This window comes from Bradyrhizobium sp. HKCCYLS20291, from assembly GCF_051167715.1.
GTDB lineage: Bacteria > Pseudomonadota > Alphaproteobacteria > Rhizobiales > Xanthobacteraceae > Bradyrhizobium.
In genome coordinates, this window is sequence record NZ_JBNPTO010000020.1 from 1 (window position 1) to 57,049 (window position 57,049).

49 protein-coding genes (1 of these 49 cut by a window edge) are annotated in these 57,049 nt (G+C 65.9%); 25 read left to right on the plus strand and 24 right to left on the minus strand.

Annotated elements, in window-relative coordinates; genetic code table 11:
* Positions 1-77 precede the first annotated feature (77 nt).
* The 3 genes from ACQR07_RS31060 to ACQR07_RS31070 form a co-directional block, all read right to left on the minus strand.
* Positions 78-593 (minus strand): hypothetical protein, encoded by a 516-nt coding sequence (locus ACQR07_RS31060; RefSeq protein ID WP_434905880.1) that lies wholly within the window; start codon positions 591-593, stop codon positions 78-80.
* 535 nt (positions 594-1,128) lie between these two features.
* Positions 1,129-1,512, minus strand: a complete 384-nt coding sequence (locus tag ACQR07_RS31065; protein WP_434905881.1) for a cell division protein ZapA — start codon at positions 1,510-1,512, stop codon at positions 1,129-1,131.
* Positions 1,509-1,883 (minus strand): DUF4164 domain-containing protein, encoded by a 375-nt coding sequence (locus tag ACQR07_RS31070; RefSeq protein WP_434905882.1) that lies wholly within the window; start codon positions 1,881-1,883, stop codon positions 1,509-1,511. The genes ACQR07_RS31065 and ACQR07_RS31070 overlap by 4 nt, the downstream gene beginning before the upstream one ends.
* Before the next feature lie 275 nt (positions 1,884-2,158).
* Between ACQR07_RS31070 and tkt the strand changes: the two genes are divergently transcribed.
* The 11 genes from tkt (at position 2,159) to ACQR07_RS31125 (ending at position 13,719) form a co-directional block, all read left to right on the plus strand.
* The gene (gene tkt / locus ACQR07_RS31075) at positions 2,159-4,144 is read left to right on the plus strand and encodes a transketolase (protein WP_434905883.1); all 1,986 of its coding nucleotides are present in this window, start codon (positions 2,159-2,161) and stop codon (positions 4,142-4,144) included.
* Positions 4,145-4,387: 243 nt separating this feature from the next.
* Positions 4,388-6,238: a DNA helicase RecQ gene (gene recQ, locus ACQR07_RS31080; protein WP_434905884.1), complete on the plus strand. Its 1,851-nt coding sequence runs from the start codon at positions 4,388-4,390 to the stop codon at positions 6,236-6,238.
* Positions 6,239-6,412: 174 nt separating this feature from the next.
* The gene (gene gap / locus ACQR07_RS31085; RefSeq protein WP_434905885.1) at positions 6,413-7,420 is read left to right on the plus strand and encodes a type I glyceraldehyde-3-phosphate dehydrogenase; all 1,008 of its coding nucleotides are present in this window, start codon (positions 6,413-6,415) and stop codon (positions 7,418-7,420) included.
* 67 nt (positions 7,421-7,487) lie between these two features.
* Positions 7,488-7,628, plus strand: coding sequence for a hypothetical protein (locus ACQR07_RS31090; protein WP_434905886.1), 141 nt, complete (start codon positions 7,488-7,490; stop codon positions 7,626-7,628).
* Positions 7,629-7,652: 24 nt separating this feature from the next.
* Entirely contained in the window at positions 7,653-8,843 is a 1,191-nt protein-coding gene (locus tag ACQR07_RS31095; RefSeq protein WP_434905887.1) for a phosphoglycerate kinase, read from the plus strand.
* Positions 8,844-8,889: 46 nt separating this feature from the next.
* A complete protein-coding gene (locus ACQR07_RS31100) occupies positions 8,890-9,159 on the plus strand; it encodes a hypothetical protein (RefSeq protein WP_434905888.1) in 270 nt (89 codons plus the stop codon).
* Between the two features lie 196 nt (positions 9,160-9,355).
* Entirely contained in the window at positions 9,356-10,423 is a 1,068-nt protein-coding gene (gene fba, locus ACQR07_RS31105) for a class II fructose-bisphosphate aldolase (protein WP_434905889.1), read from the plus strand.
* 370 nt (positions 10,424-10,793) lie between these two features.
* Positions 10,794-11,015 (plus strand): hypothetical protein, encoded by a 222-nt coding sequence (locus tag ACQR07_RS31110; protein WP_434905890.1) that lies wholly within the window; start codon positions 10,794-10,796, stop codon positions 11,013-11,015.
* The gene (locus tag ACQR07_RS31115) at positions 11,016-11,693 is read left to right on the plus strand and encodes a thiamine phosphate synthase (protein ID WP_434905891.1); all 678 of its coding nucleotides are present in this window, start codon (positions 11,016-11,018) and stop codon (positions 11,691-11,693) included.
* Positions 11,694-11,700: 7 nt separating this feature from the next.
* Positions 11,701-12,786, plus strand: a complete 1,086-nt coding sequence (locus ACQR07_RS31120; RefSeq protein ID WP_434905892.1) for a tetratricopeptide repeat protein — start codon at positions 11,701-11,703, stop codon at positions 12,784-12,786.
* Positions 12,787-12,927: 141 nt separating this feature from the next.
* Positions 12,928-13,719, plus strand: coding sequence for an inositol monophosphatase family protein (locus tag ACQR07_RS31125; RefSeq protein ID WP_434865699.1), 792 nt, complete (start codon positions 12,928-12,930; stop codon positions 13,717-13,719).
* A gap of 249 nt (positions 13,720-13,968) precedes the next feature.
* Here the strand turns inward: ACQR07_RS31125 and ACQR07_RS31130 are convergent, their stop codons facing one another.
* From ACQR07_RS31130 to ACQR07_RS31145, 4 genes are all read right to left on the minus strand, one after another.
* The gene (locus ACQR07_RS31130; protein WP_434905893.1) at positions 13,969-14,577 is read right to left on the minus strand and encodes an outer membrane protein; all 609 of its coding nucleotides are present in this window, start codon (positions 14,575-14,577) and stop codon (positions 13,969-13,971) included.
* 383 nt (positions 14,578-14,960) lie between these two features.
* The gene (locus ACQR07_RS31135) at positions 14,961-18,110 is read right to left on the minus strand and encodes a multidrug efflux RND transporter permease subunit (protein ID WP_434905894.1); all 3,150 of its coding nucleotides are present in this window, start codon (positions 18,108-18,110) and stop codon (positions 14,961-14,963) included.
* 6 nt (positions 18,111-18,116) lie between these two features.
* Positions 18,117-19,313 (minus strand): efflux RND transporter periplasmic adaptor subunit, encoded by a 1,197-nt coding sequence (locus tag ACQR07_RS31140; protein ID WP_434905895.1) that lies wholly within the window; start codon positions 19,311-19,313, stop codon positions 18,117-18,119.
* A 571-nt stretch (positions 19,314-19,884) separates the two neighbouring features.
* Positions 19,885-20,712, minus strand: a complete 828-nt coding sequence (locus ACQR07_RS31145; protein WP_434905896.1) for a DUF1295 domain-containing protein — start codon at positions 20,710-20,712, stop codon at positions 19,885-19,887.
* A gap of 181 nt (positions 20,713-20,893) precedes the next feature.
* On the opposite strand from ACQR07_RS31145, the gene ACQR07_RS31150 reads away from it, so the two are divergent.
* From ACQR07_RS31150 to ACQR07_RS31160, 3 genes are read left to right on the plus strand one after another with little or no spacing between them, the layout of a single operon-like run.
* Complete coding sequence (locus ACQR07_RS31150) at positions 20,894-21,886, plus strand: flagellar motor protein MotA (RefSeq protein WP_434905897.1); 993 nt, start codon at positions 20,894-20,896, stop codon at positions 21,884-21,886.
* Positions 21,887-21,923: 37 nt separating this feature from the next.
* Positions 21,924-22,952: a peptidoglycan -binding protein gene (locus ACQR07_RS31155; protein WP_434905898.1), complete on the plus strand. Its 1,029-nt coding sequence runs from the start codon at positions 21,924-21,926 to the stop codon at positions 22,950-22,952.
* Positions 22,949-23,398 carry a GNAT family N-acetyltransferase gene (locus ACQR07_RS31160; protein WP_434905899.1) on the plus strand — a complete coding sequence of 150 codons (450 nt, stop codon included), beginning with the start codon at positions 22,949-22,951 and terminating at the stop codon, positions 23,396-23,398. Before ACQR07_RS31155 ends, ACQR07_RS31160 begins: the two co-directional genes overlap by 4 nt.
* A 200-nt stretch (positions 23,399-23,598) precedes the next feature.
* Here the strand turns inward: ACQR07_RS31160 and ACQR07_RS31165 are convergent, their stop codons facing one another.
* Together ACQR07_RS31165 and ACQR07_RS31170 are read right to left on the minus strand one after the other, a co-directional pair.
* The gene (locus ACQR07_RS31165; RefSeq protein ID WP_008960499.1) at positions 23,599-23,799 is read right to left on the minus strand and encodes a hypothetical protein; all 201 of its coding nucleotides are present in this window, start codon (positions 23,797-23,799) and stop codon (positions 23,599-23,601) included.
* Between the two features lie 144 nt (positions 23,800-23,943).
* Positions 23,944-25,803, minus strand: a complete 1,860-nt coding sequence (locus tag ACQR07_RS31170; RefSeq protein WP_434905900.1) for an ABC transporter ATP-binding protein/permease — start codon at positions 25,801-25,803, stop codon at positions 23,944-23,946.
* 245 nt (positions 25,804-26,048) lie between these two features.
* On the opposite strand from ACQR07_RS31170, the gene rpmE reads away from it, so the two are divergent.
* Complete coding sequence (gene rpmE, locus ACQR07_RS31175; RefSeq protein ID WP_015664357.1) at positions 26,049-26,276, plus strand: 50S ribosomal protein L31; 228 nt, start codon at positions 26,049-26,051, stop codon at positions 26,274-26,276.
* A gap of 150 nt (positions 26,277-26,426) precedes the next feature.
* On the opposite strand, the gene ACQR07_RS31180 is transcribed toward rpmE, so the two are convergent.
* Positions 26,427-26,939, minus strand: a complete 513-nt coding sequence (locus ACQR07_RS31180; protein WP_434905901.1) for a DUF1465 family protein — start codon at positions 26,937-26,939, stop codon at positions 26,427-26,429.
* A gap of 385 nt (positions 26,940-27,324) precedes the next feature.
* Positions 27,325-27,516 carry a DUF1192 domain-containing protein gene (locus ACQR07_RS31185; RefSeq protein ID WP_434905902.1) on the minus strand — a complete coding sequence of 64 codons (192 nt, stop codon included), beginning with the start codon at positions 27,514-27,516 and terminating at the stop codon, positions 27,325-27,327.
* 85 nt (positions 27,517-27,601) lie between these two features.
* Between ACQR07_RS31185 and ACQR07_RS31190 the strand changes: the two genes are divergently transcribed.
* Both ACQR07_RS31190 and ACQR07_RS31195 read left to right on the plus strand, forming a co-directional pair.
* Positions 27,602-28,600, plus strand: a complete 999-nt coding sequence (locus tag ACQR07_RS31190) for an NAD(P)H-quinone oxidoreductase (RefSeq protein WP_434905903.1) — start codon at positions 27,602-27,604, stop codon at positions 28,598-28,600.
* A 167-nt stretch (positions 28,601-28,767) separates the two neighbouring features.
* Positions 28,768-31,647 (plus strand): EAL domain-containing protein, encoded by a 2,880-nt coding sequence (locus tag ACQR07_RS31195; protein ID WP_434865687.1) that lies wholly within the window; start codon positions 28,768-28,770, stop codon positions 31,645-31,647.
* Between the two features lie 197 nt (positions 31,648-31,844).
* Here the strand turns inward: ACQR07_RS31195 and ACQR07_RS31200 are convergent, their stop codons facing one another.
* A complete protein-coding gene (locus ACQR07_RS31200; protein ID WP_434905904.1) occupies positions 31,845-32,318 on the minus strand; it encodes a MarR family winged helix-turn-helix transcriptional regulator in 474 nt (157 codons plus the stop codon).
* 299 nt (positions 32,319-32,617) lie between these two features.
* Between ACQR07_RS31200 and ACQR07_RS31205 the strand changes: the two genes are divergently transcribed.
* On the plus strand, positions 32,618-34,480 hold the full coding sequence (locus ACQR07_RS31205; RefSeq protein WP_434905905.1) for a feruloyl-CoA synthase: 1,863 nt from the start codon (positions 32,618-32,620) through the stop codon (positions 34,478-34,480).
* Between the two features lie 386 nt (positions 34,481-34,866).
* Entirely contained in the window at positions 34,867-36,852 is a 1,986-nt protein-coding gene (locus ACQR07_RS31210; RefSeq protein WP_434905906.1) for a cache domain-containing protein, read from the plus strand.
* Between the two features lie 16 nt (positions 36,853-36,868).
* Here the strand turns inward: ACQR07_RS31210 and ACQR07_RS31215 are convergent, their stop codons facing one another.
* The 7 genes from ACQR07_RS31215 to ACQR07_RS31245 all read right to left on the minus strand — a co-directional run bounded on the left by ACQR07_RS31215 (position 36,869) and on the right by ACQR07_RS31245 (position 45,003).
* Positions 36,869-37,867 carry an ABC transporter ATP-binding protein gene (locus ACQR07_RS31215; protein WP_434905907.1) on the minus strand — a complete coding sequence of 333 codons (999 nt, stop codon included), beginning with the start codon at positions 37,865-37,867 and terminating at the stop codon, positions 36,869-36,871.
* Positions 37,867-38,865: an ABC transporter ATP-binding protein gene (locus ACQR07_RS31220; protein ID WP_434905908.1), complete on the minus strand. Its 999-nt coding sequence runs from the start codon at positions 38,863-38,865 to the stop codon at positions 37,867-37,869. Before ACQR07_RS31220 ends, ACQR07_RS31215 begins: the two co-directional genes overlap by 1 nt.
* Positions 38,865-39,806 carry an ABC transporter permease gene (locus tag ACQR07_RS31225; RefSeq protein ID WP_434905909.1) on the minus strand — a complete coding sequence of 314 codons (942 nt, stop codon included), beginning with the start codon at positions 39,804-39,806 and terminating at the stop codon, positions 38,865-38,867. Before ACQR07_RS31225 ends, ACQR07_RS31220 begins: the two co-directional genes overlap by 1 nt.
* Positions 39,772-40,731, minus strand: coding sequence for an ABC transporter permease (locus ACQR07_RS31230; protein WP_434865679.1), 960 nt, complete (start codon positions 40,729-40,731; stop codon positions 39,772-39,774). The genes ACQR07_RS31225 and ACQR07_RS31230 overlap by 35 nt, the downstream gene beginning before the upstream one ends.
* 42 nt (positions 40,732-40,773) lie before the next feature.
* Positions 40,774-42,567: a peptide ABC transporter substrate-binding protein gene (locus ACQR07_RS31235; RefSeq protein WP_434905910.1), complete on the minus strand. Its 1,794-nt coding sequence runs from the start codon at positions 42,565-42,567 to the stop codon at positions 40,774-40,776.
* A gap of 256 nt (positions 42,568-42,823) precedes the next feature.
* The gene (locus ACQR07_RS31240) at positions 42,824-44,620 is read right to left on the minus strand and encodes a peptide ABC transporter substrate-binding protein (protein WP_434905911.1); all 1,797 of its coding nucleotides are present in this window, start codon (positions 44,618-44,620) and stop codon (positions 42,824-42,826) included.
* Positions 44,621-44,745: 125 nt separating this feature from the next.
* The gene (locus tag ACQR07_RS31245; RefSeq protein WP_434865676.1) at positions 44,746-45,003 is read right to left on the minus strand and encodes a DUF7662 domain-containing protein; all 258 of its coding nucleotides are present in this window, start codon (positions 45,001-45,003) and stop codon (positions 44,746-44,748) included.
* Between the two features lie 133 nt (positions 45,004-45,136).
* Here ACQR07_RS31245 and ACQR07_RS31250 point away from each other — a divergent pair, with 133 nt between their 5' ends.
* Positions 45,137-46,645, plus strand: coding sequence for a diguanylate cyclase (locus ACQR07_RS31250; RefSeq protein WP_434905912.1), 1,509 nt, complete (start codon positions 45,137-45,139; stop codon positions 46,643-46,645).
* Positions 46,646-46,679: 34 nt separating this feature from the next.
* Here the strand turns inward: ACQR07_RS31250 and galU are convergent, their stop codons facing one another.
* Positions 46,680-47,561, minus strand: coding sequence for a UTP--glucose-1-phosphate uridylyltransferase GalU (gene galU, locus ACQR07_RS31255; protein WP_434905913.1), 882 nt, complete (start codon positions 47,559-47,561; stop codon positions 46,680-46,682).
* Between the two features lie 216 nt (positions 47,562-47,777).
* Between galU and ACQR07_RS31260 the strand changes: the two genes are divergently transcribed.
* Both ACQR07_RS31260 and ACQR07_RS31265 read left to right on the plus strand, forming a co-directional pair.
* Entirely contained in the window at positions 47,778-49,181 is a 1,404-nt protein-coding gene (locus tag ACQR07_RS31260) for a lytic murein transglycosylase (protein WP_434905914.1), read from the plus strand.
* A gap of 148 nt (positions 49,182-49,329) precedes the next feature.
* Complete coding sequence (locus tag ACQR07_RS31265) at positions 49,330-51,099, plus strand: DUF459 domain-containing protein (RefSeq protein WP_434905915.1); 1,770 nt, start codon at positions 49,330-49,332, stop codon at positions 51,097-51,099.
* 112 nt (positions 51,100-51,211) lie between these two features.
* Here the strand turns inward: ACQR07_RS31265 and ACQR07_RS31270 are convergent, their stop codons facing one another.
* From ACQR07_RS31270 to ACQR07_RS31280, 3 genes are all read right to left on the minus strand, one after another.
* The gene (locus ACQR07_RS31270) at positions 51,212-51,580 is read right to left on the minus strand and encodes a CsbD family protein (RefSeq protein WP_434905916.1); all 369 of its coding nucleotides are present in this window, start codon (positions 51,578-51,580) and stop codon (positions 51,212-51,214) included.
* 74 nt (positions 51,581-51,654) lie between these two features.
* Positions 51,655-52,389: an SDR family NAD(P)-dependent oxidoreductase gene (locus ACQR07_RS31275; RefSeq protein ID WP_434905917.1), complete on the minus strand. Its 735-nt coding sequence runs from the start codon at positions 52,387-52,389 to the stop codon at positions 51,655-51,657.
* Between the two features lie 107 nt (positions 52,390-52,496).
* Positions 52,497-53,642, minus strand: a complete 1,146-nt coding sequence (locus ACQR07_RS31280) for a PQQ-dependent sugar dehydrogenase (RefSeq protein ID WP_434905918.1) — start codon at positions 53,640-53,642, stop codon at positions 52,497-52,499.
* 132 nt (positions 53,643-53,774) lie between these two features.
* On the opposite strand from ACQR07_RS31280, the gene ACQR07_RS31285 reads away from it, so the two are divergent.
* Both ACQR07_RS31285 and ACQR07_RS31290 read left to right on the plus strand, forming a co-directional pair.
* Positions 53,775-54,554, plus strand: coding sequence for an SDR family NAD(P)-dependent oxidoreductase (locus ACQR07_RS31285; RefSeq protein WP_434905919.1), 780 nt, complete (start codon positions 53,775-53,777; stop codon positions 54,552-54,554).
* Between the two features lie 121 nt (positions 54,555-54,675).
* On the plus strand, positions 54,676-55,563 hold the full coding sequence (locus tag ACQR07_RS31290) for a TauD/TfdA dioxygenase family protein (RefSeq protein WP_434905920.1): 888 nt from the start codon (positions 54,676-54,678) through the stop codon (positions 55,561-55,563).
* Between the two features lie 421 nt (positions 55,564-55,984).
* Here ACQR07_RS31290 and ACQR07_RS31295 read toward each other — a convergent pair whose 3' ends face one another.
* Positions 55,985-56,635 (minus strand): YqgE/AlgH family protein, encoded by a 651-nt coding sequence (locus ACQR07_RS31295; RefSeq protein ID WP_434905921.1) that lies wholly within the window; start codon positions 56,633-56,635, stop codon positions 55,985-55,987.
* A gap of 136 nt (positions 56,636-56,771) precedes the next feature.
* On the opposite strand from ACQR07_RS31295, the gene ACQR07_RS31300 reads away from it, so the two are divergent.
* A protein-coding gene (locus tag ACQR07_RS31300) for a protein-disulfide reductase DsbD domain-containing protein (protein ID WP_434905922.1) crosses the window boundary here: on the plus strand, positions 56,772-57,049 show its 5' portion. Its footprint extends 559 nt past the window's final position; 278 of the gene's 837 nt are visible here — the first part of the coding sequence; the start codon lies at positions 56,772-56,774; its stop codon lies off the right edge, out of view.

Here is a 57,049-nt window from a genome sequence, read left to right on the forward strand (position 1 = left end):
GCACGGTCATCCTGCGGCTGTCACAATCTTCGCCATCAATGAGCCCAAAAACTCAATTGGCTCACGGGCTCTACGGCCTACCATGGCAGGGGCGACGGCCGGACGATCCAGCCGTCACCATAGCGCACCAGAAACGCCTTGCAGTCGTCTACCGGGCACTTGTGCGCGCCGTCGACGGGAAACACCTGCATCGCGACATGATCATTGTCGACCCAGCGCTCGAATCTCCACTCCCGCGGCAGATTCGGCGGCGGAGATTCCCACTGTAAGGACAGCTCGCCATTCATGGCAGAGCCGATCGATAACGCGTGCTCGCCGCCATAGGCCTCGTCATTGTCGATCGCGACGAAGCGGGAGCCATCCGGCGTGAAGTAGGGAATGCCTCGCAGCCCCAGCGTCGCGCCGGTGCGCGCGCTGAGCAGCTCCACGCTGCTGCCTTCATAGTAGAAAATGCCGATCGCGTAGACCCGCGACTCCGGATGATAGCCAATCAGGATGTAGCTGATGCAATGCTGCGCGTCGTCGCTGTCGCATGCCTTCTGATCGTTCTTGTAGGTCTTCGGCTTGCCGTTCTCGAGCCGGATGGTGAGCACCTCGCCCTTGCGGCTGACACGGCCGCGCAGCTCGCGCAGGCAGGCTGCCTCCTTGTCTCCCCATTTTTACTCGCCGATCGTGCCGCAGCTCGCAGGCGCTGGAGCTGCGCCGCCCTGCGCGGCGGCATGGCCGGTCGAAAGCGTCAGCACCACCAGCAACAGGATCAGGGCTCGACAGGTCATCTGACGCTCACGCGCATCTACACCGACGACAAAGAGTCAGATCACAAAGCATCCTGGTTCAATGCGCGCCTTTGGCCACTCTTACGGACTCGCAAGCATGACTTAGACCGAAGCCGTCGCCAAGCCTACCGCCGTCGTCCCTGAGAACGCAGGGCCCTGCAACTACCGCTGGTTGTTGTTGCGATCGATGTCGGCCACCTGCCCAACCGAGAGATCACGCGGTATGGGTCCCGGCTCAAGGCCGGGACGACACCGTTTTTGAGACAGCGGGCTCGCCAAACGTGCAACACGCTCAAACGCCGGCAGCAAGCTAACATTGCGATCGCATGAACGCCTTCGCGCTTGAATGACATCACCCGATCGCCACGCCGCCGCCGATCGTGCGGTTCAGCACCTGCGTGGTGCGCTCGATGCGTTCGGCGGCGGCGTTCAGGGCCTTGGCGACGGCGACCTGGGTGGCGCGGGCGCGGTCGGCGGACTGGCTGCGGACGTTGCGCAGGCTGTCGAGCTCCTGCTCCAGCATCTGCACGCGCTGGTTGGCGTCGATCAGTTCGTCGCAGACGGTGAGCGCGGCCATCACGGTGAGCCTGGCATCACCGATCTCGCCGAACTTGCCGCGCAGATTGGTGATGCGCGTCTCCAGATTCTCGGCGAGCTTCAGCAGCCTGAGCTCCTGGCCCTCCTCGCAGGCCATACGATATTGGCGGCCGTTGATGGTGACGTTGATGTGGCTCATTCGTCATCCTCGTCGTCGTCATGCTCGTCGTCTTCAGCATCACCTTCCGCACCGTCCTGCTCGCCGCCATTGAGCACGGCGCGGATGGTGCCGATCGCGGCATCGAGGCGTTCGGCGATCTCGCGATTGGTGCGCTCGAGCCGGCGCGTCTTCATCAGCGAACCGTCGAGCTCGTCGGCGAGGCGCGAGCGGTCGGCGCCGAGCGCCTGGATCCGCGTCGCCAGTTCGTCCTCGTCACGATCCGCCTCGCGCCGCCGCTCGACCGCGCTCTCCAGCGCGTCGAGCGCCGTCATGAGTCGCCGCGTCGCCGCCTCCAGATCGGCAGCGCCGGGTTCCACCTGACCGGCTAGATTGGCAGGGTGATCGTTCATGATGCGGATGCGAGGCCCTTCCACCGCCCCCGGAGATGCGACAAAAGCCGCTGTCCGGCAAGCGTTTATGGGCAAAATCTTACGTGTTGGGCGAGCCGAGTGCAACGCTTGGCCGAAACTATGCACTACTAAGCAACTTTTGGGCGTCTGGAGGCGTTGCATTGCCTTTGATTCCCGGAACCGAGGTGCTAATCAGCCCGCAAAATCCCGGTCCGCCAGCCCAGAACCGGCGGCTTCCCCAGTCAGCAGCACTTCACGTTTGGACGGATTCCAGCATGACGCAGGTCGAACATTCCCGCATGGCCAATGCCATCCGCGCGCTCGCAATGGATGCCGTCGAGAAGGCGAAATCGGGCCATCCCGGCCTGCCGATGGGCGCCGCCGACGTCGCCACGGTGCTGTTCACCCGCGTGCTGAAATACGATGCCGCAGCGCCCGCCTGGCCGGACCGCGACCGCTTCGTGCTGTCGGCCGGCCACGGCTCGATGCTGCTCTATGCGCTTTTGTATTTGACCGGCAACGAGGAGATGACGCTCGACCAGATCAAGCGCTTCCGCCAGGTCGATTCGCTGACCCCCGGCCATCCGGAGAATTTCCGCACCAAGGGCATCGAGACCACCACCGGCCCGCTCGGCCAGGGCATCTCGACCGCGGTCGGCATGGCGCTGGCCGAGAAGATGCTGCAGGCGGAGTACGGCAAGAAGATCGTCGACCACCACACCTACGTGCTGGCCTCCGACGGCGACCTGATGGAGGGCATCTCCCAGGAAGCGATCGCGATGGCCGGGCACTGGAAGCTCAACAAGCTGATCGTGCTGTGGGACGACAACGGCATCTCGATCGACGGCCCGCTGTCGATCGCCGACTCGGTCGACCAGGTGAAGCGCTTCAAGTCGGCCGGCTGGGCCGCCGAGCTGATCGACGGCCATGACCCGGAGGCGATCGCCGCGGCGGTCGCCCGCGCGCAGAAATCCTCCAGGCCGTCGCTGATCGCCTGCAAGACCACGATCGGCTACGGCGCGCCGACCAAGGCCGGCACCTCCAAGGTGCATGGCGAGGCGCTCGGCGCCGAGGAGCTGAAGGGCGCCAAGGAGAAGCTCGGCCTCTCGCAGGAGCCGTTCTCTGTGCCCGATGACGTGCTTGCCGCCTGGCGCGAGGCCGGCCGCCGTGGCGCGGCCGCGCGTGCCGAATGGGAGACGCGGCTCGGCGAAATGGGCCCGCGCAAACGGGCGGAGTTCGAACGCCGCCTGCGCCATGAGCGTCCCGCGGCGCTTTCGAAGGCGCTGAAGGATCACAAGAAGGCGCTGCTGGAAAACCCGCTCAACATCGCCACCCGCAAGTCGTCGGAGGCCGCGATCGAGGTGATCGCCGCGGCGATGCCGTTCGAGTTCGTGGCTGGCTCCGCCGACCTCACCGGCTCCAACAACAACAAGGCGAAGTCGGCCACCTCGTTCTCGGCCAAGACGCCGAAGGGCCGCTTCATCCATTACGGCATCCGCGAGCACGGCATGGCGGCGTGCATGAACGGCATCTTCCTGCATGGCGGCTTCGCGCCGAACGGCGCCACCTTCCTGGTGTTCTCGGACTACGCGCGCGGCGCGATGCGGCTGTCGGCCTTGATGGGCGCCGGCGTGGTCTACGTGATGACCCACGACTCCATCGGCCTCGGCGAGGATGGCCCGACGCACCAGCCGGTCGAGCATCTCGCGGCGCTGCGCGCGATCCCGAACATGCGCGTGTTCCGCCCGGCCGATGCGGTCGAGACCGCGGAGTGCTGGGAGCTGGCGCTCAACCGCACCAACGGCCCGACCGTGCTGGCGCTGACGCGGCAGAACCTGCCGCAGCTGCGCACCTCGGCACCATCGGACAATCCCTGCAGCAAGGGCGGCTATGAGCTGGTCGCAGCCCAAGGCGAGGCCAAGGTGTCGCTGTTCGCGACCGGCTCCGAGGTCGAGATCGCGGTCGCCGCGCAGAAGCAGCTCGCCGAGCGCGGCATCGCCGCGCGCGTCGTCTCGGTGCCCTCGCTCGAGCTGCTGCTGGAGCAGCCGGCCGAGGCCAAGGCGAAGATCATCGGCCACGCGCCGGTCAAGATCGCCATCGAGGCCGCGGTGCGTTGGGGCTGGGACGCCGTGATCGGCCAGGACGGCATCTTCGTCGGTATGCACTCGTTCGGCGAGAGCGGCCCGGCCAAGGAGCTCTACAAGCATTTCGGCATCACCGCCGAAGCCGCGGTGGACGCGGCCGTTAAGCGGCTGGGCTGAGCGTTCTGCCTCAGCGGCTGCATCGTCAGCCTCAGATCTCGACCCTCATGGTGAGAGGCGCGCAGCGCCGTCTCGAACCGTGAGGCCAGAGTTCGGGCCTCGCCCTTCGAGACGCCCGCCTGCGGCGGGCTCCTCAGGGTGAGGAGCGGCATTGACTATGACGCGCCGAGAAGTGGACAATACGAGAACAGGCGCGGCTTGACGCGCCGGTTCGCCTGACCTTCGGAAGCTTCCGCACAGCCCATGCCCTCAGCCCCCAACGCCACGACCGATACGGCCGATCGCGCGCTGGCGGTGCTGCATTCCGTATTCGGGCTACCGGGCTTCCGCGGCGCGCAGGAGAAGGTGGTCCGGCATGTCGCCGAGGGCGGCAATTGCTTGGTGCTGATGCCGACGGGCGGCGGCAAGTCGCTGTGCTATCAGCTGCCGGCGCTGCTGCGCAAAGGCTGCGGCATCGTGGTGTCGCCGCTGATCGCGCTGATGCGCGACCAGGTCGCCGGCCTGATCGAGGCTGGCGTCAATGCCGCGGTGCTGAACTCCACATTGTCGCGCGAGGAAGCTGACGAGGTCGAACGACGCTTGATCGTCGGCGATCTCGATCTGCTCTACGTCGCGCCCGAACGGCTGGTGACGCCGCGCTGCCTGTCGCTCTTGGAGCGCGCTGATATCGCGCTGTTCGCGATCGACGAGGCGCATTGTGTGTCGCAATGGGGGCACGATTTCAGGCCTGAATATATCGGCCTCTCGATCATTGCCGAGCGCTTCCCCGACGTGCCGCGCATCGCGCTGACCGCGACCGCCGACGAGCTGACCCGCAAGGAGATCGCCGAGCGGCTCAGCCTGACCGACGCGCCGCAATTCGTCGCGAGCTTCGACCGTCCCAACATCCGCTATGAGATCGTCGACAAGCACAACGGCCCCGCGCAGCTCAAGGCCTTCATCAAGGAGCGCCATGCGGGCGACGCCGGCGTCGTCTACTGCCTGTCGCGCGCCAAGGTCGAGGACACCGCGGCGGCGCTGAACGAGGCCGGCATCACAGCGATCCCCTATCACGCCGGACTCGACCCGGGCGTGCGCTCACGCAACCAGGACCGCTTCATCAACGAGGACGGCGTGGTGGTCGTGGCGACCGTCGCTTTCGGCATGGGCATCGACAAGCCCGACGTGCGCTTCGTCGCGCATCTCGATCTGCCGAAGAGCATCGAGGCCTACTATCAGGAGACGGGGCGCGCCGGGCGCGACGGCAAGCCCTCGACCGCGTGGATGGCCTATGGCCTCTCCGACATTGTGCAGCAGCGCCGGATGATCGACAAGTCCACCGGCGCCGAGGCGTTCAAGCGGATGTCGATCCGCAAGCTCGACGCGCTGGTCGCACTGGCAGAGACGGCCGGCTGCCGGCGCAAGCTGTTACTGAGCTATTTCGGCGAGACGCCGGCCGGCGAGAACTGCGGCAATTGTGACAACTGCGTGTCGCCGCCGAAAATGCACGATGGCAAGGTGATCGCGCAGAAGCTGTTGTCATGTGCCTATCGCACCGGCCAGCGCTTCGGCGCCATGCATCTGATCGACGTGCTGGTCGGGCGCGCGACCGAGCGCGTCAAGCAGTTCGGACACGATCAATTGTCGGTGTTCGGCATCGGCCGCGAGCTCAATGAGAAGCAATGGCGCGCGGCCTTGCGCCAGCTGGTGGCAATGGGACATCTGGCGCCGGACAGCGAAGCCTATGGTGCGCTGAAGTTCACAGACACCTCGCGGGCCGTATTGAAGGGCGAGATTCCGGTGATGCTCCGCGAGCAGACGGCTGGCGCCGCACGCGCGATCCGCAGCAAATCACGGCGCGGCGAGCTGGTGGCGCGGCCGGCTGCAGCTGGTGATGCCAACCTGCTTGCCAGCCTGCGAGCGTGGCGCTCGGAGATTGCGCGCAAGCGTGGCGTACCAGCCTACGTGGTGCTGCACGACGCCACCATCGACGGCATCGCCAGCGCCCGCCCGGCGACGCTCGGCCAGCTGCGTGATATACCAGGGATCGGTGACAAGAAGCTCGAGCACTATGGCGACGAGCTGCTGGCGCTGATAGCAGCGGCGCGGTCCTAAATCAGCAGAATCGCCACCAGACGGTTGAGATCGGCGCAAAAAAGGTCTACCAAAAGGGCCTTATCGTCCGCTCCCGTCCGGCAGAACCGGTCGGCATTAGTTCCAAAACCCTCGTGGCGCCCTTCCAAAGGAGGACGCAGACGGGGATGAGAAACGTCATTGAAGGAGACGAAAATGGCAGTCCGGGTCGGGATCAACGGGTTTGGCCGCATCGGCCGCAACGTGCTGCGCGCCATCGCGGAATCGGGCCGCAAGGACATCGTGGTGGTCGGCATCAACGATCTCGGCCCGGTCGAGACCAACGCCCACCTGCTGCGCTTCGACAGCGTGCACGGCCGCTTCCCGCACACCGTGACCGTCGACGGCGACACCATCGACATCGGCCAGGGCAAGATCAAGGTCACCGCCGAGCGTGATCCGTCGAAGCTGCCGTGGAAGGACCTCGGCGTCGACATCGCGCTGGAATGCACCGGCATCTTCACCGCCAAGGACAAGGCCTCCGCGCATCTGACCGCCGGCGCCAAGCGCGTGCTGGTCTCGGCCCCGGCCGACGGCGCCGACGCCACCATCGTCTACGGCGTCAACCACACCTCGCTGACGAAGGATCACCTCGTCGTCTCCAACGGCTCGTGCACCACGAACTGCCTGGCGCCGGTCGCCAAGGTGTTGAACGACACCGTGGGCATCGAGACCGGCTTCATGACCACGATCCACGCCTACACCGGCGACCAGCCGACGCTCGACACGATGCACAAGGATCTCTATCGCGGCCGCGCGGCGGCGATGTCGATGATCCCGACCTCGACCGGTGCCGCCAAGGCAATCGGCCTGGTGCTGCCGGAGCTCAAGGGCAAGCTCGACGGCGTCGCGATCCGCGTGCCGACGCCGAACGTCTCGGTGGTCGATCTCAAGATCGTCGCCAAGCGCAACACCGATCCGAAGGAGATCAACGAGGCGATCAAGCGCGCCGCCGAGCAGGAGCTCAAGGGCGTGCTCGGCTACACCAACGCGCCGAACGTCTCGATCGACTTCAACCACGACCCGCACTCCTCGACGTTCCACATGGACCAGACCAAGGTCATGAACGGCAACCTCGTGCGCGTGATGTCCTGGTACGACAACGAGTGGGGCTTCTCCAACCGCATGGCCGACACGGCCGTCGCGATGGGCAAGCTGCTGTAACTAACTCTCTCAGTCATTCCGGGGCGCCTCGCAGAGGCGAACCCGGAATGACTGCTGAGCAAACATCATGACCCTTCCGCACTGGCTCGGAATTCCCGGCGTGATCCTGCTGATCGGGATCATCGTCTACGGGTTTCGCCAAGGGCGGAAGGTGACGTCCCAACAAGAGGGCAACCCGCCAGAGCATCAGCCCCCGGGCCCCTCGTGATGTCGGCCAACAAGCGAGCATGACATGAAACAATTCCGCACCCTCGACGACGTCGATCCCAAGGGCAAGCGCGTGCTGCTGCGCGTCGATCTCAACGTGCCCATGGAGAACGGCCACGTGACGGATGCGACGCGCCTGGAGCGCGTTGCGCCGACCATCAATGAGCTCGCGAGCAAGGGCGGCAAGGTCATCCTGCTCGCTCATTTCGGCCGGCCCAAGGGCCGCGACCCGAAGGAGTCGCTGAAGCCGGTCGCAGCAGCGCTGGCGCAAGTGATCAAGCGTCCGGTCGCGTTCGCCGAGGACTGCATCGGTGAGCCTGCTGCAAACGCGATCGCCGCGATGAAGGACGGCGACGTGCTGTGCCTGGAGAACACCCGCTTCCACAAGGAAGAGGAGAAGAACGATCCGGCCTTCGTCGCCGAGCTCGCCAAGCTCGGCGACATCTGGGTCAACGACGCCTTCTCCGCCGCCCACCGCGCCCATGCCTCGACCGAAGGCCTCGGCCACAAGCTGCCGGCCTATGCCGGCCGCACCATGCAGGCCGAGCTCGACGCGCTCGACAAGGCGCTGGGCCGCCCGGCCAAGCCGGTCATCGCCATCGTCGGCGGCGCCAAGGTCTCGACCAAGATCGACCTGCTGGAAAACCTCGTGTCGAAGGTCGACGCGCTGGTGATCGGCGGCGGCATGGCCAACACCTTCCTGCATGCCCAGGGCGTGCAGATCGGCAAGTCGCTGGCCGAGAAGGATCTCGCCGCCACCGCGCTGCGGATCATGGAAAAAGCGGAAGCCGCGAACTGCGCCATCATCCTGCCGGTGGACGCGACTGTCTCCTATCACTTCGCGGCCAACTCGCCGTCGTTCGCCTACGGCCTCGACGCGATCCCGCCCGACAGCATGATCCTCGACGTCGGCCCGCAATCGACCGCGCGCATCCATTCGGCGATCGACGACGCCGCAACCCTGGTGTGGAACGGCCCGCTCGGCGCGTTCGAGCTGAACCCGTTCGACCGCGGCACCATGGTCGCCGCCAAGCACGCGGCGGAGCGCACCAAGGCCAAGAAGCTGACCTCGGTGGCCGGCGGCGGCGATACCGTTGCGGCGCTCAATCAGGCTGGCGTGGCCGGCGATTTCAGCTACGTCTCGACCGCCGGCGGCGCCTTCCTGGAATGGATGGAAGGCAAGCCGCTGCCGGGCGTCGAGGTGCTGAAAGCCTGATATTGGAACGCTTGTCAGCCATGGATGTTTCCGTTATGTTCCATTCATGGCTGACACCCCGACAGACGCCGTCCATTCGATCCTGATCAAAATTCAGGAAAGCATTGTTGCGCTCCGGGGTGAGTTTCGATCTGAGCTTGGCTCGTTTAGGCAATCGACTGAGACGCGGCTCGACAGCCTGGAGACTCTGATCCGCAAGCAGCGTCGCGATTCTGCGGGCATGCTGGTTATGATGCGCGCGGCGGCCAGCGACTTCGACGAGCGGGTCAGCGCGGTCGAGGAGCGGATCGCGGCTCTCGAAGCCAGGAAGACCTGAGCTGGCGCCTACGAGGTCGTGAGCCAACGGCTGTCGCTCCGTCTGCTAACCTAAACAGTGCCTGATCGCACCCTCACGCCGCCTGCGTCGCTGCCACCCTTGGATTCCGCCCCTCACCGCGTTATGCACGGTGCAGCAGTTTCGGCGCGTGCGTCAGCCGCCGCACCGTCCAATTCTTGATCAGGGAGTTCCAGCCATGGCCCGCATTACCTTGCGTCAATTGCTCGATCACGCGGCGGAGCACGATTACGGCGTCCCGGCGTTCAACATCAACAACATGGAGCAGGCGCTGGCGATCATGGAGGCGGCGAGCTCCACTGAGGCCCCGGTGATCATCCAGGCCTCGCGCGGCGCCCGCGCCTACGCCAACGACATCATGCTCAAGCACATGATGGATGCGCTGACCGAGATCTATCCGCAGATCCCGATCTGCGTGCATCTTGACCACGGCAACGGCGCCGACACCTGCATGACCGCGATCCAGTCCGGCTTCACCTCGGTGATGATGGACGGCTCGCTCAAGGCCGACGGCAAGACCCCGGCCGACTGGGACTACAATGTCGGCGTCACCAAGACGGTCGCCACCATGGCGCATCTCGGCGGCATCTCGGTCGAGGGCGAGCTCGGCGTGCTCGGCTCGCTCGAGACCGGCATGGGCGACAAGGAGGACGGCCACGGCGCCGAGGGCAAGCTGTCGCATGACCAGCTGCTGACCAATCCCGACGAGGCGGTGAAGTTCGTGCAGGCGACCCAGGTCGACGCGCTGGCGATCGCGATGGGCACCTCGCATGGCGCCTACAAGTTCACCCGCAAGCCGGACGGCGACATCCTCGCCATGAACGTGATCGAGGAGATTCACCGCAAGCTGCCGAACACGCATCTCGTCATGCACGGCTCGTCGTCGGTGCCGCAGGACCTGCAGGAGATCATCAACTCCTTCGGCGGCAAGATGAAGCCGACCTGGGGCGTGCCGGTCGCGGAGATTCAGCGCGGCATCAAGAACGGCGTGCGCAAGATCAACATCGACACCGACAACCGCATGGCGATGACCGGCCAGATCCGCAAGGTGCTGTCGCAGCACCCCGAAGAGTTCGATCCGCGCAAGTACCTGAAGCCGGCCATGGAGGCGATGACCAAGCTCTGCAAGCAGCGCTTCGAGGAGTTCAACACCGCAGGCCAGGCCGGCAAGATCAAGCGCGTGCTGACGACCGCCGAAATGGCCAAGCGCTACGCCAAGGGCGAGCTCGATCCGAAGGTGGCGTGAGCCGCCCCCTTTGCAGGGCTATCGCAGTTGACGATCGGAGTCTTGGGCTCGCCTGTCTCCACGTCGTCATGGCCGGGCTTGTCCCGGCCATCCACGTCGTTCGGCACCCTGAGTCTGACGTGGATGCCCGGGACGAGCCCGGGCATGACGGAGTAACTAACTGGCAGGATCGTTCGTCGCGACAGCCTCCTATCTCTGTATTGTTTCGAGGCGGAGGGGAGCCGACTGCCGGCGCGGTGACAGGGTGCTCACCATCAACGTCCCATTCACCTCTGCGAGAGGCTGCCTCAGCTGCGACCAATGTTTGCTCGGCAACCGCCTGAGAACCGTCTAGTTTGACCGGCAGGGCAGGTGCCGTCTGGAGCAGATGATGGACATCTTCGCACTCAACGCTGTTGCCGTTGCCGCGGTGGTACCCGGCCTGGGCTACGCCGCTGACCGAACCACGCGGCTCGCCGGGCTTGCGGATCATCGCATCACGTACTACCCGCAGGGCGCACGCCGCAACCGATGGCATGCCGTGCCTCACTGCATCGACAATGACATGATTTGCCGCTACGTGGTGACGCGGCGCGACGAGAAGGCGGCATAAGTGTCCGGCAAGACGACTTCAGCGCGGCCCGAGCCGCGCCTCTATCTGGCGACGCCGATCGTGACCGACGCGGCGGCGCTCGCCGCCAGCCTGCCCGCGATCCTCGCCAGCGCCGACGTCGCCGCGGTGCTGGTGCGGCTCAAGGAGAGCGATCCGCGCAGCATGATCACGACGGTCAAGACGCTCGCGCCGGCGATCCAGAACACCGGCGCGGCGCTGCTGATCGACGGCCATCCCGACATTGTCGCTCGCGCCGGTGCGGATGGCGCACATCTGACCGGTATCGCCGCACTGGAGGAGGCCATGCCCGGCTTGAAGCCGGATCGCATCGCCGGCAGCGGCGGCCTGTCGACGCGGCATGACTCGATGCGCGCGGGCGAACTCGGTGCCGACTATGTGCTGTTCGGCGAACGCGATGCGCAGGGACGCCGCCCGTCCCCCGACGCCGTCAACGAGCGCCTCGCCTGGTGGGCCGAACTGTTCGAGCCGCCTTGCGTCGGCTATGCGATCTCGCTGAAGGAGGCTGCCGACTTCGTCGCTGCAGGCGCCGATTTCGTGCTCGTCGACGACCTCGTCTGGAACGACGAACGCGGCCCGGCCACGGCCCTCGCTGAGATCGGCGCGGCGCTGCGCCAGGTCCATGCGGCGGCCCCTGCCGTCACGGCGGCACAGAGCTGAACGACGCATGACGATCCGGCGCCTGACATGTCTCGTGGCTGCGCTCGCAATGGCGACGCCGAGCGCACGCGCGCAGATCTCATTGACGCCTCCCGCCCAGCAGCAGCCGCCGGCCGACAAGCCGAAACCCGCCGAACGACCGGCTGAGAGGCCGAAGCCCCCGGCCCCACCGGTGGCCGCCAAGAAGCCGGCTCCTGCCCCAGCCGCCAAGCCGGCTCCCCCGGCACCGGCACCGGCACCGGCGCCGCCACCGGCCGCCAATGTGGACCTGGTTTACGGCGCCTATCAGCGCGGCCAGTATAAGACCGCGTTCGACCTGGCGACGCCCCGCGCGCAGGCCGGCGATCCCAAGGCGATGGCGATGCTCGGGCAGCTCTATGAAAACGCCCAGGGCATTCGGCGTGACTATGAGAAGGCGGCAATCTGGTACAAGCGTGCCGCCGAGGCCGGCGACCGCGAGGCGATGTTCGCGCTGGCGATGATGCGGCTGGCAGGACGCGGCGGCCCGGTCGACAAGCTGGAGGCGGTGAAGCTGCTGGCGTCCGCTGCCAAGCTCGGCGAGCCCAAGGCCGCCTATAATCTCGCTCTGCTCTATCTCGACGGCCAGACGTTCCCGCAGGATCTGCGGCGCTCGGCCGAGCTGTTGCGCCTGGCGGCGGAGGCCGGCAATGCCGAGGCGCAATACGCGCTGGCAACCTTCTACAAGGAGGGAACCGGCGTGCCGAAGGATCTGGAGAAGGCCGCCCGGCTGCTGCAGGCGGCCGCGATCGCCGACAATATCGACGCCGAGGTCGAATACGCCATTGCGCTGTTCAACGGCACCGGCGTCCCGAAGGACCAGCCGGCGGCAATATCGCTGCTGCGCAGGGCCGCCCGGCAGAACAGCCCGTTGGCCCAGAACCGGCTGGCCTGGGTGCTGCTGTACGGCATTGCCACGCCAATGGACAAAGTCGAGGCGTACAAGTGGCACCTGGTGGCCAAGACCGCCGGCAAGGGCGACCCCAAGCTCGACGAGAAGTTCGCCGACATGCCGCCCGAGGACCGCGCCAAGGGCGAGCAGGCGGCCAAGCGCTGGCTCGGCACCATCAGGTAACCGCGACATCGGCCGGCGCCTGATCCGGCCTTGACGCGGCGGCCCCTTCAGGGCACCCACAACCAGCCATTTTCACCCGCCTCCCCCGCTTCCGGGCGAGGCGCGCACCGCAAGGTGCGGTCAGCCCAGCGCATCGAGCATATGATTCATTCCGCCCTCATCAATGTCATGGTCAAGGCCGCGCGCCGGGCCGGCCGCAACCTCAAGCGCGATCTCGGCGAGATCGAGCACCTGCAGGTGTCGCTGAAGGGACCGGCGAACTTTGTCTCCCGCGCCGACAAGAAGGCCGAGGAGATGCTCTACGAGGACCTCTCCAAGGCCCGTCCGGGCTACGGCTTCCTTGGCGAGGAAGGCGGCAAGCGGGAAGGCAGCGACAAGTCGCACACCTGGATCGTCGATCCGCTCGACGGCACCACCAACTTCCTGCACGGCATCCCGCAATTCGCGATCTCGATCGCGCTCCAGCGCGAGGACACCGTGATCGCCGGCGTGATCTACAATCCGGCCAATGACGAGCTGTACATCGCCGAGCGCGGCAAGGGCGCGTTCCTCAACGATCAGCGGCTGCGTGTCGCAGCCCGCAAACAGCTGCACGAATGCGTCATCGCCTGCGGCCTGCCGCATATCGGCCGCGGCGACCATCAGCTGTTCCTGCGCGAGATGACCGCGCTGCAGGTCAAGGTCGCGGGCCTGCGCCGCTTCGGCGCCGCCTCGCTCGACCTCGCCTTCGTCGCCGCCGGCCGCTTCGATGCCTTCTGGGAGCGCGACCTGCAGCCCTGGGACATCGCGGCGGGCATGATCATGGTGCGCGAGGCCGGCGGCACCGTCTCCGGCATCGACGGCAAGGAAGACGCGCTGGCCACGGGACACGTCATCTGCGGCAACGAGATCATCCACCGCGAGCTGGTGAAGGTGCTGAAGGCGGCGGCGTAGTCAATTCGCGCCATCGCGTTTAACCTTCGTGAATGGCGTTGCCACAACTCGCGCCTCACCCACGGTGTCGTCCCGGCCTCGAGTCGGGACCCTTAGCCACCGGCGGCCGTGGCCAGGCAGCACTCGTCGACCAGCGTGCCTCACACATCTCCCTGGGGTTATGGATCCCGGATCGGCGCGCGCGTGCCGCGCGCTTGTCCGGGACGACGCCGAAGGTGTGGTCGGCGGCTGAGCTTTATTGGGTGAAGGCTATCTGCGGCCGCTGGTGAACGCCTGCGGCGTCTCGCCGGGCAGCGCCGGCGAGTTGATGTCGCTATCGACGCGGCTCGATGACTGGCCGGCATAACTGAAGCCGAGCGACAGGCTGACGTTGGAGCTCGGCTTGAACTCGACGCCGCCATTGATGGCGTAGGCGGGCGTCGAGGTGGAGCGCGAATCGAACGTCGCGAACGGCCCGCCGACGCCGGGATTGAATTTCAGCGTATCGAAGCCGCCATAGAAGCTGACGCCGTTCTTGAACGTGTAGCCGTATTGCGCGCCCTGGGTGGTGTAGCTGCCGAGCGAGCCATAGCGGTTGACGATGTTCGAGCTCAGACCGACACCCGAGAGGCTCGACCAGTTGTTGGTGACGCTGTAGCTGCGCGAGAAGAAGCCGGCGTTGCTGCCGCTCGTCGTGAAGCTCGGGACGTTGCCGTAGGAATCCAGGCTCTGGACAACGCCCGGATCGGTGCTGAACCCGATCGGCCAGCCCGGCAGCCAATACTGCACCGGGCCTGACTGGGCGCGAGCAGCTGGAGCACCGAGGCAAAGACCAGCAAGCGCGAATACGAGAGCAGATTTGCGAAAGACCATCGACATGCGTACCCGTCACGTGTCGGCAAATCATACACGCACCGAGCGTCGAACTCCAGTCACGAGGTGAGGCTCCGTCCACGCCACTCGGCCGGTGCGCTCCCCTCCCCCACTTGCGGGGAGGGGTCGGGGGTGGGGGTCCACGGGCGCTGACGTTCGTGGATTGCACGCCCTCCTAGCGGACATGAATGAACGTCGAATCTTGTGTTCGAGCTAAGCGCAAATGAACCGCGCGTTGTGAGCTTGGAACGGATTCCATTAAGTCGAGCGGAATCGGGGCCCCCACCCCCGACCCCTCCCCGCAAGTGGGGGAGGGGAGCGCACCGACAGCGCGGTGGGATTGCGGCTCAAAAGGTCGAGCGAGTCATCGTGATCGCAATCGTGACCGTCTACGACTTCACTGGCGCCGGCGGCCCATAAGCCTCCGCCTGCGCCGGCGCCTTCTCGCGATCGCCGGCGAGCACGCGCTGCACGGAGACGAAGAACACCGGCACCATCAGCAGCGCCAGGATCACGACCGCGATCATGCCGCCCATCACGTTGGTGCCGAGCGCCTGCTGGCTGGCGCCGCCGGCGCCTGTCGCGATCGACATCGGCAGCACGCCGCAGACGAAGGCGAGGCCGGTCATGATGATCGGGCGGAAGCGCAGCGAGCAAGCCTCGATGGTCGCCGCGACCAGCGGCTTTCCGTGGGCACGCAGATCCTTGGCGAACTCGATGATCAGGATGGCGTCCTTCGCCGCGAGGCCGATGATCGTGATCAGCGCCACCGTGAAGTATACGTCGTTGGACAGGCCGCGCAGATTGGCCGCGACCACGGCGCCGAGGATGCCGAGCGGCACCGTCAGCAGGACGGCGAGCGGAATCGTCCAGCTCTCATAAAGCGCAGCGAGGCACAGGAACACGACCAGCGCCGACAATCCCAGCAGCAGCGGCGCCTGCGAGCCCGACAGCTTCTCCTGCAGCGACTGGCCGGTCCATTCATAGCCGAAGCCGCGCGGCAGCTTGCCGGCGAGCCGCTCCATCTCGTTGAGCGCGTCGCCCGAGGTGAAGCCAGGCCTCGCCTCGCCGGAGATGCGGATCGCCGGATAGTAGTTGAAGCCGGCAATCTGGCTCGGTCCCTTGGCCCACTGGATGGTCGCGAACGACGAGAACGGCACCAGCTGTCCCTTGGCGTTCTTGACGCTGTAGTTGAGGATGTCGTCCGCGTTCATGCGGCTGATGCGGTCGGCCTGCACCACGACGCGCTGCATGCGGCCGCGGTTCGGGAAGTCGTTGACGTAGTTGGATCCGAGATTGGTCGAGATCGTGTTGTTGATGTCCTCGAAGGTGACGCCGAACGCGCTCGCCTTCTCGCGGTCGATCATCAGGTTGACCTGCGGGCCCTGCGGCAGGCCCTCGATGTAGACCTTCTGCAGCACCGGGCTGGCATTGGCCTCCGCGATCAGCTGGTCGGCGGCCGCGACGAGCGCGGCGTAGCCTTTCTGGCCGCGGTCCTGCAGGCGGAAGCTGAAGCCGGAAGAGTTGCCGAGATTGTCGATCGGCGGCGGCTGCAGCGCCGTGATCTTGGCATCGCGCAGGCCGGCGAGATCGCGGTTGATGTCGGCGACCAGCGCGGCTGCGCTGTCGTTCTTGCCGCGCTCCGACCAGTCCTTCAGCGAGATGAACGCCTGCGCGGTGTTGACGCCCTGGCCGGCATAGCTGAAACCGGTGAGGAAGGTGACGTCCTCGATCCCAGCGCGCTTCGCCAGATATTTCTCCACCGCCTCGACGGCCGCCTGCGTCCGTGCATAGGACGAATCCGCCGGCGTCTGCACGTCGGTCGTGATGAAGCCCTGGTCGTCGACCGGCAGGAAGCCACCGGGCAACTGGATGAACGCCCACGACAGGCCGACGATGAAGATTGCGTAGATCAGCATCAGCCGTCCGGTGCGCTTCAGCGAAGCGCCGACCACGCCGGTGTAGCGGTTGCGGCTTCCGTCCATGAAGCGGTTGAACCAGCCGAACACGCCCTTCTTGGCGTGGCCATGACCGGCCTGCACCGGCTTCAGCAGGGTCGCGCACAGCGCCGGCGTGAGCGACAGCGCGAGCAACGCCGAGAAACCGATCGCCGCGACCATGGTGACCGAGAACTGCCGGTAGATGATGCCGACCGATCCGGGGAAGAACGCCATCGGCACGAACACTGCCATCAGCACCAGCGTGATGCCGATGATGGCGCCGGTGATCTGGCCCATCGCCTTGCGCGTCGCCTCCTTCGGCGACAGCCCCTCCTCGGTCATGATGCGCTCGACGTTCTCGACCACGACGATGGCGTCGTCGACCAGGATACCGACCGCGAGCACCATGCCGAACATCGTCAGCATGTTGATGGAGTAGCCGACCAGCATCAGCGTGGCGCAGGTGCCGAGCAGCGCCACTGGTACCACGATGGTCGGGATGATCGTGTAGCGGATGTTCTGCAGGAACAGGAACATCACCACGAACACCAGCACCACGGCTTCGACCAGCGTCATCAGCACGCGCTTGATCGAGGCCTTGACCACCGGCGTGATGTCGTAGGGAATCTCATAGGCGATGGTGGACGGGAAGAAGCGCGACAGCTCCTTCATCTTGGCCTCGACCGCGCTTGCGGTCGCCAGCGCGTTGCCGGTCGGCGACAGCAGCACGGAGAGACCGGCGGTCGGCTTGCCGTTCAGGCGGGTGTTGAACTGATAGCTCAGGCCGCCGATCTCGATGCGGGCGACGTCGCGCAGCCGCACCGTCGACCCGTCAGCATTGGCGCGCAGGATGATCGATCCGAACTCGTCCGGGGAATCGAGCTGGCCCTTGACCAGCACCAGCGCCGAGGTGCGCTGCACGGTCGTCGCCGGCTCTGCGCCGATGCTGCCGGAGGCGACCTGGGCGTTCTGCGCGCCGATCGCCTTGGTGACGTCGTCGGCGGTGAGGCCGTAGCCGATCAGCTTGGCCGGATCGAGCCAGACGCGCAGCGAGCGCTCGGTCGAATACAGCGTGGCGCGACCGACGCCGGGAATGCGCCTGATTTCACCGAGCACGTTGCGGATCATGAAGTCGCCGAGGCCGACCTCGTCGAGGCTGCCGTCGGTCGACTTGAGGGTGATGATCTGCAGCACCGCGGCCGAGGCTTCCTCGACCAGGATGCCCTGCTGGATTACCGCCCGCGGCAGCCGCGCCTCGACGCGCTTCAAGCGGTTCTGCACCTCCACCGAGGCGTCGTTTGTCGACGTGCCCGGCACGAAGTTGGCAGTGATCTCGACCTGGCCGAGCGAGTCGCTGGTCGATTCGAAGTTGAGAATGCCTGAGGCGCCGTTGAGCTCCTCCTCGATCAGCCGCGTGACGCTGTTGTAGAGATTCTCCGGCGAGGCGCCGGGATAGCTGGTGGAGATCGAGATCGAGGGCGGCGCGATGATCGGATACTGCGCCACCGCCAGCAGCGGGATCGCGATCACGCCGATCAGACAGATGAACAGCGCGACGACCCAGGCAAAGATCGGCCTGTCGATGAAGAAGCTCGGCATCAGGACTTACCGCGATGCTGACTTGGTTTCGAGCTGGGTCGCGACGCTGACCTCGGTCCAGGCCTGCGGCGCGACCTTGTCGCCCGCGGCGAACTTCTGGAAGCCGTCGACCACGACCTTGTCGCCGGCACGCAGCCCGTCGGTGATCAGCACCAGGCCGTCCTGCACCGGGCCGGTGCGGATCGGGCGCGTGATCGCGCGATGATCGTCGCGAATGACATAGACCTCGGAGCCGCCGGCGGCGTTGCGCTGCACCGCCTGCTGCGGCACCGCGACCGAGTCGCTGTCGATGCCCTGCTCGATGCGGACACGCACATACATGCCGGGCAGCAGCTCACGCTTGGGATTGGCGAACTCGCCGCGCAAGGTCACCTGGCCGGTCGCGGCATCGACCTTGGCGTCGGAGAACAGCAACTTGCCCGGGATCGAATAGGGCGTGCCGTCGTCGAGCACGAGCCGGACCTTGATCGCGTCCGGCGCGATCTGATCGAGATCGCCGGACTCGAAGGCGCGGCGGAGCCGGTTGAGCTCGCTCACCGACTGGGTGAAGTCGGCATAGATCGGATCGAGCTGCTGGATGGTGACCAGCGACGTCTCGTTCTGGACCGCGATGGCGCCCTCGCTGACCTGGGCGGCGCCGACGATACCATCGATCGGCGCGCGGACGGTCGCGTAGTCCAGATTGAGCTGGGCACGGGCGAGATCGGCCTTACGGGCCTCGATGTCGGCCGCGGCCTCGCGCTCCCCAGAGATCGCCTTCTCGTTCTCGACGGCCGGCGCCGCGCGCTCCTTGAACAGCTGCGCGATGCGGTTCGCCTGCTGCACGGCGCGCTCATGCACCGCTTCGGCCTTGGCCAGAGCGGCGCGGCTCGACATGATCTCCACCTCGAACGGCTTCGGATCGATGCGATAGAGCGGATCGCCCGCCTTGACCTCGCTGCCCTGGCGGAACAGCCGCTCGACGATGATGCCGGACACGCGCGGCCGCACGTCGGAGACGCGGGTCGGCGCGATGCGGCCGGGCAGCTCGCGGACGATCGCCCGCGACTTCTGCTCAACCGTGATGATGCCGACGTCGGGAACGACGATCTGGTCGTTGGCGGAGGCCTGAGCTTGGGTTGCTTCGTTACAGCCGGCCAGAAGCGGCACGGCCGCCGCGAGCATCAAGGCACTGCCGACCAGCGGCGCACGGAAACGAGACATTGGGTAGGAAAGCCCCCTCGATGATGATGAAAAGCGGTCGACCGGATGGCCCGGTCATGGCGCCTTTCTGGCACCCGTGTTGCTGGCCAACATAGAAGGCAAGTGGTGCGACGCAACGCGGAACCGGGCGGCCAGATGTCACACGAACCTATAGGACTGAAAGAACAGGCATTTTTCTGATTCACCGGATTGTGAGCGCATTGTGGCGATGAGTTCAGGAGCGTGACCACGGAGTTCGAATTTGGATCTCGCCAGGACCTGTGACGTCCTGCCACACCATTGGACCTTATCGTCGGCGGCATTTGATCCCGCGAGCAACTACAAAGATCCGGCTCTGAAGATCTACAAACTCGCTCAGTCCAGCTCGGTCCTAACAGCCAACGAAGATTCGAATCATCCACCTGCTGGCGGTCGGAGCCAACTCACGAACCCGCCGCATAGGCAGAGACAAAGGGCGACACAGCTCGACTTGGTGCGGTGATCTACTTCGTTCGGGATCGACGATCAGATCCCTCGTTATGCGTACCGGATCGCGGGCTGAATCTTGCCGTCTTGGCCGGGGCTTTCCTGACTATGTGACCCGCTTCGAGGAGAGCAGGAACCGGCTCGGCAGCGGAAAGAACATGCTCGTACGCGCCTGGTAGGCCCGGTAGCGCTCGCCGCGCGAGCGCAGCATGTGCTCCTCGAGCGGCGGAATGCCCGTGACGTGAACCAGGAACCAGTACATCATCAGCGGCGCAAGCAGGCTGGCCAGGCCCCAGGGATGATCCGCTGACAGCGCGATGACGGGATAGGACAGCCAGCACACCCACTCGAAGAAGTAGTTGGGGTGCCGCGACCAGCGCCACAGGCCGACATCACAGACCTTGCCCTTGTTCGCTGGATCACGGCGGAAGGCCTTGAGCTGCGCGTCGGCGACCGCCTCCCCGGCGATGCCCAGGACGAGCACGAGGATACCCAGATAGTCCTGCAGGCGGAGCTCTGGGGCCGGCGCGTGGGCGGCGACGAACACCGCAAACACCAGCGGGATCGCCCCCCAGGCCTGCTGCTGCAGGAACACGAACATCCGCCACGGCGCCGCATCGCCCCATTGCCGGGTCAGCTCGGCGTAGCGGGGGTCGTCGGCGCTGCCGCGGCTGCGCAGCACGATATGTCCGCCCAGGCGCAGCGCCCAGACCGCGACCAGCACGGCGACCAGCCATTGCCGCGTGCCGGGAAGGATGCCGGCCACGGGCCAGATCGCGCCGAAGGCCCCGACCAGGCCGACGGAAAATGTCCAGAACGTGTCGACCCAGCCCGAATTCCCGGTGCGCTGCTGCAGCACCCAGGCCTTGGCCATCAGCAGGGAGAGCGCCACCGCCAGCGCCGCCAGGGCCTCGAGATAATCAACGATCGTCATGACAAAGCCCGGGCATTCCAGCTAAATATGGAGATGGGACTAACTACGCCGCGGATCTCCGCCGGTTTCAGCCCTGGTTCCGTGCAGGGAAGGGAGTGCGCCGATCCCGGCTGTTCTCCCGGCGCTGCTATGCCATAGTGGATTTTCGGGACCGGTTCCCCCGCAACGGATGTCATCGACAATGCCTCAAGGCTCCCCTTCCCGCTCCGCGATGTCAGTCGAACCGACCAAACTGTCCACGCCCCGGATCTTCCTGGTGCGAATGCTAGTCTTCCTGGTGCTGTGCGTCCTGGTCGGCGTCGTGCTGTACAAGCAGATCATCATGGCGTTCTTCGCCAATCCAGGCCTCAACGCTCTGATCGGGGCGGTGCTCCTGATCGGCGTCATCCTGGCCTTCCGGCAGGTCGTGCGGCTGTATCCGGAAGTGTCCTGGGTGAACAATTTCCGCATCGCCGATCCCGGCCTTGCGGTGCCCCGCCACCCCGTGCTGCTGGCGCCGATGGCCGCCATTCTCGGCCGCGAGCGCACCGGGCGGATGTCGATCTCGCAGCAGACGATGCGCCATCTGCTCGATTCGATTGCCACCCGCCTGGACGAGGCCCGCGACATCTCGCGCTACATGACCGGCCTGCTGGTCTTCCTCGGCCTGCTCGGCACCTTCTGGGGTCTGATCGAGACGGTCGGCTCGGTCGGCAAGGTGATCGACGGGCTCAAGGTCGGCGGCGACGCGGGGGCGCTGTTCGACACGCTCAAGGGCGGCCTTGCGGCGCCGCTCAGCGGCATGGGCATCTCGTTCTCGTCGTCGCTGTTCGGCCTTGCCGGTTCGCTGATCCTGGGCTTCCTCGACCTGCAGTCGAGCCAGGCGCAGAACCGCTTCTACACCGACCTCGAGGACTGGCTGGCCGGGACCGTGCGCGAATATGGCGCCGGCGGCGAGGGGGCCGGCGGTGACCTCGCGGTCGCGGTCGAGCGGTTGCGGACGGCCATGGAGGAAGGCTCGGCCCGCGGCGCGACGGCGGCGATGGCCAATTTGGCTGAAGCCATCCAGGGTCTGGTCGGACACATGCGCACCGAGCAGCAGATGATCCGCGAATGGGCCGACGGCCAGGGCGAGCAGAACCGCGAGATCAAGCGGCTGCTGGAACGGCTGGCGCGGCAGACGGAGAAGAGTTGACCGCCGTCGACAGCCCCGAGACGAGTAGGAGACACTGATGGCGCTTGCGCGATCCCGCCGGGGGGACTCCGGCCTGAACTACTGGCCGGGCTTCGTCGACGCGCTGTCGACCCTGGTGCTGTCGATCGTGTTCCTGCTGACCGTGTTCCTGGTGGTGCAGTTCTTCCTGTCGCAGGAGGTCACCGGCAAGGACAAGGCGCTGGAGCAGCTGAACGCCAAGATCGCGCAGCTCAACGAGATGCTGTCGCTGGAGAAGCTCGGCAAGCTGTCTCTGGACGACCAGGTCGCGCAGCTGCGCGCCGGCCTCTCCAATGCCGAGGCGGAGCGTGACCGGATCAAGGGCCTCTACGACGGCCTGGCCAATGTCGGCAGCAATGCGACCGGCCGCGCCAACGAGCTCAACCGGGCGCTCGAGTCCGAGAAGCAGGTCACGGCCCGCGCCCTGGCGCAGATCGAGGTGCTCAACCAGCAGATCAGCGCGCTGCGCCGTCAGCTCGCCGCGCTGGAAGATGCGCTCGACGCCTCGGAGAAGCGCGACAAGGAATCGCAGAGCCGCATCGCCGATCTCGGCTCCCGCCTCAACGTCGCGCTGGCGCAGCGGGTGCAGGAGCTGACGCGCTACCGCTCGGAATTCTTCGGCCGGCTGCGCGCCATCCTCGGCAACCGGCCCGACATCCGCGTCGTCGGCGACCGCTTCGTGTTCCAGTCGGAGGTGTTCTTCGACACCGGACAGGCCACCCTGCTGCCGGAAGGCCAGCAGGAGCTGAACTCGGTGGCGACGGCGCTGGTCGATCTCGACAAGCAGATTCCCGCCGAGATCTCCTGGGTGCTGCGCGTCGACGGCCATACCGACGTCAGGCCGATCAACAGCCCGGTGTTCAAGTCGAACTGGGAGCTGTCGTCGGCGCGCGCGATCTCGGTGGTGCAGTATATGATCTCGCTCGGCGTTCCCGCCCAGCGCCTGGTCGCCGCCGGCTTCGCCGAATTCCAGCCGCTCGACACCGCGAATACCGACGAAGCCTTCCGCCGCAATCGCCGCATCGAATTGAAGCTGACGGAGCGGTGACGTCGACCGTCGCTCTGCGTCCCTATCGCGCCGCTGACGAGGACGCGGCGATCGCGCTGTGGCAGGAGACGTGGCAGCTGGCCTATCCCGCAATCGACTTCGCCGCACGGGTGCCGTGGTGGCGTGAGCGCTGGCGCAGCGAGCTGGTGCCGAAGGCCGAGGTGATCGTGGCAGAGTGTGAAGGCGAGCTCGCGGGTTTCGTCACGATCGATGCATCAGGCTATCTCGACCAGCTGGTGGTGTCGCCGCAGCACTGGGGCTCGCCACTCGCGACGCAATTGGTCGATGCCGCAAAGCAGAGATCGCCTCGCGGCATCACGCTGCTGGTCAACAAGGACAACGCCCGCGCCATCCGCTTCTACAAGCGCAGCGGCTTCGTCGAAGCCGGCGAGGACGTCAACCCGACCTCCGGCCGTCCGGTGCTGCGGATGGCGTGGGTGCCTTAACGCTGACAGCCCACACCGCAGCTACACCCACCGCTGTCGTCCCGGACAACCGAGCGCAGCGAGGGCAGATCCGGGATCCATACGCCGCAGCAGAACTGTTGCGAAGAACGATGTTGCGAGCATTTGCCCACAACAGATTCTACCGGGGTTATGGGCCCCTGCGTTCGCAGGGGCGACACCGAGTGTGTGGCTGTCAGCAACTACACCCCGCGAAACAGCACGCCGATGGTCAGCACCACGAAGGCGATCGCCAGCGCGTCGAAGGCGTGCGCGGTCGACAATAGCGGGATCGAGGCGTGCATGTAGTGGGCGAGCATCGCGACCAAGGCGAGCACGAGCGCGATGGCGAAGATCACGAAAGAAGGGGGCGTGAGGGCAAAACTGCCACGACGATAGGGCATGTCCGTTGCTCCTGTTGGTAGCGGGCACACGCAAGATCGTCGCGTGCCCGCGGTTCCGGCAGGGAACGTACAAGGCTGGAGAAAGGTTGCAGGCTCCGGCTTGAGAATTCGCAGTGTTGCCGGCAACCCACATTGTTGCCCAAACTACACGGTCTCGAATTGCAGCCGCGCCAGCCGTGCATAGAGGCCATTGGCGGCGACCAGCGAGCTGTGCGTACCCTGCTCGACGATCCGGCCGCGATCCATGACCAGGATGCGGTCGCAGGACAGCACCGTCGCGAGGCGATGCGCGATTACCAAGGTGGTGCGGTCCTTCATCAGGCCCTCGAGCGCGGTCTGCACCAGGGTCTCGCTTTCGGCATCGAGCGCCGAGGTCGCCTCGTCCAGCAGGAGCAGCGGCGCATCGCGCAGGATGGCGCGCGCGATCGCGATGCGCTGGCGCTGGCCGCCCGAGAGCGTGACGCCGCGCTCGCCGAGCTGCGCCTCGAAACCTTCCGGCAGCCGGCGGATGAACTCGGTGGCATGGGCGAGATCGGCGGCGCGCTCGACCTCGGCATCGGTCGCCTCGGGCCGGCCGAAGCGAATGTTCTCGCGCGCGCTCGCGGCGAACACGACGGATTCCTGCGGCACCAGCGCCATGCGCTCGCGCACCTTGCGCGGATCGGCGGAGCGCACCGGCACGCCATCGACCGAGATCACGCCGGAGGCCGGATCGTAGAACCGCAGCAATAGATGAAACAGCGTGCTCTTGCCCGCGCCGGACGGGCCGACGATCGCAACCTTCTCGCCGGCACGGATCGCAAACGACACCTCCTCGAGCACGCGGACATCGGGACGGCTCGGATAGGCGAAGCTGACGCGGTCGAAGCCGATGTCGCCGCGCGCTGGCTCCGGCAGCGCCGCGGGCCGCGCCGGTGCGGTGATCTCCGGCTGCACGTGCAGCAGCTCGAACAACCGCTCGGCGGCGCCGGAGGCCGCCGAGACTTCGCCCCAGACCTCGGAGAGCTGGCCGAGCCCGGCCGCCGCGAACGCCGCGTAGAGCACGAACTGGCCGAGCCGGCCGGCGCTGATGTTGCCGGTCAGCACGTCGTGCGATCCGACCCAGAGGATCGCGACCACGCTGGAGAATACGATGAAGATGATGATCGCGGTGAGCACGCCGCGCGCCTTGGTCGAGACCCGCGCCGCCTCATAGGCCTGCTCGACCTCGCCGCCGAAGCGCCCCGCGGCGAGCTTCTCGCTGGTATAGGCCTGCACCGTCCTGATCGCACCGACCAGTTCGGACGCATAGGCCGAGGCATCGGCCAGCGTATCCTGCGCATTGCGCGACAGGCGGCGGACCCAGCGGCCGAATGCGACCAGCGGCAGCACGATCAGCGGAATTGCCAGCAGCACGAACAAGGACAGCTTCGGGCTGGTGAACACCATCATCGCCGTAGCGCCGAGAAACAGCAGCAGATTGCGCAGCGCGATCGACACCGAGGCGCCGGCGGCCGACTTGATCTGCGTCGTGTCGGCGGTGAGCCGCGACACCAGCTCGCCGGAGCGCGCGGAATCGAAGAACGACGGCGACAGCGACATCAGATGCGCGAACACATCGCGGCGGATGTCGGCGACGATACGTTCGCCGATCGTCATCACCAGATAGTAGCGAGCGGCGCTGGCCAGAGCGAGCACGGCGACCACCGCGATCATGACGCTGAAATAGCTGTTGATCAGCTCGATTCCCTTCGGCGTGAAGCCGAAATCGATCATGCGGCGGACCGCGATCGGCACCAGCAGGGTCGTCAGTGCCGCGACCGTCAGCGAGATCAGCGCGAGAACGGCGCGGCCGCGATAGCGCGCGACATAGGGTGCGAGCGCCAGCAGGGGACGCAGCTTGGAGCGGCGGACCGGCGTCGCCGGCTCGGTCAGCGCCTCGACCGCGGCAACGGCATCCTCCACCGCCTCCTGCGCCGAGGGGGCAGCGCTCTGCCGCTCGTCAAGCCGTTCCACTGCACTCATGGGATCACCTTGGGGCCACCTGAGAATTCATCCAATCTGCCGTTCTGATAGGCCTGCGGCACCGGACTTGGCAAATCCGGTAACATACCAAGGTGCCGGCGCGCGCCCTGGCTTGTTTCGCGACCTTGGCTTGTTTTGGGCGGGACCTTGGGCTATAGAGCGCGCCAATTGTCCCCCTTCAGTGACGACAGGATCAGGCGCGGCCGCGCCCCGTCATGCCGTCGCATCACGCCGCAGGAACTGCCATGAAAGCCGACATTCACCCGAATTATCATACGATTACGGTCGTGATGACCGATGGCACCGAGTACCAGACCCGCTCGACCTGGGGCAAAGAGGGCGACAAGCTCAACCTCGACATCGACCCCAAGTCGCACCCGGCCTGGACCGGCGGCACCCAGCAGCTCATGGATCGCGGCGGCCGCGTGTCGCGCTTCCAGAAGAAGTTCCAGGGCTTCCTCAAGAAGGATTGATGCCTTCGAGCCCGTTGGGCGCAGGCCTTCAGGCCCGCCCGGATGGGTCGGTCACAGCAAAACGCCCCCGGAAACGGGGGCGTTTTTGTTTGTGCCGGGGTGGCTCTGCTCGAGCGGCTCGGCGAACCGAGCCGCGGAGCATCGGGCCGCTTACTGCTCGAAAGCGGCCTTCAGCCGGTTGAGATGCGGCACCAGGGGATTGCCGATCGCCATCTGGTCCGGCGGCGGCGAATGGATGGTCTGGTCGAGGCGGCGGACGCGCGTCTGCAGGCTCATCGAACGCGTGATCAGGTCCTGCAGCTGCTGCGGCAGCTTCTCGAGCTGGTCGGTCGGGCCCGGGTCGGCGGCCGTGAGCTTGACCTTGGTCTTCTCCCGGTTGGCCTGGCTGAGGGTCATCTCGCCCTCCTTCACCGCCCGGTGCAGCAGCAGCCAGGACGCCAGCTGCATCAGCCGGGTGGTGAGGCGCATGCTCTCGGTCGCGTAGGTCAGGCTGACGGTGCGGTCGAGCGCCTTGGCCTCGTTGCGGCCCTCGCCGTCGAGATAGGCCGCGGTCTCCTCGACCAGATCCATGCCTTCCCGGAACAGTGCGCCGAAAGCGGCAGAGTTGGTGAGCCGCTCATTGAACTGAACAAGAGCGCCATCGCCCAGCAAACGGTCCGACATGGTGAACGCCTCTTTAACGCGACTGTTACGCAACCCGGCAACCGCGCCGGTATGATGAACAAATCATTGCGCGACGGCTTTTCAGAGTCCAGCAGCAACGCCTTTTATGGTTTCTACGGCGTGGGGCGAACATCAGCCCGCACCGCTCGCAGCAGTAGCAGGGCAACGCAAAAAAAGAGCCGCCGTTTCCGGCGGCTTTGAAGTTGATAACAGGGAGGCGTCAAACAGAGTGGACAGGAGCCACTCGGTGTCCAAACGAGGACGGTTCGGTTGTAATTGCGAAAGCTTAATCAACCGTAAATGGCAGCGATTTTTCAAACTTCGTTAGCCATGTCGGCCACTGGCCGACCGTAGTCCTACGTGAATCCCATGCGCCTGGATGGGCTCATGACTTGAAGATGCTGGCCGCTGCATCGCGGGACGCCCGCTTCTTGGCCACCGCCTGCTCGATCCGCTCGATCTCGGAGTGCAGCAGGGCGATTCGGCTGGTCAGTTCCTCGACCGACAGCATCGAGAGATCCTGCCCGATCTCGTGCGCCTTGGCCTGGCGCGGCCGGTCGTCGTCCTCGTTTGCCATCTCGCCGTCTCCCGGTTGCCAGCGGGGCCCGGGCTGGCTTAAGCACGCCGCAGCACCCGCTCGATCACTCGTTCAAGGATTTCTCATGGAACCGCTGCCCGCGCAAATGACCGTGGTCGCCATCAGCCAGCCGGGCGGACCGGAGGTGCTGAAGCCCGAGATGCGGCCGCTGCCGAAGCCCGGCCCCGGCGAGATCCTGATCAGGGTGAAGGCGGCCGGCGTGAACCGTCCCGACGTCGCGCAGCGCTCCGGCAGCTACCCGCCGCCCCCCGGCGCCAGCGATCTGCCCGGCCTGGAAGTCGCCGGCGAGGTCGTCGCCCTCGGCGAGGGTGCCGTGCGGCACAAGATCGGCGACACCGTGATGTCGCTGGTGGCCGGTGGTGGCTATGCGCAATATTGCATCGCACAGGACGCGCAAGCGATGGCCGTGCCTCCGGCGCTCTCGATCCTGCAGGCCGGTGCCCTGCCCGAGACGCTGATGACCGTCTGGCACAACGTGTTCGAGCGCGGCGGCCTGAAGGCCGGCGAGACCCTGCTGATCCATGGCGGCTCCTCGGGCATCGGCACCATGGCGATCCAGCTCGCCAAGGCGTTCGGCGCCACGGTGCTGGTCACGGTCGGCTCGCAGGACAAGGCGGACGCCTGCGTCAAGCTCGGGGCCGACCGGGCGATCAACTACAAGGCCGAGGACTTCGTCGCCGTGGTCAGGGAGGCGACCGGCGGCAAAGGCGCCAACGTCATCCTCGACATGGTCGGCGGCGACTACATCGAGCGCAATTACGACGCCGCGGCCACCGATGGCCGCATCGTCCAGATCGCCTTCCTGTCCAGCCCCAAGGCGACCGTCAATTTCGTCAAGCTGATGGTGAAGCGGCTCACCCATACCGGTTCGACCCTGCGGCCCCGCAGCAATGCCGACAAGGCGGCGATGGTGGCGGCGATCGAGGCCAAGGTGATGCCGTTGCTGCGCGAGGGCCGCATCAAGCCGTTGATGGACTCGACGTTTCCACTGGTGGATGCAGCGAAAGCCCATGCGCGTATGGAGACCAGCCAGCATATTGGCAAAATTGTGTTGGAAATCTAGCCTCCCTCTAAATAGAGCGTGTTTGGAAACTCTTTGATTTTCCTCGCTTTCGTGCCAATGATCGCGCACATCTGAACCGTGCCTGAAACGGCTCCGAAACCTTTGCGAACGCGCTTTCAAGTTTGTTCTGTTTCGCTGTGGTTGGACGTCGAACGCGGAGAATGACATTGCGTCTGAGCAGGTGCCTGGCGTCGTTGGTGGCGCTGGGCCTGGTGATGTGTGGTGCCGTTGCCCCCGCTCAGGCCGTTGACGCCGTCAGCGTTCGCAGCGACGCGCCTGCCATCGACCTGACCGGCATCCTCGATCATCAGCGCAGCGAGAACGACCGCATCCAGGTCTCCACCGCCCCCGGTACCGACGGCATCGTCCGCCGCATCGAGGTGCGGGCCCGCGAAGGCGGCCAGAACTGGATCGTGTTCGCGCTGGCCAACAACACCGACGATCAGCTCGACCGCCTGATCGTGGCGCCGCACTACCGCGTCGTCGGCTCCGGCGTGATGTGGCCCGATCTCGGCCTGTCGCGCATCGCCACCATTACCCCCTCGATCGGCGACCTGCCGGAGCGGCAGGAGAGCCCGACCGCCGACGTCTTCCGCGTCACGCTCGATCCCGGCTCGGTCGTGACTTTCGTCGCCGAGCTACGCACCGACAAGCTGCCGCAGCTCTATCTGTGGGAGCCCGAGGCATACAAGGACAAGGTCAACTCGTTCACGCTGTACCAGGGCATCGTGATCGGCATCTCAGGGCTGCTTGCGCTGGTGCTGACCATTCTGTTCGTGGTCAAGGGCAGCATCATGTTCCCGGCCGCCGCGGCGCTGGCCTGGGCGGTGCTGGTCTATATCGGCGTCGATTTCGGCTTCTGGGGCAAGGTCCTGGACATGTCGAACAACGCCGAGCGTGTCTGGCGCGCCTCCGGCGAGGCGATCCTGGCGGCGACCCTGCTGGTGTTCCTGTTCGCCTATCTCAACCTGTCGCGCTGGCACGTGCGCTATTCCCACATCACGCTGGGCTGGCTGTTCTTCCTAGGATCGCTGGTCGCGGTGGCGCTGTTCGATCCGGCGGTCGCTTCGGGCATCGCGCGGATGTCGCTGCTCTTGATCGCGGCGCTCGGCTTCGCGCTGATCGTCTATCTCTCCAGCCACGGCTTCGACCGTGCCGTGCTGCTGATCCCGACCTGGTTCCTGCTCACGGTGTGGGTCGCCGCTGCCGGCCTCACGGTGGCCGGCCAGGTGACCAACGACATCGTCGGCCCGGCGCTGCTCGGCGGCCTCGTGCTGATCGTGATGCTGATCGGCTTCACGGTGATGCAGCACGCCTTTGCTGGCGGCGGCGCCACCACCGGCATCGTCTCCGACGTCGAGCGCCGCGCGCTGGCGCTGGCCGGCTCCGGCGATTTGATCTGGGACTGGGACGTCTCCGCCGACAAGGTGTTCACCAGCCCGGAGACCGAGAGCCTGCTCGGCCTCAAGCGCGGCACGCTCGAAGGCCCGGCAGCGAAATGGCTCGAGGTGCTGCATCCACTCGACCAGGACCGCTTCCGCGCCGCGCTCGACAGCGTGCTCGACCAGCGTCGCGGCCGGCTCGTTCAGGACTTCCGGCTGCGCACGCCCGACGGTCATTTCATGTGGTTCGCGCTGAAGGCGCGCCCCGTGGTCGGCTCCGACGGCGAGGTCTCGCGCGTGGTCGGCACGCTCACCGACGTGACCGAGTTCAAGAATGCCGAGGAGCGCCTGCTCCACGACAGCGTGCACGACAATCTGACCGGCCTGCCCAACCGCAAGCTGTTCATCGACCGCCTCGCTGCGGTGGCCAATTTCGCCAAGACGATGCCGACCCTGCGGCCGACTCTGATGGTGATCGATCTCGACCGCTTCAAGCAGGTCAACGATTCCGTCGGCATCGCGGTCGGCGATTCCATCCTGCTCACGCTGGCGCGGCGGCTGTCGCGCATCCTCAAACCGCAGGACACGCTGGCCCGGCTGGCCGGCGATCAGTTCGGCCTGATCCTGCTGTCCGAGCAGGACCCCGCCCGCATCACCGCCTTTGCCGAGACCATCCGCAAGACCATCCGCGCGCCGATCGCCTTCAACGAGCGCGAGATCTTCCTGACCGCCTCGATCGGGCTCGCGCTGTCCGATCCGCAGACGCAGCTGTCGGAGGACATCATCAAGGATGCCGAGCTCGCGATGTATCACTCCAAGCGCATCGGCGGCGACCGCATCGACGTCTACAAGCCGGCGATGCGCGCCCGCAAGAACGACCGCCTCACGTTGGAGAGCGAGCTGCGCCGCTCGATCGAGCGCCAGGAGATCACCATCCTGTACCAGCCGATCGTGCGGCTGGAGGATCGCTCGATCGCCGGCTTCGAGGCTTTGGCGCGCTGGGATCATCCGAAGCTCGGCCGGATGTCGCCGAGCGAGTTCATCACCATTGCCGAGGAGATCGGCCTGATCGTCGATCTCGGCACCTTCGTGCTCGACCAGACCGCCCGCCAGCTCTCGGTGTGGCAGCGTGCCACGCGGCTGCGCGAGCCGATCTTTGCCAGCGTCAACGTCTCCTCGCGCCAGCTGTTGCGGCACGACCTGATCCACGATATCCGCTCGGTGCTGGCGCGCTCGTCGGTGGCGCGCGGCACGCTCAAGATCGAGCTGACGGAATCGCTGGTCATGGAGAATCCGGAGCACGCCGCGCAGATGCTGGCGCGCATCCGCGAGCTCGGCGTCGGCCTGTCGATCGACGATTTCGGCACCGGCCACTCCTCGCTGGCCTATCTGCAGCGCTTCCCGTTCGACACCTTGAAGATCGACCAGTCCTTCGTCCGCACCACCACGCGCGGCACCCGCCCGGTGATCCTCAAGTCGATCATTGCGCTGGCCCACGACCTCGGCATGGACGTGGTCGCGGAAGGCGCAGAGTCGGATTCGGATGCAGTCGAGCTCTATCAGCTCGGTTGCGAATACGCGCAGGGCTACGCCTTCGGCGAGCCGATGGATGCCGACGCCGCGATGCGGCTGCTGACGGAAGAGCGGCTGGAAGCGGCGAGCTGACACGATCCGGACATTTGATCGGATCCGAACCGACCACGGACGCCGCGCGAGCGCTTCCCACAGCTTCCGGATGCATCTTTTCTTTTTGAAATCTTGAGGTAGACTTACCTCAGTACCGTGTTGGCGTGCCGGCTACGTGTTGCCGATGCGCGCACTGATGCAGCAGGAGGCTCGCGACAGTGCCGTCAGCGACAAGTCTAGTCGGTCTCGAATTGCGACAGCGCGGCCAGCGCGCGGCGATAGTTGTCGGCGCCGAGCCGGCGGGCCACGCGCTTCTCGTGCGCCGCGACGGCGACATTCGCCTTCCTGAGGATCACGCGGCCGCGCGGCGTCAGCCCGAGCGCATGCGCCCTGCGGTCCTGCTCGGAGCGCTCGCGCACGATCAGTCCGGCCTTCTGCAGATGATCAAGCAGCCCGACCATGCGCGCGCGCTCGATGCCGAGCGCACCGGCGATGGCGATCTGCGTGGTGCCGGGATTCGCCGCGATCGTTTCCAGGATCGAGTACAGGATCACGTCGAGATCGACGGCCGCGAGCGCGGCGTTGACGTCGCGGAAGATCCAGTGCTGCAGGCGGCGGACGAAATAGCCGAGATGGTTCTCGAGCTCGCCGAGGCCGATCCCGGCCTCCGGCCCGACGGCGGCTCGTTGGGTTCGTGCGCTCTTGGACATGCTGGCTCGCTGACATGAGACGCTCCTGCCTAGACCGGAGCCGTTGCGAGAACAAGCAGCCACAATTGGTCACATCCACAATAATTGCAAACTGCAACTATTCTGCTAGGCTGCCGGACAATGAATACACGTGGGAGGGAGAGCCATGCCGTTACAGATGACGACGACGGTCTGCACTGCGGCAGCAATGCGGCAGCGCGCACAAGCCGATCGCGGCGCGGTCCCAACTCAGCAGTCGGAGCACGTATCAACCGGCAATGTTCCCTCCGATGCAGTCTCGCACGTGACGGGGGCGTTCCATGACTAACGCAGAACGCCATCCTCAGCCCGAACCGGCGATGTTCGCCGCACCTTCCATCGAGGCGCTGAAGCGCGATGACGGCGCCATCATCCTGCGCTCGCGCATGCCGCTCCTGCCCTTTGCGCGCTGCACCGGCGAATGGCTGGAGCATTGGGCGCGCACCGTGCCGGACCGCACCTTCCTGGCCGAGCGCCGCGACGGCGGCTGGACCTGGTTGACCTATGGCGAGACGATGACAGAGGTCCGTGCCGCCGCCGCCTGGATGCTGGCGCAAGGCCTCGGTCCGGATCGTCCGCTCGCGATCCTTTCGGACAACAGCATCGCGCATGCGGTGCTGGCGCTCGCCGCGCAACATGTCGGCATTCCCGTCAGTGCGATCTCGCCGGCCTATTCGCTGATGTCGACGGATCACGAAAAGCTGCGGGCGATGATCCAGCTGCTCGATCCCGGCGCGATCTTCGTCGCTTCGCACGGTCCATTTGCCCGTGCGCTTGCAGCAATCGAGGGCTTGCATCGCGCAAGGATCGTGGCCGGCGATGGCGATGGGACCAGCGCCGTGCCGCTGCAAACCTTGCTGGCGACAAAGCCAGGCCCGGAGGTTGACCGCGCCTTTGCCGCTGTCACGCCGGATACAATTGCAAAACTGCTGTTCACGTCGGGCTCCACCGGGCAACCCAAGGCCGTGATCAACACGCACCGGATGCTGACGATGAGCCAGCAGGCCAAGGGCCAGCTGTGGACGTTCCTGCGCGAGGTCGAGGGCGGCCCGGTCATCGTCGACTGGTTGCCCTGGAGCCACACCTTCGGCGCCAACCACAATTTCAACCTGGTGCTCGCCCATGGCGGCTCGATCTACATCGATGGCGGCAAGCCGGCACCCGGATTGTTCGAGACCTCGCTCGCCAATCTCAGAAGCATGGTGCCGACGATCTATTTCAACGTGCCGCGCGGCTTCGACATGCTGGTCGCGGCCCTCAAGACCGACGACGCGTTGCGGCAGAAGTTCTTCACCGGTGTGAAGTGCATCCTCTATGCAGCGGCCGCCCTGCCGCAGAACCTGTGGGACGCGCTCAACGAGATGAGCCTGGCGACGATCGGCCGGCCGGCGCCGCTGGTCTCGGCCTGGGGCGCGACCGAAACGTCGCCGCTCGCGACCGACTGCCACTTCTTCGCCGAGGGCGCCGGCAACATCGGCGTGCCGATCCCCGGCACCGAGCTGAAGCTGGTGCCGACAGGCGAAAAGCTCGAGGTTCGCGTGCGCGGGCCGAATGTGATGCCGGGCTATTGGAAGGCGCCCGAGATCACCGCCGCCGCCTTCGACGAGGAAGGCTTCTACAAGATCGGCGACGCGGTGAAGCTTGCAGATCCCGCGCATCCCGAGCGCGGCCTGTTCTTCGACGGCCGCATCACCGAGGATTTCAAGCTCAGCTCGGGCACGTGGGTGAACGTCGGCGCATTGCGCGTCGCCGGCATCGCCGCGCTGGCGCCGCTGGCACAGGACATCGTGATCGCCGGTCACGGCACCGACGAGGTGCATTTCCTGATCGTGCCGAACATCGCCGCCTGCCGCAGCAAGGCGGGGTTGCCGGATGCGGCCTCGGTCGGCGACGTGCTCGCCCATCCTTCCGTACGCGATGGCGTTGCGCACGGGCTGGCGAAGCTGCGCACCGAGGCTGTCGGGTCGTCGCGCTATGCGACGCGGGCGCTGCTGATGGCCGAGCCGCCCTCGCTCGATGCCGGCGAGATCACGGACAAGGCCTACATCAACCAGCGGGCCGTGCTCTCCCGACGCGCCAATCTTGTTGCGCGGTTGCAGGACGACGCGGCATCCGACCTGATCAGGCCGATCTCGCACGGTTGAGCACCGGCCAAGAGCGGCGATGTCGCATCGGATGGTTCGAGGCGGAGCGGACCTCGTACCATCGAGCGTGACGGCTCGATGCTTTTGCCGGCGGGGCTTGAGATGCGGCATCACGAGACGCCGCAGCTCCTCCGGACCGAGTGCAACGCCTGGCTTCGAACGACGGACCAGCAAGGAGGCGGCAGCTCCGAGCGGCCCTGCTCGGCAGGCAGATCAACTACACAGCGGAATCGAAGGCGACTTAGCAAGTGTTAGTCGCGCCCCCGTAGAACTACCTGCCGAGCGCCTCGATCCGGTAGCGCGGAACCGCCTGCATTAACGGGCCATAAACGGTAACTTCTTAAAATCGCTCGTAGTTGCCCGAGGTCTCACTTCCGGATCAATCAATGGCTCAGCCGCGTTTCTCGCTCGCTCTTCGCATCTACGCAATCATCGGCCTGTCCTTCTGCGGGCTCGCCGGCCTTGCTGCAACGCAGAGCCAAAATCTCGGCACGGCCCTGAAGGATCAGCGGCAGAGCGAGCTGACGCATCTGACGGAGACCGCACTCAGCATCGCCCGCGAAGAATATGACTCCATCGCGCGCGACAAGGTCGCGCCGGAGGCCGCGCAGAAGAAGGCGGCCGAGCGGATCGGCAAGCTGCGCTACGGCAGCGGCGACTACTTCTGGATCAACGACATGGCTCCGAAGATGGTCATGCATCCGATCAAGCCGGAGCTGAATGGCCAGGGCCTTGCCGACAACAAGGATCCGACCGGCAAGCGGCTGTTCATGGAGATGGTCGACGTCGTCAAGCGCCAGAAGGCCGGCGTCGTCGACTACATGTGGCCGAAGCCCGGCAAGGATGCGCCGCAGCCCAAGATGTCCTATGTCGCCGGCTTCGAGCCCTGGGGCTGGATCATCGGTACCGGCGTCTATGTCGACGATCTCGAAGCCCAGATGTGGGAGAGCAAGCGCAGCGTGTTCATCGCCGCTGTCTTGGTGATGCTCATCATCGGCTCGATCACGCTCGTGATTGCGCGGCGGATGTCGTCGGCATTGGCGGCGATGAGCGGCGCGCTGAACGAACTCGGTCACGGCAATTTCGACATCAAGCTGCCGGGACAGACTCGCAGCGACGAGCTCGGCGACATGGCGCGTTCGATCGAGCAGTTCAGAATCAAGACCGAAGAGAAGGCGCGGCAGACTGCGCTGCTCGAGGACGAGCAGCGCCAGGTCGCCGAGCGCATCAAGAGCAAGGCGCTGAAGGAGATGGCCGAGGCTGTCGAGCAGGCGGCGAGCACGGCCGTCGGCGAGGTCGCCGAAGGCACCGGTCACATGGCCAACAGTGCAAAGTCGATGACCGATAGCGCGCTGACCCTGGAACGCAATTCGAGCAGCGTCGCTGCCGCGGCCGAACAGGCGCTCGCCACCACGCAGACCGTCGCCAGGGCGTCCTCGCAACTCGCCGCCTCGATCTCGCAGATTTCCAGCCAGGTGAACTCGTCGCGCGAGCTGACGCGCAAGGCCGTGGCAGCCTCGTCAGAAGCCCAGGCGACAATCGCGAAGCTGTCGGAAGCGGCCGACAAGGTCGGCGCGGTGACCAGCCTGATCAGCGAGATCGCCGGGCAGACCAACCTGCTGGCGCTGAACGCGACCATCGAGGCGGCCCGCGCCGGCGATGCGGGCCGCGGCTTCGCGGTCGTCGCATCCGAGGTCAAGTCGCTCGCCGAGCAGACCGCCAAGGCGACCAGCGAGATCGCGCAGCAGATCGCCGAGATTCAGGATTCGACGCGCGCGTCGGTGACCTCGATCGGCGCGATCGGCGAGGTCATCCGCAACGTCGAGGCGGTGTCGTCCGGGATCGCCGACGCGATCCAGGCGCAGAACAGCGTGACCATCGAGATCTCGCGCACGGTCGAGGAAACCTCGGCCGCCGCGCGCGAGGTGGCGAGCCAGATTGCCGAGGTGTCGCGCGAGGCCAGCGAGGCCGGCCGCCGCTCCACGGACATTCGCGACGGCTCGACGGTTGTCGCCGACAAGGTGCAGAAGTTGCGGACGGAGCTGGTGCGGGTGATCCGGACCTCGACCACTGATGTCGATCGCCGTCTCTCGACGCGGCTGAATATCAATCGCCCCGGCACGCTCCAGGCCAATGGCGAGCAGATCAGCATGACTGTGCGCAATCTGTCGCTTGGAGGCGCGCTGCTCGAGCAGATACCGGTCCGGCTGGCTGTCAACACGCCGGTCACGTTGGCGATCGCCGGCATGGTGTCCGATCTGCCGGGCACGGTCACACGCGTCGGCGATCGGACGGCGCTGGTGCAGTTCACGCTCAATCCCGAGCAGAGCGCGCGCCTGACGGCCCTGGTCTCGGATCGTCAGGCGGCGTAACGCCCCGCAATCCGTCTCAGCGGAAATGGCAGGCGACGAGGTGTCCTTCGTCGCTGGCCTTCAGAGGCGGCACTTCCTTGCTGCAGACCTCCTTCGCGATCGGGCATCGCGTGTGGAAATGGCAGCCCGACGGCGGATTGATCGGGCTCGGCACCTCGCCCTTCAGGCGGACGCGCTTGCGCTTTACGCTCGGGTCGGGAATCGGCACCGCCGACAGCAGCGCCTCGGTGTACGGATGCTTCGGCGTCGCATAGAGCTGACGTGACGGCGCGGTCTCGACGATCCGGCCGAGATACATCACGGCAACGCGGCGGCTGATGTGCTCGACCACCGACAGATCGTGCGCGACGAACAGATAGGCGATGCCGAACTTCTGCTGCAGGTCCTCGAGCAGGTTGATGACCTGGGCCTGGATCGAGACGTCGAGCGCCGACACTGGCTCGTCGCAGATGATCAGCTTCGGCTCGACCGCGATCGCCCGCGCAATGCCGATGCGCTGGCGCTGGCCGCCGGAGAATTCGTGCGGATAGCGCGTCATGTGATCGGCCTGGAGACCGACGGTCTCCAGCAGGTGGACGATGCGCGCCTCATATTGCTGGCGCGACGCCGCGAGCCCGTGGATCGTCAGCGCCTCGCCGATGATCGCGCCGATGGTCATGCGCGGGTTGAGCGAGGCGTAGGGATCCTGGAAGATGATCTGGATGTCGCGGCGGAGCGCACGCAGGTTCTCGCCGGACAGCGAGATCACGTCCTTGCCCTCAAACGTGAGCTCGCCCGAACTCGGCTCGATCAGGCGGAGCACGCAGCGGCCGGTGGTCGACTTCCCGCAGCCGGACTCGCCAACGAGGCCAAAAGTCTCGCTCGGATCGATGTGGAAGTTGACGCCGTCGACCGCGCGCACGCTGCCGACCTGGCGCTTCAACAAGCCGCCCCGGATCGGAAACGCCTTGGTCAGGTTGCGCACGCTGAGCAGCGGCGCCGGCGCGGCGGCGGGAGCAGTGGCAGCTTCGGTCATCACAGCAACGTCTCTTCGGCGCGGATGCACGCCACCTTGTGGCCGGGCTCGATCTCGCGCAGCGGCGGCTGCGCGGCCTTGCAGTCGGGAATGACGAAACGGCAGCGCGAAGCGAAGCGGCAGCCCTCGGGCGGATTGATCAGCTTCGGCACGCTGCCCGGGATGCTCTCCAGTCGGCTCTTCTTGACCGCGGCGAGATCGATGCGCGGGATCGAGCGGATCAGGCCCTGGGTGTAGGGATGACGCGGATTGGCGAACAGGCGGTCGACCGGCGCCTCCTCGGCCACCCGGCCGGCATACATCACGACGACGCGCTGCGCGACCACGGCGACCACGCCCATCGCGTGGGTGATCAGCATGATCGACATGCCGAGCCGCTCCTTCATGTCGAGCAGCAGGTCGAGGATCTGCGCCTGGATCGTGACGTCCAGCGCAGTGGTCGGCTCGTCGGCGATCAGGAGCTTCGGATTGCACGACAGCGCCATCGCGATCATCACGCGCTGGCGCATGCCGCCGGAGAAGTGGTGCGGATAGTCGTGCACGCGGCGCTGCGGATTGGGGATCTGCACCAGCGCCAGCATCTCGGCGGCGCGATCCATCGCCGCCTTCTTCGACAGGCCCTGATGCAACCGGATCACCTCGGCGATCTGGTCGCCGACGGTGTAGACCGGGTTGAGCGAGGTCATCGGCTCCTGGAACACGATCGCGATCTCGCTGGCGCGGATCTTATTGAGCTCGGAGGTCGGTAGCGGCACGAGGTCGCGGCCCTGCCAGAGGATCTGGCCGCCGGCGATGCGCCCGGGGGGCATCGCGATCAGCTTCAGCACCGACATCGCGGTGACGGTCTTGCCCGAGCCGGACTCGCCGACCACGCACAGCGTTTCACCACGATTGATCGTGATGTCGACGCCGTCGACGGCCTGGACCTGACCGTCGTCGCTGTTGAAATAGGTCTTCAGCCCCTTGATCTCGAGGAGCGGTGCGACTCGCGCGTCCATCACATCACCTTCCGCGGATCGAGCGCATCGCGCAGGCCATCGCCGATGAAGTTGATGGCGATGACGGTGAGAAAGATCGCGCCGCCGGCGAACAGCGCCCAATGCGGCGCGATGTCGAGATAGTCCTTGGCGTCGAACAACAAGCGCCCCCAGGTCGGGATATCAGGCGGGAAGCCGAGGCCCAGGAACGACAATGTCGATTCCGCGATGATCGCAGCCGCGACGTCGATCGTGCCGGCGACGATCACCGGTCCCAGCGCATTCGGCAGGATGTGGCGGACGACGAGACGGAAGTTCGACGCGCCGAGCGCACGCGCAGCCTCGACGAACTCCTTCTCGCGAAGCGACAGGAACTGCGCGCGCACCAGCCGCGCCACCGGCATCCAGCGGAAGCCGCCGATCACCAGCACGATCAGCACGAAGGTGCCGCCCTCCGGACCGACGATGCCCTTCAGGAGATCGCGGAACAGATAGATCACCAGCAACAGCAGCGGCAGTTGCGGCAGCGACAGGAACAGGTCGGTCAGCCACATCAGCGCGGCATCGACCGGCCCCTTGGAGTTGCCGGCCACCGATCCGATGACGACGCCGACGAACAGGCCGACGGCCATCGCCGCGAAGCCGACCGCGAGCGAGATGCGTCCGCCATAGATCATGCGCGACAACAGATCCTGGCCGAGATCGTCGGTGCCGAACGGGTGCTCCCATGACGGCGACGCAAGCCGCGCGGTGAAGTCGATCTCGTTGATCGGCACCCGCCAGATCCACGGGCCGACAATGATGGCGAGCGCCAGCAGCGCCAGCACGACGATGCTGACGGCCGCCAGGCGATGGCGCAGGAAGCGCCTGACCGCGTCGCGCCCGGGCGAGAAGCGGCGCTTGGTCGAAGCCGGCGCGACGGCCGCCTCAACGGAAGGAGATGCGTGGGTCAAGCCAGCCATACAAAATGTCTGCGATCAGGTTGAACAGGACGACGAGGCAGGCGAACACGAAGGTCACCGCCATGATGACGGGCGTATCGTTGGCGAGGATCGCGCTGATCAGCAGCGAGCCGATGCCGGGAATGCGGAATATCTGCTCGGTGACGATGGCGCCGCCGAACACGGTCGGCATCTGCAGCGCCACCAGCGTGACCACCGGTATCAGCGCGTTGCGCACCACGTGCTTGACGATCACCTTGCTCTCGTCGAGCCCCTTGGAGCGCGCCGTCGTGACATAGTCGAGCTTGATGACGTCGAGCACGGCCGAGCGGACGTAGCGCGTATAGGACGCGGCCTGGTAGAGGCCGAGCACGGTGACCGGCATCACCGCCTGCTTGAAGTTCTCCCACCACCACATCCAACCCGTGGCCGGGATGTCCGCCCGATAGACAAAGGGCAACCAGCCGAGATTGACGCTGAAGATCAGGATCAAGAGCAGGCCGGTGAAGAAGGTCGGCAGCGAGAAGCCGATGAACGCGAAGGTGTTGGCGACCTGGTCGAAAATCGAATACGGCCGCCGCGCCGCCAGCACGCCGACCGGGATCGCGACGATCAGCGCCAGCAGCTGCGCGGTGCCGACCACGTAGAGCGTGGCCGGAATCCGCTGCAGGATCAGCGTGTCGACGTTGACGCGGCTGGCGAAGGAGAAGCCCCAGTCGCCATGCAGCATGGCGACCAGCCAGCGGAAATAGCGCACCATGATCGGATCATCCATGCCGAACTTGATGCGCAGCGCCTCGCGGACCTCCGGCGGAATGTTCGGGTTGCTCGCGAGCTCGCCGAACGGATCGCCCGGCGCGAGCGCAAGCAGCACGAACAGAATGAGGCTGATGCCGAGCAGGCTCGGCACGGCCACGATGAGGCGCCTGAGAAGGTAGTTTCCCATCGCTCCACCTCTACGATGTCTGGCTGATCATGCTGGCTGCGATCAGGTCTCGCGATACCAGTTGGCGATCTGCCAGAGGTCGTTGTCCCAGCCGCTCTTGTTCGCGACCATGCCGTTCTTCAGGCCGATGCAGTTGCGGCGGTTGATCTCGGGCAGGATGTAGTTGTCCTGCACGACGAGGTCGTTGAGCTTGACGAACAATGCTGCGCGCTTGACCGGGTCGAGCTCGCTCGAGGCCTGCTTGTAGGTCTCGTCGTAGTCCTTGTTCTGCCAGCGCGAGATGTTGCGGCCCTGCCACTTGTTCTCTTTGCTGGAGACCTCCCACGAGGTGAATTGATTCATGAAGAATTGCGGGTCGGCCTGCGGCATGGTGGTCTGGTACATCTCCATGTCGCAATAGAAGTGCGGATAGGTGTCGGGGTTGGCCGGATCGGACGAGAAGAACACCGACGCCACCACCGACTTCAGCTCGACCTCGATGCCGGCCTTCTGGAACGCCTGCTTGATGATCGCCTGATTCTTCTGGCGTGGCGCGTTGATCGAGGTCTGGAACACCAGCTTGATCGGCTTGCCGTCCTTCTCGCGGATACCGGAGGAGTTCTTCTTCCAGCCGGCCTCCTCGAGGATCTGGTTGGCCTTCTCGATCGAGAACTCGAACTTGTTGTTCGGCGAGCGGAAGCGCTCGGGGTTGTTGAGGAAGTTCGCCGTCGCCATGCCGGCGCGGCCATAGATGAACTTCTGCACCGAGGCGCGGTCGATCAGGAGGTTGATCGCCTTTCGCACCGCCGGATCGGTGAAGACCGGATGCTTGGTCTTGACGCTGGAGCGCTCGCCATCGACCTCGGTCCAGGGATCGGTCACGTTGAGCGCGATGTACTCGATGTGGCCGGTGACCGTGAGCTGCGCCCTGCCCTGCCCGCCAGCTTCCAGCTTGGTCAGGATCTCGTCCTCGACCTGCAGATTGTAGGCGTAGTCGTATTCGCCGGTCTGCAGCACCGCGCGCGCCGCTGACACGGCGTCACCGCCGCCCTTGACCTCGACCGTGTCGAAATACGGCCGGTTGGCCTGATGGTAGTCGGGATTGCGCTTGGCGGAGACCGAATCGCCCGGCTTGAAGTCGACGTAGACGTAGGGGCCGGTGCCGACCGGCTTCAGATTGGCCGGCGCCTCGCGCGACTTGCCGCCGATATAGTCGGCGAACAGATGCTTCGGGATGACAAGGCCGTAGGCGGCGACGAACGGATCGGCCCAGAACGGCGTCGGCTGCTTGAAGTTGAGCTTGACCGTGTGGTCGTCGATCTTGTCGATCGACTTGATCCCGCGATAGCTGCCGACGGAGACCGCGGCGGTATCCGGATTGACCGAGTATTCCCAGTTGAAGATGACGTCGTCGGCGGTGAACGGCTTGCCGTCGTGCCACTTCACACCCTGCTTCAGCTTCCAGGTGACCGACAGACCGTCAGCAGCGAGCAGGCCGTTTTCCTTGCTCGGAATCTCCGCGGCGAGGATCGGCACCAGATTGCCGTCGGCGTCCCAGCCGGCGAGCGGCTCGTAGAACAGGCGGCTGGCCTCCTGATCCTTGGTGCCGTTGGCGAAGTGCGGATTGAGCAGGGTCGGAGCCTGCCAGAACAGCAGCTTGAGCGGACCACCGCCGCCGGCCTTGGTCGGCTTGTACTGAATCGGCTCAGCCGCATGGACGACGCCGGAATGGGCGAGCATCGCACCGGCCATCGGCGCACTCAGCCCGACGGCAATCATCCGCTGCACAAAATCGCGCCGCGACAGGCGCCCTGCTTTGACATCAGCGATCTGGCTACGGAGGTCACGCTCGTTCATTCATCGACTCCAGGGTGGTGCTGAATGCCAAAAAAAGCGCCCCGCCAAGCTTCGTCGCGGGGCTGCACAAAATTGGATCAGCCTTCGAAGCGACTGTCAAAGCAGAATCCGGGCCAACTGCCGATCGAGGTTGAGATTTGTCGCCGCACCTCGCGACTGCCGCACGGGATTGCTGCACAGCATCCCGAAGTATGGAACCGCTACCTTTCCACACTGAGAGGATGCGCCGAGACACCAATAATCGCTGGGGTAGAGGTTACGCCTCCCGATACCAGTTCGGCAGCTGCCAGAGGTCGTTGTCCCAGCCCGAGGAGTGGGTCTGCAGGCCCTTGCGGATACCCGAGATGCGGGGACGATTGAGCTCGGGAAGGACGTGGCGCCCGGCGCAGACGACGTCGTTGAGCCGGATGTAGAGCGCGGCGCGCTTCACCGGGTCGAGCTCGCGGGTCAGCGCTTTGTAGAGATCGTCGTACTCCTCGTTCTGCCAGCGCGCGATGTTGCGGCCCTGCCATTTGTTGGCCTTGCTGGCCGCCTCCCACGACACGTACTGGCTCATGAAGGATTGCGGCTCGGGCGACGACATCGTCATCTGGTACATTTCCATGTCGCAGTAGAAATGCGCGGCGGTGTCGGGATTGGCGGTGTCGCTGGAGAAGAACACCGAGGCGACGATGGATTTCAGCTCGACCTCGATGCCGGCCTTCTGGAAGGCCTGCTTGATGATCGCCTGGTTCTTCTGCCGCGGGCCGTTGGTCGAGGTCTGGAACACCAGCTTCAGCGGCTTGCCGTCCTTCTCGCGGAGGCCGCTCGCGCCCTTCTTCCAGCCGGCAGTCTCCAGGATCTGATTGGCCTTCTCGACATTGAACTCGAAGCGCATGTTGGGCGAGCGGTAGCGCTCGGGATTGTTGATGCAGTTCGGCGTGGCGATGCCGCCGCGGCCATAGATGAACTTCTGGATCGAGGCGCGGTCGATCAGCAGGTTGACGGCCTCGCGCACCGCAGGATCGGAGAACAGTGGATGCCTGGTCTTCAGGCTCGCGCGCTCGCCATCCACCTCGATGTTGGGGTCGGTGGCGTTGAGCAGGATGAATTCGAGATTGCCGGTCGGCACGATCTCGACCACGCCCTGGCCGCCGCTCTCGAGCTTGGCCAGGATCTCGTCCTCGACCTGCAGATTCCAGGCGTAGTCGAATTCCCCGGTCTGCAGCACCGCGCGCGCCGCCGACACCGCATCGCCGCCGCCCTTGATCTCCAGCGTGTCGAAATGCGGCCGGTTCGGCACGTGATAGTCCGGATTGAGCCGGGCGGTGACGGTGTCGCCGGGCTTGAAGTCGACGAACAGATAGGCGCCAGTGCCGACCGGCTTCAGATTGTTCGGCGCCTCCCGCGACTTGGCGCCGATGTAGGCGCCGAACAGGTGCTTCGGGATGATCGTGCCGCGGCCGCCGACGAACGGCGTGAACCACAACGGCGTCGGCTGGGCGAAGACGAGACGGACGGTATGGTCGTCGATCCGATCGATCGCCTTGATGTCCTTGTAGTCGCCGATGGTGACCGCAGAGGTCTCGGGATGGGTGGCGTACTGCCAGTTGAAGATGACGTCATCAGCCGTGAAAGGCTCGCCGTCGTGCCATCTCACGCCCGGCTTGAGCTTCCAGACCACGGAGGTGCCGTCGGCCGCCAGCGTGCCGTTGGCCACGCTGGGAATTTCGGTCGCGAGGACGGGCACGAGATTACCCTCGGCGTCCCACCCGGCGAGCGGCTCGTAGAAGGCGCGCGCGGCTTCCTGATCCTTGATGCCGATCGCAAAATGCGGATTGAGCAGGGTCGGCGCCTGCCAGAACAGAAGCTTCAACGGTCCGCCGCCGCCGGCCTTGGTCGGCTTGTAGGGAAAGGCTTGCGTCGCAGCCATCGCCACGCCGGACTGCGCCAGCATCATGCCGGCCAGCGGTGCGGTCAGCCCGACCGCGAGCATCTGCTGCACGAAGTCGCGGCGCGACAGCCGCCCGTTCTTGACCGCGGCAACCGCGCGACGCAGTTCGTGCTCGTTCATATCAGTGCCCCTCCAGATCGGCGCAATTGAAACTCGTGTCGGGCGCGCCTTCAAGGCTCGGCGTCCCCCGATGTCATCGTCTTCACGCCGAACGCACGATCCGGGCCAAATGCCGCGGCAACGGTTCAGCGCGGCGGCTTCAGCTTGCGGAAGCGAACACCCTTGCCGTCGGGAAGGCGGGTGGCGACATAGCCGGCCGCCAGGCAGGCCTCACGCTGCGGCATCTTCTCCTGCGGACTGCGCAGGCTGTCCCACCACGACGCCCGCTGCGCGGCGCGCGGCAGGCTGTCGCCGATCATCTCCTCGATCTCCTCGAGGCTGAGCACCAGCTCGGGGCGGGTCTGCCGCTTGAGATAGGCACTCAGGGCATCATAGTCGGGCAAATCTGGACTCCATCAGACAAGGCAGCCTCGGCGAGTCGAAGCCCGCTTCCGCAACCACTCGTTAACCTAACACAGGTTACTTCGGCGTATCCGTTGCTCTACGGACGGGACTTCACGGGGACGGGGCAAGCCGATGCGCTGGAAACGCCGATCAGGCCGGGCGACGCAGCCTTGGCGGCTGTCGGCGCGCACGCTGATCACCTGCTCCATCTCGACCATCATCGGCTTCTCCGCGATCTGCGCCAGCGTCATGATCGACCTGCGCCGCGGCGAGGAGGTTCGCGCCCGCCAGGCGCTGGACAACATGGCCGCCGGCATCGGCGCCGACATCAGCCGCAATATCGAGCTCTACGATCTCTCTTTGCGCGCGGTCGCCGGCAACATGTTGCTGCCCGAAATCAGCGGTGTCAGCAAGACGGTCCGCCAGCTCATCCTGTTCGATCGCGCCTCGACGGCCAGGAATTTCGGCAACGTCCAGGTGTTCGACGCAAGCGGCCGGCTCACGATCGATTCCTCGACGCTCGATCCGGTCCCGGAGGATCGCAGCGATGCCGAATTCTTTCAGGTGCATCGCGACCGGCCCGACGCCGGCCTCTATGTCGGCAGGCCCGCCAACCATCAGGGCCAATATGCTGTCACGCTCAGCCGTCGCATTTCGACCGCCGACGGGCGCTTCGCCGGTGTCGTCGCCGGCTCGATCCGGCTGAGCTATTTCCGCGACCTGTTCGCACGGCTCACGCTCGGCCCCGGCGACAGCCTCACCGTCTTTCGCCGCGACGGCACACTGATCGTCAGCGCACCGTTCGATGCCGATGCGATCGGCCGCAACCTGGCGCGAGCGCCGGCCGTGACGCGCGCGCTCACCGAGCCGTCCGGCTGGTCGAGCAGCTACGGCGCGCTCGACGATCTGCCGCGCCTCTTGGTCTGGCGCAACGGCACCGAGCCGCTGGTGGTGGTCGCCAGCAAATCGTGGGAGAGTGTCTACGCGGTCTGGCGCAACGAGGCCGCGCAGATCGGCGCAATGATGCTGGCGCTCAGCGTGTTCGTGCTGGCCGCGACCCAGGTCGCCGCGCGCGAGATCCAGTTGCGCGCGAAGGTCGAGGCGCGGCTGGAGCGGCTTGCAACGACCGACCCGCTGACCGGCCTGAAGAACCGGCGCAAGTTCGATCAGACGATCGAGACCGAGTGGCGGCGGGCGCAGCGGACAGCGGCTCCGATCGGGCTGCTGATGATCGATGCCGATCATTTCAAGCGCTACAACGACACCCATGGGCACCAGGCCGGCGACCAGGTGCTGGTCGGCATCGCCGTGTGCATTTCCGACTCGGTGCGGCGCGCCGGTGACTGCGCGGCGCGCTATGGCGGCGAAGAGTTTGCGGTGCTGCTGCCCGGAAGCTCGGAAACTGCGGCGCTCGCGGTAGCCGAGACGATCCGCACCAAGGTCGCGATCTGGGCCGGCGATGCCGGCAACGCCTCGATCAGCATCGGCGTCGCCAGTGTGACGCCGTCGCGGGATTCGGATTGGACCAGCCTGCTGAACGCCGCCGACAAGGCGCTGTACATGGCCAAGGCGGCGGGCCGTAACCGCTGCGTCGCCGTGGCCGTGCCGAAGCCGGCTGAGGCGGCCGCGCTGGCGGCCTGACGCCGCCAGCCGTCGCGTCTTTCGAGCGGGCTGCTCAGCCCTTGGTCTCGAGATAGCGCTTCATGTCATCGCGCAGGCCGTCACGCAGATCGGCACGCGCCATGCCGAAGGCGATGTTGGCCTTCAGGAAGCCGGACTTCGAGCCGCAATCGTGCCGCTCGCCGTCAAAATCGACGCCATAAAACTTCTGCGTCTTCGACAAGCCGATCATCGCGTCAGTGAGCTGGATCTCGCCGCCGGCGCCGCGCTCCTGCGTCTCCAGGATCTTGAAGATCTCCGGCTGCAGGATGTAGCGCCCGGTGATCGAGAAGTTAGACGGCGCGGTGCCCTTCGCCGGCTTCTCGACCATGCCGTCGACCTCGAAGATCTTGCCGTCGCGCTTGCCGACGCCGCAGATGCCGTATTGATGCGTCTGGTCGGCCGGCACCTCCTGCACCGCGAGCACGTTGCTCTTCTCCGGCAGCTTGTTGGCGGCGGCGATCATCTGCGCCAGACAGCCCGGCGAATTCAGCACCAACTCGTCCGGCAGCACCACCGCGAACGGCTCGTCGCCGACGATGTCACGCGCGCACCACACCGCATGGCCCAGACCGAGCGGCGCCTGCTGGCGGGTGAAGCTGACGGCGCCGGCCTCCGGCTGGTCGCGCGCTAGGATCTCGATCTCGGTCTTCTTGCCGCGCGCCGCGAGCGTCGCATCGAGCTCATACATGCGATCAAAATGATCCTCGATCGCAGTCTTGTTGCGCCCGGTCACGAACACGAAATGCTCGATGCCGGCTTCCTTGGCTTCGTCGAAGACGTATTGGATGAGCGGCTTGTCGACGATCGTCAGCATCTCCTTCGGCATCGCCTTGGTGGCGGGAAGGACGCGGGTGCCGAGACCGGCGACCGGAAATACGGCTTTGCGGATCTTCATGGGCGCTGATTAAACCTTGTGACGAATGAATGCGAAACCGATCGCATGTTGGTAGCTGGTTTGCAGCCGAGAACAAAGGCGGATGTTGGTCCGGTGTTCCGCCGGAGGCAGCGGGAACGGCTAAATTTCGCTGCGGAAATGATGAACCTCGTTAATCTCCCGTTAAGCAGGATTGGGCCTCGTGAAGGCCGGTCTTCCTACGATCTGGATTGAGACATGGTGCAACGGAACGAAGTCCTGGCGGCGCTGAAGGCCGGAGCGCGGACCGCTGTGGTGGTCACAATGGTGGCAGCGGTGTCCGGTTCCGCATCAGCCCAATCCGGCGGCAATCCGCTGAACCTCCTCGACAGCCTGTTCAACGGCTCCCAGACCAAGGGAAACCCGGGTCAGGCGGCGCCGGCCCAGTCCCCCGCGCCATCCGGGCCGCAACCGTGGAGCGGCGAGGACGGCGCCTCCGGTCATCCGCTGATGACGGCGGCCGCGATCCGCGAGGCCGCCGGCAATTTCGACGCGTGCGTCGCAGGCATGTGGCCAGATGCCGCGCGGCGCAACATCACGCAGGACAATTTCCAGCGCTTCACCGCCGGCATGGCGCCGGACCTGCGCATCATGGACCTGCTCGATGCGCAGCCTGAATTCACCAAGTCGATCTGGGACTATCTCGACATCCTGGTGAACGACAATCGGCTCGCGAAGGGCCGCGAGGTGCTGGCGAAGTACAAGCCGCAGTTCGATGCCACGGAGCGCGCCTATGGCGTCGATCGCTTCATCATCGCGGCGATCTGGGGCATCGAGTCCAACTACTCGACGCAGATCGGCGACCGCAGCGTGCTGCAATCGACCGCGACGCTGGCCTGCATCGGCCGCCGCCAGTCCTATTTCAAGGACGAGTTCCTGTCGGCGCTGGAGATCCTCAACCGCGGCGACCTGCGCCCCGAGCAGTTGCGCGGCTCCTGGGCCGGCGCGTTCGGCCCCACCCAGTTCATGCCGACCGCCTTCAAGCGATTCGCGGTCGACGCGGACGGCGATGGCCGCCGCGACGTTGTCGACAATCCGGCCGACCTGATCGCCTCGACCGCCAACAATCTGAAGAAGGACGGCTGGCAGACCGGCCAGAGCTGGGGCTACGAGGTCGTGCTGCCGCAGGGCTTCAACTTCATGCTGGCCGACCGCGCCAAGACCATGAGCTTCGCCCAGTGGGGACAGCTCGGGCTGCGACGCGCCGACGGCCAGCCGTTCCCGGCCACGTCCGAGAAGGCCTATCTGCTGGCACCGGCCGGTGCCCAGGGGCCCGGCTTCCTGATGCTGCAGAATTTCCGCGTGATCATGAAATACAATCCGGCCGAGGCCTATGCGCTGGCGATCGGGCATTTCGCCGACCGGCTGCGCGGCGCGCCGCCGTTCGTGCAGGCTTGGCCGCGGGAGGAACGGACGTTGTCCCGGGCCGAGCGGCTCGAGCTGCAGCAACTGCTGGCTGCGCGCGGATTCTACCGCGGCATGCCGGACGGACAGTTCGGCGGCCAGACGCGGGAGGCGTTGCGGAACTTCCAGGCCTCGATCGGGGCACCTGCGGACGGTTTTGCCACCACGGACGTGCTGGAGCGGCTGCGCGGGCGCTGATTGCGACGATTCTGCCCGCCCTGGTAACCTTTTGGGGCGATTGCAGGCCCCATCAACACCATCCGGTGAATGCCCGTTTGCGGCCTGATTCGGGTCCTATTATATGGGTTGTCACGATTTCGCCGCGCGGCGGTGCGGACGGGTGCGCATGTCAAAGCTGAAGTCCTTCCTCAAGCTGTTGAACGAGCCCGGCCCGATGGTCGTGCTGGCGGTCGTCATCGCCATGCTCGTCGGCATCGCCGGCCCGGCCTCGGCCCAGTTCTTCAATTTCAACCCGTTTTCCTCGCCGCGGCCGGTACCGCGCGGCGGTGGTGGCGGCTGGTTCGGCAACGACTTCTTCACGCCATTCCAGCCGCAGCAGCCGAAGAAGGTGACCCAGGATTATTCCAAGGCGCCGCCGCCCGAGAAGCGCGACAATGCTCCGGAGCGCTACGTGCTGGTGCTCGGCGACGGCATGGCCGACTGGCTCGCCTACGGCCTCGAGGACGCCTATGCCGAGCAGCCCGACATGGGCGTGACCCGAAGGATCAAGACCAATTCGGGCCTCATCAAGTACCAGCCGAAGGGTGAGCCGGCCGACTGGGCCGCCGCCGCCAAGGGCATCCTGGCCGGCGAGCGCGCCGACGCCATCGTAATCATGCTCGGCCTGAACGACCGCCTCTCGATCCGCGAGCCAGCGGTGGATAAGGCCGTCAAGCCTGACGACAAGAAGGGCGACAAGACTAAGACGGACGCCAAGTCCAAGCCTGGGGAGACCAAGCCCGCCGACGGCAAGCCAGGCGAGACCAAGGCCGGCGATGCCAAACCGGATGGCAAGACGGACGCAAAATCCGACACGGCCGCCAAGCCGGCCGACAGCGAGCTGCCGCAGGACGAGGCCGACAACGACACGCCCGCGGTCGCCGCGCCGGAAAAGACCGCCCGGTCGCCCAACGGACTCTATGAGTTCCGCGACGAGCGCTGGGTCGAGCTCTATACCAAGAAGATCGAGGAGATGATCGCGGCGGCCAAGAGCAAGGGCGTGCCCGTGCTGTGGGTCGGCTTGCCCGCGATCCGTGGCCCGAAGGGCACCGCCGACGCGCTGTTCTTGGACTCCCTCTACCGCGACGCCGCCGGCAAGGCCGGCATCACCTATGTCGATGTCTGGGATGGCTTCGTCGATGAAGCCGGCCGCTTCCTGCAGAAGGGCCCGGACTTCGAAGGCCAGATCCGCCAGCTGCGGTCCTATGATGGCGTTTATTTCACCAAGCCCGGCGCCCGCAAGCTCGCCCACTATGCCGAGCGCGAGATCAACCGCCTGCTTGCGGCGCGCTCGTCGCCGCTGGAGCTGCCGGTCGAGCCGGCAACGCCCGACGCCAACGCCGTCCCGGGCCAGCCCGCGCCGCGCCCGGTGGCCGGACCGATCCTGCCGCTGGTCGCTTCCTCCGTCGGCACCGATCAACTGCTCGGCGGTCCGGGCTCGCGCCCTGCCGCCGTCGATGCACTGGCCGCCCGGACGCTGGTCAAGGGCGAGGCGCTGAGCCCGCCCGCCGGCCGCGCCGACGACTACATCTGGCCGCGCCGCGAGATCGGCCGCGAGCAGGCCAAGGAGCCGCCGAAGGAACTCGCGAAGCCCGACACGCCCGTTGCCGCGACGTCGCCGACCGAATCCGCACCGGCTGCCCCAAGCCAGCTCCCCGCGCAGCAGCGGCCGAGGCGGCTGACGACGCCGGGTGCGCCGAGCCAGACGCCGCCCGCGCAGGCCCAGCAGCCGGCTCAGGCCGGCCAGAGCGTCCGCGACTTCTTCGGCTTCGGAGCGCCGCAGCAGCCGCAGGTACAGCCGCCCAGGCCGCCCGCGGCCCGCAATCCCAATGCCCCGCCGCGCCCGCCTGCGGCGGTCGGCCGCTCCGCCGCCGTGCTCGAGGCGCCGCCGCGCTGATCGCACAAGCGGCCGCCTCTGCGGCTCCGCGTTTGAGACATAGCAAATCAGCCCGCATTCGATCTCGAATGCGGGCTGATTGCTTCATGAGCTTTGTTGAGTCGTGGGTGGCTCAGTAGCGCCAGCGCTGCGGCTGCGGGCGGCTCGACGGACGCATCAGCATCGCGAGCATGAAACCGATGCCGCCGGCGACCAGCAGCGCGCCCATCGGATTGTCCTGCACCCGCTTGGTCAGAGCCTGGGTGCCGTCACGCAGCGAGTCGGTGCTGCTGCCGAACGTATCCTTGGCGTAGTCCATCGCAGCATCGCCAGCCTCGCGCGCGGCGTCCTTGGCCTGGCCGTACAGATTCTGCACGACGCCCGATGCCTCTCGCGCGCGACCCGAGGCCTGGGTGCTCTTGTCTCCGGTCATCTCGCCGATGCCGCTCTCGACCTTGCCTGCGACATCCTTCGCCGTTCCGGTCAACCGATCCGTATCCATTGCCGCCTCTCCTTGTCTCGCGTTTGCGGGCTTCCCTCCTGCTAACCGGCTCGGACAGCGACGGTTCCGAGCGACTACAAAATCAGCCCGCCATCGACGACGATAGTCTGGCCGATGATGTAGGACGACAGCGGCGAAGCCAGGAACAGCGCCGCGCCTGCCATATCCTGCGGCGTGCCCAGACGTTTCAGCGGAATGCGCTGCAGGGCGCCCTCGAGACGCTGCGGATTGGCGGTCGTCACCTTGGTCATCTTGGTGTCGACGAGGCCCGGGGCGATGCCGTTGACGCGAATGCCGTCTGCCGCCCACGCCTCCGCCAACGTCCGCGTCAGTCCGACCGCGCCCGTCTTCGAGGCGTTGTAGGCCGGATTGCCCATCGTCGAGTGATAGGCCGCGGTCGACGAGACGATGATCAGCGCGCCCTTGGCATCGCGCAGCAGGTTGTGAAACTTCGTCGCACAGGCCATCAGGCTGATCAGGTTGACCTCCATGACCTTGCGAAACCCATCCATCGCAAACTCGCCGCGCCGGTAGAGCACCGCGCCCTGCGCCAGCACCAGCACGTCGAGCTGGTCGAAGCCCGGTGCGAACGCCTCGATGGCGGCGGCGTTGCTGACGTCGAGCTGCTGATAGTGCAGGCCGTCGAGATCGGAACCTTCGTCAACCGTGTAGTCGGCCGGGCTGGCGCGCGTGCCGCAGACCGCGACATTGGCCCCCTGCGCGCGAAATGCTTGTGCAATGCCGTTGCCGATGCCGCTGGAGCCGCCGACCACCAGCACCTGCCGCCCCGAGAAGTCGAGCGCGTTCATCTCCCCTGCCCTCTCCATGTTGTTTGTCGACCTGTGTGGAGAGCGGCGCCGCTGCTGTCAACGGCACACCGCGTGACGCTATTCGCGCACGTGCCGGAGATGTGACGCTACTTCGCAGGCGTCAGCCGCCTGAGGCGGCCCGGCGAATTGTCCTCGATGATCCAGACCGCGCCGTCGGGCGCGACGGCGACGTCGCGGATGCGCTCGCCCATGTCCCAGCGCTCGGCCTCGTCGGGCTGGCCGTCGGCCGTGAAGCGCACACGCACCAGCGCATGCACCCGCAGGCCGCCGATCAGCGCGGAGCCCTTCCATTGCGGAAACATCGCGCCGTCATAAAAGGCGAGCCCGGCCGGCGCGATCACCGGATCCCAATACAGCGGCGGCGCCGCAAGATCCGGACGCGTCGCATGCCGCGGGATCGGCGTGCCGTTATAATTGTCGCCGTTCGACACCAGCGGCCAGCCATAGTTCTTTCCCGGCTCGATCAAATTGAGCTCGTCGCCGCCGCGTGGCCCCATCTCGTGCAGCCAGAGCCGGCCATCCGCGGCAAACGCAAGCCCATAGGGATTGCGATGGCCCGTCGTCCAGGTCTGCGCCGGCACGCCCTTGTCCTCGGCCATCGGATTGTCCGCGGGTGTGTTGCCGTCGAGATCGAGCCTGAGCACCTTGCCGCGCGCCTGGCGCGGATCCTGTGCGCTGTTCGGCTGCATGCGGTCGCCGACGGTGAGGAACAAATGCGTTCCCTGCGGATCGAACGCGATGATCCCGCCGGGCTGACCGCCGCCGCCCGCCGGCGTCTGGCGCCAGATCACGCTCGGCTCGTTCAGCGTCGCGCGATCGTTCGCCAGAGACAAGACGGCACGCGTGAGCACCAGGCGGCTGCCGTCGGTGCTTGGCTCGGTGTAGGTGATGTAGATCTGCGACGTCGTTGCGAAGCTCGGCGAGACCGCGACGTCGAGCAGGCCGTTCTGTCCGCGCGCGGCAACGGCGGGCACGTTGCCGACCTCGATCTTCTGGCCGTTCTGAGTCACCACGTAGATCCGGCCCGGCTTCTCGGTGATCAGCATCCGCCCATCCGGCAGGAAGGCGATGGCCCACGGCGTATCGAATTCGGCTACGTTCTGGGCGGAGAAGGGCTGGACTGCGCTGACCTTGCGGCCGCCGGCATTGATGCTGTCGGCCTGCGCGGCCGCTGCGGCAACGAGGCTTGCAGCCAACGCCGCCAAGGTCATGAATGTCCGGTGCAGCACCATGGTGACTCCCGTCTGTTGATCCTCATCGCAGTGCGTGAATGCGGACGCCCGCGATCGGTGCCTATCGAATGGGTCGGATTGGTGATACCCCGGTCGGGACCACAAGGTGCGCATATTTCCGTGAGCCGCAAAATGCAGGACCACAAGCAACTCAGCCGATCCGTGAGAGGATTGACCGTCCTGATCACCGGCGCCGCGTCGGGCATGGGCCGCGCGACCGCACGCGTGTTCGCAGACGAAGGGGCGCAGGTCGCCGTCACCGACCTCGATGAGAGCGGCGCGCAGGCCGTGGCAAACGAGATCACAGGGGCCGGCGGTGTCGCGCGCGCGTGGCGGCTGGATCTCGCCGATCGCGAGGCGATCAGCAGCGTGGTCAACGCGGCCGCCGCGCATTTCGGCGGCCTCGACATCGTCGTCAACAATGCCGGCATCTCGGTGCGGGTGGCGATCGACGATGACGCCTATGACGACGCCTGGGCTAGGGGGATCGCGGTCATGCTGACGGCGCAGCAGCGCGTCATTCGCGCTGCGCTGCCGCATCTGCTGAGGTCGAGCAGCCCGCGCATCGTCAACATCGCCTCGACCGAGGCGCTCGGTGCGACCGCGCTGCACAGCGCCTATTCCGCCGCGAAGGCCGGCGTCACCGGACTGACGCGTTCGCTCGCGGTCGAACTCGGGCGCGACGGCATCACCGTCAACTGCATCTGCCCGGGGCCGATCACCACCGCGATGACCGCGCGCATTCCCGACGAGCAGAAGGCGATCTATGCCAGACGGCGCACCGCGCTCGGACGCTACGGTGATCCAGCAGAGGTCGCGCATATGACCCTAAGCCTGTGCCTGCCGGCCGCTTCGTTCATCACCGGCGCCGTGATCCCGGTCGACGGCGGACTGATGGCCCGCAACGCGTGACGGCATGACAGACGTGCGCGAGGGCGATGCGCGCTCGCGTTGACTTCATGCACGTCCGGCGTAGCCTCTGGTCAGCGCGGGCTCACAGATCCGCCGTGAGAGGACTAGCAAGGAGGACGCCATGGCCATCGCCATCCGGCAGTTGCATCCCCAATTCGTCGGCGAAGTCTCGGGCGTCGATCTACGCAAGCCGCTGACGCCGGACGAGGTCGCGCAACTGCAGGCCGCGATCGATCACTATGCGGTGCTGGTGTTGCACGATCAGGACATCACCGACGAGCAGCAGCTCGCCTTCGCGCTCAACTTCGGCGACCGCGAGAAGGCGCGTGGCGGCACCGTCACGAAGAAGGAGGACTATCGCCTCACCACCGGGCTCAACGACGTTTCCAATCTCGGCAAGGACGGCAAGCCGTTGCCGCGTGACCATCGCACGCATCTGTTCAATCTCGGCAACTGCCTGTGGCATTCCGACAGCTCGTTTCGCCCGATCCCGGCGAAGTACTCGATCCTGTCGGCGCGGGTCGTGAACCCGAAGGGCGGCAACACCGAGTTCGCCGATATGCGCGCCGCCTATGACGCGCTCGACCCGGAAACCAAGGCCGAGCTCGAGAATCTCGTCTGCGAACATTCGCTGATGTATTCGCGCGGCTCGCTCGGCTTCCTCGACTACACCGACGAAGAGAAGGAGATGTTCAAGCCGGTGCAGCAGCGTCTCGTCCGGACGCATCCCGCGCACGGGCGGAAGTCGCTGTATCTGTCGTCGCATGCCGGCGCCGTCGTCGGCATGAGCGTGCCGGAAGGACGGCTGCTGCTGCGCGATCTCACCGAGCACGCCACGCAGCGAGAGTTCGTCTACGTTCACCGGTGGACGCTGCACGATCTGATCATGTGGGACAATCGCCAGACCATGCACCGCGTGCGCCGCTACGACCAGTCGCAGCCCCGCGACATGCGCCGCGCCACGGTCGCCGGCACCGAGCCCACGGTGGCGCAGCAGGCCGCGGAGTAGCGGGCTTCGGCGAACGCCGCCGTCATTGCGAGGAGCGCAGCGACGACGTGTCCGCCGAAGCGCATCGGGTGAAGGCGGAAGCAATCCAGATTCATCGCGGGATTCCAGATGGCTCTACTACGTAGCAAGCAACGGTGTTTGCTGGCTGCGCTCGGCGCTCCTGATATCGGAGCGTCATGGACAGAGTTTCGCAGACTGCGTCTCACCAACACCAGTGTCGTCCCGGACAAGCCCGGCAACGCGCGAGCGTTGTCGGGCGAAGATCCGGGATCCATACTCCGCGAAGTCTATTGTTGAACCCGCTCTAACGGCATCGAGCGTCACCACGCCCGCCGCGGCGTATGGGTCCCGGCGCGGAGGCCGGGACGACGCGCAATGAATTTTGAGCGGTCTTGCGGCAGAACAAGAGGCCGAGCGCGAACTACGCATGCCCCGCGGCGTTGGACAGCATGCCCGGGTCGATGCCGATCTTGCGCAAAGCGAGATCGTATTTGTCGCCGACATTGTCGCCGAAGATCAGGTCCGCGTCGGCGTCGCAGTGCAGCCAGCCATTGTCCTGGATCTCTTCCTCAAGCTGGCCGGCGCGCCAACCGGCATAGCCGAGCGCGAGGATGGCATGCTTCGGGCCGTTGCCCTTGGCGATCGCCTTGAGGATGTCGATGGTCGTCGTAAGACACACGCCGTCGTTGATCTTCAAGGTCGCGTTGGCGATGAAGTAGTCGCTCGAATGCAGCACGAAGCCACGTCCCGTATCGACCGGACCGCCGCTCAGCACCTTCATCGTCTCGGCGCTGTCGGGAAGATGGATCTGGTCGCCCTTCTCGATGATGTTCAGCTGCATCAGCAGTTGCGGGAAATCGATGCTGCCGGCCGGCCGGTTCACCATGATACCCATGGCGCCCTCGGCGGAGTGCGCGCACAGATAGATCACCGAGCGCTCGAACCGGGAGTCGCCCATCACGGGCATTGCGACCAGCAATTGACCGTCGAGATAACCGCCGTGAGAGGCCTGGTCCCCGATCCCGGTCACTTTGCGGCGAATGTCGCCGAGCCTTTTTGCTTCAGGATTCATCCGCGAGGACTCTCATGATGGTTGATATCCTGATATTGGGATGCGCATCTGTCAATCAAGGTTCAGGCCTCCGCGCCGGAATCCGCTCACAAGCAATTCAATGGTTTGCACCCGAACCAAACCTTAAAGACGTCTCATGTCCGCCTTGGTTCCTCGTCTCTCCGCCACGCTGTTCGCCGCGTCCCTTCTCGTGTCCTGCCCGCCCGGCGCTTGGGCACAGGATAGTTCGCCATGGCAGCGCGACGGCCACTCCGCGGTCCGACTGCTTGCGGGCTCGCGCAGCGGTCCGGTGCTGCTCGGCGGCATCGCCTTTCAGCTGCAGCCGGGCTGGAAGACCTATTGGCGCTCGCCGGGCGACTCCGGTGTGCCGCCGCGGTTCGACTTTTCCAAGTCCGACAACGTCGAAGCCGTGAC

What these genes read in the sequence shown, in the direction of transcription:
- ACQR07_RS31110 (WP_434905890.1), top strand. Translation starts at nt 10,794, where the DNA reads ATGGACATCTTCGCACTCAACGCTGTTGCCGTTGCCGCGGTGGTACCC.
- ACQR07_RS31270 (WP_434905916.1), bottom strand. Translation starts at nt 51,580, where the DNA reads ATGGATACGGATCGGTTGACCGGAACGGCGAAGGATGTCGCAGGCAAG.
- ACQR07_RS31265 (WP_434905915.1), top strand. Translation starts at nt 49,330, where the DNA reads ATGTCAAAGCTGAAGTCCTTCCTCAAGCTGTTGAACGAGCCCGGCCCG.
- ACQR07_RS31065 (WP_434905881.1), bottom strand. Translation starts at nt 1,512, where the DNA reads ATGAGCCACATCAACGTCACCATCAACGGCCGCCAATATCGTATGGCC.
- ACQR07_RS31260 (WP_434905914.1), top strand. Translation starts at nt 47,778, where the DNA reads ATGGTGCAACGGAACGAAGTCCTGGCGGCGCTGAAGGCCGGAGCGCGG.
- ACQR07_RS31205 (WP_434905905.1), top strand. Translation starts at nt 32,618, where the DNA reads ATGACTAACGCAGAACGCCATCCTCAGCCCGAACCGGCGATGTTCGCC.
- ACQR07_RS31210 (WP_434905906.1), top strand. Translation starts at nt 34,867, where the DNA reads ATGGCTCAGCCGCGTTTCTCGCTCGCTCTTCGCATCTACGCAATCATC.
- ACQR07_RS31215 (WP_434905907.1), bottom strand. Translation starts at nt 37,867, where the DNA reads ATGACCGAAGCTGCCACTGCTCCCGCCGCCGCGCCGGCGCCGCTGCTC.
- ACQR07_RS31280 (WP_434905918.1), bottom strand. Translation starts at nt 53,642, where the DNA reads ATGGTGCTGCACCGGACATTCATGACCTTGGCGGCGTTGGCTGCAAGC.
- ACQR07_RS31240 (WP_434905911.1), bottom strand. Translation starts at nt 44,620, where the DNA reads ATGAACGAGCACGAACTGCGTCGCGCGGTTGCCGCGGTCAAGAACGGG.
- ACQR07_RS31070 (WP_434905882.1), bottom strand. Translation starts at nt 1,883, where the DNA reads ATGAACGATCACCCTGCCAATCTAGCCGGTCAGGTGGAACCCGGCGCT.
- ACQR07_RS31275 (WP_434905917.1), bottom strand. Translation starts at nt 52,389, where the DNA reads ATGAACGCGCTCGACTTCTCGGGGCGGCAGGTGCTGGTGGTCGGCGGC.
- ACQR07_RS31155 (WP_434905898.1), top strand. Translation starts at nt 21,924, where the DNA reads ATGGCGCTTGCGCGATCCCGCCGGGGGGACTCCGGCCTGAACTACTGG.
- ACQR07_RS31095 (WP_434905887.1), top strand. Translation starts at nt 7,653, where the DNA reads ATGAAACAATTCCGCACCCTCGACGACGTCGATCCCAAGGGCAAGCGC.
- recQ (WP_434905884.1), top strand. Translation starts at nt 4,388, where the DNA reads ATGCCCTCAGCCCCCAACGCCACGACCGATACGGCCGATCGCGCGCTG.
- ACQR07_RS31220 (WP_434905908.1), bottom strand. Translation starts at nt 38,865, where the DNA reads ATGGACGCGCGAGTCGCACCGCTCCTCGAGATCAAGGGGCTGAAGACC.
- ACQR07_RS31135 (WP_434905894.1), bottom strand. Translation starts at nt 18,110, where the DNA reads ATGCCGAGCTTCTTCATCGACAGGCCGATCTTTGCCTGGGTCGTCGCG.
- ACQR07_RS31180 (WP_434905901.1), bottom strand. Translation starts at nt 26,939, where the DNA reads ATGTCGGACCGTTTGCTGGGCGATGGCGCTCTTGTTCAGTTCAATGAG.
- tkt (WP_434905883.1), top strand. Translation starts at nt 2,159, where the DNA reads ATGACGCAGGTCGAACATTCCCGCATGGCCAATGCCATCCGCGCGCTC.
- ACQR07_RS31090 (WP_434905886.1), top strand. Translation starts at nt 7,488, where the DNA reads ATGACCCTTCCGCACTGGCTCGGAATTCCCGGCGTGATCCTGCTGATC.
- ACQR07_RS31190 (WP_434905903.1), top strand. Translation starts at nt 27,602, where the DNA reads ATGGAACCGCTGCCCGCGCAAATGACCGTGGTCGCCATCAGCCAGCCG.
- rpmE (WP_015664357.1), top strand. Translation starts at nt 26,049, where the DNA reads ATGAAAGCCGACATTCACCCGAATTATCATACGATTACGGTCGTGATG.
- ACQR07_RS31140 (WP_434905895.1), bottom strand. Translation starts at nt 19,313, where the DNA reads ATGTCTCGTTTCCGTGCGCCGCTGGTCGGCAGTGCCTTGATGCTCGCG.
- ACQR07_RS31290 (WP_434905920.1), top strand. Translation starts at nt 54,676, where the DNA reads ATGGCCATCGCCATCCGGCAGTTGCATCCCCAATTCGTCGGCGAAGTC.
- ACQR07_RS31170 (WP_434905900.1), bottom strand. Translation starts at nt 25,803, where the DNA reads ATGAGTGCAGTGGAACGGCTTGACGAGCGGCAGAGCGCTGCCCCCTCG.
- ACQR07_RS31295 (WP_434905921.1), bottom strand. Translation starts at nt 56,635, where the DNA reads ATGAATCCTGAAGCAAAAAGGCTCGGCGACATTCGCCGCAAAGTGACC.
- ACQR07_RS31100 (WP_434905888.1), top strand. Translation starts at nt 8,890, where the DNA reads ATGGCTGACACCCCGACAGACGCCGTCCATTCGATCCTGATCAAAATT.
- ACQR07_RS31230 (WP_434865679.1), bottom strand. Translation starts at nt 40,731, where the DNA reads ATGGGAAACTACCTTCTCAGGCGCCTCATCGTGGCCGTGCCGAGCCTG.
- ACQR07_RS31285 (WP_434905919.1), top strand. Translation starts at nt 53,775, where the DNA reads ATGCAGGACCACAAGCAACTCAGCCGATCCGTGAGAGGATTGACCGTC.
- ACQR07_RS31185 (WP_434905902.1), bottom strand. Translation starts at nt 27,516, where the DNA reads ATGGCAAACGAGGACGACGACCGGCCGCGCCAGGCCAAGGCGCACGAG.
- ACQR07_RS31235 (WP_434905910.1), bottom strand. Translation starts at nt 42,567, where the DNA reads ATGAACGAGCGTGACCTCCGTAGCCAGATCGCTGATGTCAAAGCAGGG.
- ACQR07_RS31200 (WP_434905904.1), bottom strand. Translation starts at nt 32,318, where the DNA reads ATGTCCAAGAGCGCACGAACCCAACGAGCCGCCGTCGGGCCGGAGGCC.
- fba (WP_434905889.1), top strand. Translation starts at nt 9,356, where the DNA reads ATGGCCCGCATTACCTTGCGTCAATTGCTCGATCACGCGGCGGAGCAC.
- ACQR07_RS31145 (WP_434905896.1), bottom strand. Translation starts at nt 20,712, where the DNA reads ATGACGATCGTTGATTATCTCGAGGCCCTGGCGGCGCTGGCGGTGGCG.
- ACQR07_RS31130 (WP_434905893.1), bottom strand. Translation starts at nt 14,577, where the DNA reads ATGTCGATGGTCTTTCGCAAATCTGCTCTCGTATTCGCGCTTGCTGGT.
- ACQR07_RS31125 (WP_434865699.1), top strand. Translation starts at nt 12,928, where the DNA reads ATGATTCATTCCGCCCTCATCAATGTCATGGTCAAGGCCGCGCGCCGG.
- ACQR07_RS31120 (WP_434905892.1), top strand. Translation starts at nt 11,701, where the DNA reads ATGACGATCCGGCGCCTGACATGTCTCGTGGCTGCGCTCGCAATGGCG.
- ACQR07_RS31165 (WP_008960499.1), bottom strand. Translation starts at nt 23,799, where the DNA reads ATGCCCTATCGTCGTGGCAGTTTTGCCCTCACGCCCCCTTCTTTCGTG.
- galU (WP_434905913.1), bottom strand. Translation starts at nt 47,561, where the DNA reads ATGAAGATCCGCAAAGCCGTATTTCCGGTCGCCGGTCTCGGCACCCGC.
- ACQR07_RS31250 (WP_434905912.1), top strand. Translation starts at nt 45,137, where the DNA reads ATGCGCTGGAAACGCCGATCAGGCCGGGCGACGCAGCCTTGGCGGCTG.
- ACQR07_RS31150 (WP_434905897.1), top strand. Translation starts at nt 20,894, where the DNA reads ATGCCTCAAGGCTCCCCTTCCCGCTCCGCGATGTCAGTCGAACCGACC.
- gap (WP_434905885.1), top strand. Translation starts at nt 6,413, where the DNA reads ATGGCAGTCCGGGTCGGGATCAACGGGTTTGGCCGCATCGGCCGCAAC.
- ACQR07_RS31225 (WP_434905909.1), bottom strand. Translation starts at nt 39,806, where the DNA reads ATGGCTGGCTTGACCCACGCATCTCCTTCCGTTGAGGCGGCCGTCGCG.